The organism is Streptomyces sp. PA03-1a (assembly GCF_033792805.1).
Lineage (GTDB): Bacteria > Actinomycetota > Actinomycetes > Streptomycetales > Streptomycetaceae > Actinacidiphila.
On record NZ_JARAVO010000028.1, the window covers coordinates 1 to 54,346 of the forward strand.

Below are 54,346 nucleotides of genomic sequence, written 5' to 3' on the forward strand. Positions count from 1 at the left end.
GGTCTCGCCGCCCGAGGGGGTGGTCGGGGTCGAGGTGGCGGGGGTGGACGGGACGGTCTGCGTGGTGCAGTCCTTCGTGCCGCCGTTCCACCAGGCGATCTTCTTGTCGCCGATGACCGCGTGGTCCGGGCCCTCGGGCAGGTCGCCGTGCTCGTAGCCGTCGTTGGCGTCCAGGACGCCGTCGTACTTCTTGTTGCCGTAGTACAGGTCGATCTGCGCGAAGCAGGTGACGTCCGGCACGGCCACGTCGAGGGTGTCGGTGCCGGTGGTGATCTTCACGGTGTCCCAGTCGTGGAACACCTGCTTGCCGGAGGTCTGGAAGGTGGCGCCGTGGGTGCGGTAGGAGGCGAGGGACACGGTGCAGGACGAGGAGCCGTCCGCGACCCGGACCTTGACGTGGACCTTGCCGTCCTCGCCGGGCTTGAGGTTGACGTCGTCGACCTTGACCGACGGGTACCAGGCCGTGCCGTCGAGCGAGAACTCGCAGCGGTCGGTGGAGGTCTTGGTGCCGCCGCCCTGGCCGGGCTTGTAGCCGTGGTGGCCACCGCGGTCCCAGCCCTTGCCGCCCGGGCAGTCGCCGGCCCAGGCGGAGGTGGCACCCACGGCGGTGAGGGCGACGGCCGCGGCGCTCACGCCCAGCAGCCGTCCGACGGTGACACGTCGCGATATGGACATGCAGAACCCAATCTTGGCGTTGCGTGGCCCGGCGGGCGCGGCTGACGGCAGCTCTCCCCGTACGTGAGCAGGCCGAGGCGTCACCGGGCGAGTGGTCGAAGTGCACACGGGGCTCATCGGCCCCAGTGGCACCACGCATCGTCGTGGCTCTGTCAATGGGCTGTCAACCTGGGGCGACGCAAAGGCTCGTGGACCGAGGTCTCGATCCGGTGCACCGCGGTCATCGCGCCGAAGGCCAGCACCCTCACCAGATCGGCGTCGTAGGGGTCGGGATCGGCGATCCGCCAGGCCTCGGCGTCCGCCTCGGTGATCCGGTACGGGGCGAGTGCGGCGAGCAGCGCCAGCCGTGCGCCGGGCCGTTCGGCGGCGGGTACGGCGGCGAGCGGAGCTGCGGTCCAGTCGCCGCCTAGCGGCGGATGCGCGCCGTCCCAGGCGTCGACCGCGGCCACCACCGCCTCCCGGGCCGCGTCGCCGAGCCGCTGCCCGCCCACGGCGGCGGCCCGCCGCAGCGCGGCGAAGGCGGTGCCCACCGGGGCGTCCGCGGCCCACTCCGGCGCGGGTCCGGCCGGGCCGCGCAGCAGGGGCAGGCTGGCCCCCGGCGGCAGCGGCCGGCGGACGGTGCGGGCCAGGGCCCGGCCACCCAGGCTGCGCACCAGCCGCAGCCGCTGCAGTCCGCCGGGGAGCATGTCCTCGGTCAGCAGGGCGGACACCATCCGGTTGACGAAGTGGAAGGCGAGCGCGGTGCCGATGAACTCCGGCGCGTCCTGCGGGCCGAAGGGGTATGCCACGGCCGCGGGGGCGCCGGGGGTCGCGGTCGCCCCGCCCCAGGCGACCAGCGCGGCCTGGGCGGGGTCGTCCGGCGTGCCGCCGCGGGCGACCGTCTCGGCGAGGCGGTGGTCACCCGTGGCGTGCAGCAGGACGGTGTGCGCGTCCACGCAGAAGGGGCAGCGGTTCGCCGCCGACACCCCCAGGGCGACGAGCTCCTTGTCGGTGCGCGGCACGCGGCCGGCCAGCAGCGACTCGCGCAGCACGGCCCAGGTCGCCGCGAGCAGGTCGGGGGCGGCCGACAGCGCGACGAAGGTCGGTGCGCGGCCGATGCCGAAGTCGGCGGCGAGCTGGGCGTAGACCTCGGCGGTACGGCCCGTGGCGTCGCCGGGTGGCGCGGGAGTGGTGAGACGGAAGGGCGTGGCCATGGCCGGGCCTCCTCGCTGACGGCTCGTGGACGGCGGTGTTCTCGACGGGTCGATGGTGGCCGCCCGGGGTCCCGCCGGTCGTCCTCCGGGGGAAGGGGGATGCCACTGCTCCGGGCGCCGGGGCCGTAGGCGGGACTACTCCACCGGGAGTAGCCGCGGAGCCGTCTTCGGGGAGGACGTGCCGCCCCGCTGGGCGGCGTAGGGTGCGGGCATGGGTGGCACGCTGATCGGGCGTCAGGGGTGGGCCGGGCTGCGGGGGTGGCGTGGCGTCGCCTTCGACGCGGTGATCGGCGTCGTCCTGGCCGTCGACGTCCTGCTGCTGCCCGGGGTGCCGCGCCCCTCGAACGCCCTCGACCTGGCGCTGGGCCTGGTGGGCGCGCTGGCGGTCGCCGGGAGCCGCCGCCGGCCGGCGGCGGCACTGCTGCTGTGCACGGGCTGCATGCTGGCGTACGCGCTGCGGGTGCACCCCGGCCCCTCGGCGGCGTTCCCCGTGCTGGTCGCGGTCCACATGGCGGTCAGGTCGGGCGGGAAGCGGCTGCCGGTGCAGCTGTCGGCCCTGGCGTTCCTCACCGGCTACCTCGCCTCCGGGCAGCCCGCGCCGACCTCTGCGCAGTCCACCGCGCTGCTGCTCGGCTGGTTCCTGGCCTCGGTCGCCATGGCCGTGGTGGGCCGGCACCGCCGGGCCTACCTGGAGCAGCTGGAGCGGCGGGCGCTGGACGCCGAACGCACCCGCGAGGAGGCGGCGTTGCGCCGGGCCGGCGAGGAACGGCTGCGGATCGCCCGGGAGCTGCACGACTCGCTCACCCACAGCATCTCGATCATCAAGCTGCAGGCCGGGGTCGCCGTCCACCTGGCCCGCAAGCGCGGCGAGGAGGTGCCCGCCGCGCTGCTGGCGATCCAGGAGGCGAGCGGGGAGGCGATGCGGGAGCTGCGCGCGACCCTGGAGGTGCTGCGCGGCACCGGCGGCGGCCACGGGCTGGACCGGATCGAGGACCTGGTGGAGCGCTCGCGCACGGCCGGTCTGCCCACCAGCGTCACGGTCGGCGGACGGGAACGGCCGCTGGCCGACGGGGTCGACCGGGCCGCCTACCGCATCGTGCAGGAGGCGCTCACCAACGTCACCCGGCACGCCGGTCCTGAGCCCCGCGCCACCGTCCGCATCGAGTACGGCGACCGGGAACTGGTCGTCCAGATCGACGACGACGGCACCTCGGCACCCGGCGACGGCCCGGTGCCCGGGGTCGGGCTGACCGGGATGCGGGAGCGGGTGACCGCGCTCGGCGGGCGGCTGCACGCCGGGCCGCGGCCCGAGGGCGGCTTCTCCGTGCGGGCCGAACTCCCCCTGGACGCACTGCCGGCGGCCGACGGCAGGACGGCGCCCGGGGCGGCCGGGGCGCCGCTGGAGGAGGTGTCGTGATCCGCGTGCTGATCGTCGACGACCAGGCGCTGATGCGGGCGGGATTCCGAGCCCTCCTCGACGCCGAGGACGGCATCGAGGTGGTGGCCGAGGCGGGCGACGGTCAGCAGGGCGTCGAACTCGCCCGGCGCCACGTGCCCGACGTGGTGCTCCTCGACGTCCAGATGCCCGTGCTCGACGGGATCGGCGCGACCCGGCTGATCGCCGCCGATCCGCGGCTGGCCGGCGTCCACGTGGTCATCCTGACCAACTACGGCCTGGACGAGTACGTCTTCGACGCGCTGCGCGCCGGCGCCAGCGGATTCCTGCTGAAGGACACCGAACCCGCCGACCTCGTCCAGGCCATCCACGTCGCCGAGCGCGGCGACGCCCTGCTCTCCCCCGCCATCACCCGCAGGCTGATCGGCGAGTTCGTCGCGCGGCCGCCCGACGCCACGCACGCGGCGGGCCTGGAGGCGCTGACCAACCGGGAGCGCGAGGTGCTCGCGCTCGTCGCCCGCGGGCTCAGCAACGAGGAGGTCGCCGGGCGGATGGTCATCAGCCCGCTCACCGCCAAGACCCACGTCAGCCGGGCGATGACCAAGCTGGGCGCCCGCGACCGTGCTCAACTGGTCGTCTACGCCTACGAGTCGGGGCTGGTCACACCGAAGGGTTCGCCGCCGCGACCGTCGTGACCAGCCCCAGCGCCTCCCGCGCCCTGACGGCCTCCTCGTGGCCACTGTGCGAGTCCGCCGCCTCGTAGTGCTCGTAGTAGGCGTCCGCGTCCTTCGCCACGGCGGCCTTGGCCCAGTGCGCGCGTGACTTCCCGGCCTCCGCCACGAGCGCGGCGACCGGTTGCTCGGCACCGGCCGGCCAGTCGTGGGCGTCCAGCGCCCGGGCCTCGGCGGCGAGGGCGACCGAGACCTCGCCGGCCCAGGTGCGGTAGCCCTCGAGGTCGTCCTCGACGTACTCCTCCTCCGGCCCCTTCGCCATGGCCTCGTTGAGGACGTTGGCGGCCTTCAGATAGGCGACCTGGTGCGCGTCGAGCGTGCTCGCGTCCTGCCGCAGGGAGCCCTTGAGCACGCCCTTCTCCTTGCCGAACACGCAGGTCACCTCCCGGTCCCCGAGCTTCCAGGTCCCCCGGTCCGGGGCGTAGTAGTACACCCTGACGTCCGCCGGCACCGCCCAGCTGTCCATGGCGTAGGTGTCGGACAGCCGTTGGCAGCGGTCCTCCACGAGGTCCTTGAGCTCCGTGTCGCCCGGGTAGCCCTGGGGCCCGGGCAGCCGGAAGGTCCCGACCACCTCGCCGGCGTGCCCCTGTGCGCAGGACACGGTGTCCATGTCGGTGGTCGGGGCCTCCAGGTCGCCGCCGGGGGTGTCGAAGCAGTCGCCCCGGCGCAGCGAGAAGGCGCCGTCGTCCCGCGCCCCTTCCCTGACGCCCTCCTTGAAGCTCTTGACGAACGCGGCGGCCCCGCCGGCGAGCACCAGGGCGCACAGCAGCGTGCCGACGGCCGACAGCACCAGGCCGGTGACGGCCATGCCCTTGCCGCGCGCGCCCGTCCGTTTGATCTGCACCAGCGCGATCGTCCCCAGCACGACGCCGACCACCGGCAGCATGCACAGCAGCCCGGTCACCAGCGCGGCGACGGCGAGCCCGTTCAGCGGCGCCCGCTGCGCCGCGGGCGGGAGCGCCGGCTGGAGGGGGTACGACGGATACGGCGGAGGCTGCACGGAACGGCTCCTCACGGGCGGGTGGCGTGGCGAACGGCCGCGCGAATATATCCCGGCCTCCGCGACCCGCTGTCGGCGGCCACCGTTAGGGTTCTGCCAGCGGGGCGCCGACACCGAGGGGGAGCACGATGTCCGCCGAAGCGGCCGAACAGGCCTGGGACCGCATCGACTTCTGGCTGGGCACCCACGCCCCGGCGACGTTCGCCATGCTCCACCCGCCGGCGCCGCGGGAGGAGATCGCCGCGGTGCAGCGGCGCATGGGCGTCACCTTCCCGCCGGACCTGGTGGCCACGCTGCGCCGGCACGACGGGGCGGACGAGGACTTCCTCCTGCCGACGCACGACGGTCTGCTGGGCACCCACGGATGCGAGGAGCGGTCCGGTTTCCTGCGCGGCATGCTGGCCGAGGTCCTCGACGAGGACGAGGCGGAGAACGACGGCGCCTACTGGCACCACCGCTTCGTGCAGTTCGCCTCCTACGCCATCACCGCGGACGGCCTGACCGTGGACTGCCGCCCCGGCGCGTCCTTCGGCGCGGTCGGCCGCTTCTTCGACGGGTCCGGCACCGACTTCGGCCACGCCCCGTCGCTGGGCGCGTACCTGGGCGACGTCGCCGACAGCCTGGAGCGCGGGCTGCCCTTCCAGGGCGGCCGGACCTGGCCCGTCGTCAGCGACGGCGTCCTGGAGTGGGACGACTCCGAGCGCGCCCACCCCGAGTGGGGCGATCCCTCGGACCCGCTGCCCTCCTCCGACGACGCCTCGCTGCCGCCGCTGCCGCCGCGCGGCTCCGAGGAGCCGCTGCGCGCCGTCCACGTGCGCACGCTGGGCGGTCTCGGCGCACTCGTGGCCACGCTCCCCCGCGCGACGGTCGCCACCGCCGCGGCCCGGCAGATGCGCCGGCTCGCCGAAGAGTCCGGCCTGGCAAGGTACCCCGAGGTCGCCGCCGCCCTGGACACCCTCGACGGCGGCCGCACCGTCGGGCTCACCGGCACCGGTCCGCTCGGGCTCAGGCTGCGCCAGGTCCGCCGCGAGGCGTCCGCCCACCACGACGGCGTCCGCACACAGGCCGTCATGTGCTTCGTGCTGCTGCTCACCGACCTGCCCCACCGGGCGCTGGTGAGGACCGCCGACGTCCGCTCCCGGATCTCCCCCGGCTGGCGCGCCGCGCTCCACGCCGACCTCGGCTCCCCTCCGTTGCCGCCGGAGCCGGACGCCGCCTTCTGGACGACGCTGGAGAACCCGGCGATCGAAGCGGGCCGTCAGGGGGCGGGCGCATGACGACACGACGGACGGTGCTGGCCGCGGGTGCGGCGGTGCTCGCGGCCGGGTGCGGCTCGCGGCGTCCGGAGGCGGAGCGGCGCGAGGCCGCGGAGGGCCCGGTACGGACGGACACCGCCCCGCTGGAGCGGCGTTCCCCGCTGCTGGGTCGGCTCCACGGCGCCCACTGGCTGGGGTACGACCTGGTCGCGGGCAACGACGGCAGGTCGGTCCCCGGTCCTTCGGACGTACGGGTGGTCGGCGTCGCCGCCCTCACGGACGGCCGGGTCGCCGCGCTCACCGCGCACCACGACTTCCGCCCGGCGAGCCTGCCCGTGCTCCCGGGCCGGCTGGCCGGCTTCCTCCCGGCGGACGCACAGTGGCTGCGGAGCGGGTCCTTCGACGCCGAGATCACCGCGGACGCCTACAGCGGCTCGTTCCTGCTGTCGCAGGCCCGGGGCCTGGTCTGCTTCGACAGCATCAACCCGGTGGCCTCCGCCCCGTCCCCGTAGACCGGGGCGGGGCGGGGCGGCTCAGGACGTGCAGAGCGTCTGCTCCAGCACCTCGTTGACGGCCTTGGCCTGTTCCTCGGTGAGCTGGTGGCCGGCGCTGCCGAAGCGCGACTGCGCGGCGGCCACCGCGTTGCCGCCGCCGGTGATGGTGGCGCACTGCTGACGCGCGTTGGCGACGGCCTTGTCCGCGTCGGCCGCCAGGGCCGGGTCGACGGCCTTGAGCGCGGCGAGCAGCGCCGCGCGCCGGGCCCCGGTCGGCTCCTCGGGGATGCCCTCGCTGATGTCCGGCACCTTCGAACCGGACGCCGCGACGGACGGCGTGCCACCGGCGTCGGGCTTGCTGCCGGAGTCGTCGGTGCCGGAGCTGCAGGCGGGGACCGCGAGGAGCACGGCCGCGAGGAGCACTCCGGTGCTGAGGCGTGTACGCATGCCCGCCATGGTGGCCCGCGGCACCCGCCGGCACCCCCCGGTGCGCGGTTTCCGTCGCCGTGCTGTGACCTGCGGGAGGGCGGTCAGCCGCCCGTCACCTTGCGCAGCAGCCGCCGCACCCGGGACGGCGCGGGGGCGGCCTCCTGGTCGAGGGCGCGCTGGAGCTGGGCGAAGTGGTCGGCGCGGGTCTCCGAGAGGTACGGGTCCTTCAGCAGCGGCTTGGCGATCTTCCAGGCGCGCTGGTGGTCGCCCGCGTAGTGGCACACGTACGCCTTGGCCAGCTCCAGGACCTGCTTGAAGGGGACCCGTCCGGTGTGGTCGAGGTCGACCTGGTCCTGCACCGCGGTGATCAGGGCCAGCTTCTCGTCCACCGTGTGGTCGTCCTTGGCGATGCGTTCCAGCAGCTCGGCCGGGACCGGCCGGACGACCTCGAAGGCGAGGGTGGAACGGATCGGCGCACCGGCGATCTCGATGTACGGGAGCAGGGCGCCGGTGCTGTGGTGCAGCCACGGCAGGCGGGGGCTCGCGAAGTCCTGGTGCAGCACGACCGCACCGGGCTCCAGGCGCGGGAGGAAACGTTCCGCCACGCACCGGAACACCCGCGCCGTCTTGGCGATGTCGACGTGCAGGAACTCGATGGGGCTCTTGTCCTCCGGGTCGGAGGTGGTCCATATGTCGCCGGCGTGGACCTCGATGAACCCCATGAACGGGGCCAGCGCCGCCTCGAAGTCCTCCCGGAAGGAGCTGTCGCCCTCCGGCGCCTTGCCCGCCTTGAAGAACCGCTGCGTGGCGAAGGTTCCCTTGCCCACGCGGAAGAAGTCGAAGGCGTGCAGCCGGCCCTTCTGCTCGTCGAACGCGGGGTTCTCCCGCAGCCCCTTGGCGATGGCGTAGGTGGAGCCACCGCCGCCCGAGCCCAGCTCGACGAGGGCGCCGGTGCCGTTCACGTGGTGACGCGCCACGAGGTAGAGGTACCTCTGCTCCCAGACGCTCATCTGGGCGTACGGGATCTCCTCCGGGAGTACCACGTCGTCGAACATCGAGTAGAGCCTGCCGAGGGACGCCATCGTTTCCTCACATCTCGGAGCCGGGATGCGCCGATTCCACCCCGCGTCCCACACATCCCAAAAGGACCTGCACACACTGTGCATCCCCGCGACCGAAACGATTCACCATCCGGCGGCCTCCCGTACATCCGCCGACCATCGCCTGGCATGTACGCGCGAAACGACGAAGGGCCGGACCCCGGGGGGCCCGGCCCGTGACACCGGAGGGAACGGCAGGTCAGACGTTGAAGCGGAACTCCACGACGTCGCCGTCCTGCATGACGTAGTCCTTGCCCTCCATGCGGGCCTTGCCCTTGGCGCGGGCCTCGGGGATGGAGCCGGCCTCCACCAGGTCGCCGAAGGAGACGATCTCCGCCTTGATGAAGCCCTTCTGGAAGTCGGTGTGGATCACACCGGCGGCCTCGGGGGCGGTGGCGCCCTTCTTGATCGTCCAGGCGCGGGCCTCCTTGGGGCCCGCGGTCAGGTACGTCTGCAGGCCGAGGGTGTCGAAGCCGACCCGGACGAGGGTCGCCAGGCCCGGCTCCTCCTGGCCCATGGACTGCAGCAGTTCCAGGGCCTCGTCGTCCTCGAGCTCGATGAGCTCGGACTCGATCTTGGCGTTGAGGAAGATCGCCTCGGCCGGGGCGACCAGGGCGCGCTGCTCGGCCTTGAAGGCCTCGTCGGTCAGCTCGTCCTCGTCGACGTTGAAGACGTACAGGAAGGGCTTGGTGGTCATCAGGTGCAGCTCGTGCAGCAGCCGGCCCTTCTCCGTGCCGGCGGTGATGCCGGCGGAGAACAGGGTGCGGCCGTCCTCGAGGATCTGCTGGGCCTCCTGGACGGCGGCGAGCACCGGCGCCTTCTCCTTCTGGAGGCGGACCTCCTTGGTCAGCCGCGGCACGACCTTCTCGATGGTCTGCAGGTCGGCGAGGATCAGCTCGGTGTTGATCGTCTCGATGTCGTCCTTGGGGGACACCTTGCCGTCGACGTGGACCACGTCCGGGTCGACGAAGGCCCGGATGACCTGGCAGATCGCGTCGGACTCGCGGATGTTCGCGAGGAACTTGTTGCCCAGGCCCGCGCCCTCGCTGGCGCCGCGGACGATGCCGGCGATGTCCACGAAGTCCACGGTCGCCGGGAGCTTGCGCTGCGAGGCGAAGATCTCGGCGAGCTTGTCCAGACGGGGGTCGGGGACACCGACGACGCCCACGTTGGGCTCGATCGTGGCGAACGGGTAGTTGGCCGCCAGCACGTCGTTCTTGGTCAGGGCGTTGAACAGGGTCGACTTGCCGACGTTCGGCAGGCCGACGATTCCGATCGTGAGCGACACGTGACGACTTCCCGTAGCGAGAGGTGGGTGGAATGGGCCGCCACGCCCGGGCGGGCGACCGGCGGACCGATCCACCAGTCTACGGAACGCACCGGCTCCGGGACGGGCCGCGCCCCCAGTGGCCCCCTGCGGCGGTGAAAAGTCGTGTCCTGCCCCCGTTTCCCCCCTCCTCGGCGCCTACGTTGGGTGCGTGGAGCAACACAGTGCGCGCACACCCCACAAGAACAGCGGTGCACCCACCGCCGCCTCCCCGCTGCCGCGGCCGGTCCGCCCGCAGCGTCGCCCGCAGGGCGCGACCGCCGTCCGGGGCGGTCTGCCCCGGGGGCCGCTGCTGCTGCGGGTGGCGCGGCTGCGCCGGACGGAGCCCCGGCTGACCGGACTGGGCACGGGCGTCTTCATCACGCTGACCGCGCTCGCCGGCGGCGCCGCGGACTCGCTGATCACGGGCGAGCCCGGCACCCTCTTCGGGGTCGTCTTCCTGCTGGCCTGCCTCGCCGCCGGGGCGTTCGTACGGCCGTACGACCTGTCGGCGGCGCCGGTCAGCGCGCCCATCGCCTTCACCATCGCGCTGGCCGTGACGGCCGGCGGCGACGGCGGGGGCTTCACGGGCCACCTGATGGGCCTGCTGACCGGGCTCGCCACCCAGACGGGCTGGTTGTACGGGGGCACGGTCGGTGCCGCGGTGATCGCGGCCGCGCGGAAGGTGGCCTATGTGATGCGCGAACGGCGCCGCTGAGCGCCGCCCTCCACCGGCCGCCTCCCGCCGGCCGCCGCGGTCAGGAGCGGACGGCGGCCGCCGCCATGCCCGCGCCGACGATGCCCGCGTTGTTCTGCAGCGCGGCCGGCACGATCTCGGCCCTGATGCCGGTCAGGAGCGGCAGGAACCTGTCGGCCTTGCGGCTGACCCCGCCGCCGAGGATGAACAGCTCGGGCGAGAAGAGCATCTCGACGTGGGTGAGGTACTTGTGCAGGCGCTTCGCCCAGTGCTCCCAGGTGAGGCCCTCGTCGTCCTTGGCCTTGGTGGAGGCCTTCGTCTCGGCGTCGTGGCCGTGCAGTTCGAGGTGGCCCAGTTCGGTGTTGGGCAGCAGGTTGCCGTCGACGAAGACGGCGCTGCCGATGCCGGTGCCGAGGGTGAGCACGATGACCGTGCCCTTGCGGCCACGGCCCGCCCCGTACTCCATCTCGGCCATGCCCGCGGCGTCCGCGTCGTTGAGCAGGGTCACCGCGCAGCCGACCTTCTGGGACAGGAGCCCGGCGGCGTCCATGTCGATCCAGCCCTTGTCGACGTTCGCCGCCGTGCGTGTCATGCCGTGCGTGACCACTCCGGGGAAGGTGGCCCCGACGGGGCCCGTCCACCCGAAGTGGTCGACGACCTGCTTCACGCACTCCGCGACGGCGTCGGGGGTCGCGGGATGGGGAGTGAGCACTTTGAAGCGCTCCTCCGCCAAGTCACCACGCCCGAGGTCGACCGGGGCACCCTTGATGCCCGATCCGCCGATGTCCACACCGAAAACGCTCATGCCCCAACGCTACGACGTGGCACGGTCGGTCACCCCTCGGAGGTGCCGCCCCGCATCAGTTCGGCGGCCTCGGCGCGCAGGTCCCGGCGGAGCTCCTTGGGCAGCGAGAAGGTGATCGACTCCTCGGCGGCCTTGACGATCTCCACGTCCTCGAAGCCGCGGGCGGCCAGCCACTCCAGCACCTGCTCGACGAGCACCTCGGGCACGGAGGCGCCGGAGGTGACACCGACGGTGGACACGCCGTCCAGCCACGCCTCGTCGATCTCGTCGGCGAAGTCCACCAGGTACGAGGCACGGGCCCCGGCCAGCTTGGCGACCTCGACCAGGCGCACGGAGTTGGAGGAGTTGCGCGAGCCGACGACGATGACCAGTTCGGCCTCGGCGCCCATCTGCTTCACGGCGAGCTGACGGTTCTGCGTGGCGTAGCAGATGTCGTCGCTCGGCGGCGAGATCAGCAGCGGGAACTTCTCCTTGAGCGCGTCGACGGTCTCCATCGTCTCGTCCACGGAGAGCGTGGTCTGGGAGAGCCAGACGACCTTGGACGGGTCGCGGACCTCGACCTTCTCGACGTCGCCGGGGCCGTCGACCAGGGTGATGTGGTCGGGGGCCTCGCCGGAGGTGCCGATGACCTCCTCGTGGCCCTCGTGGCCGATCAGGAGGATGTCGTAGTCCTCGCCTGCGAACCGCACGGCCTCCTTGTGGACCTTGGTGACCAGCGGGCAGGTCGCGTCGATCGTGGCGAGCCGCCCCTTGGCGGCCTCCTCGTGGACGACCGGGGCGACGCCGTGGGCGGAGAACATGACGATCGACCCGGGCGGCACCTCCTCCGTCTGCTCGACGAAGATCGCGCCCTTCCGCTCCAGGGTCTGCACGACGTACTTGTTGTGGACGATCTCGTGGCGGACGTACACGGGGGCCCCGTACTGCTCCAGGGCCTTCTCGACGGCGATCACGGCACGGTCCACACCCGCGCAGTAGCCTCGCGGGGCGGCGAGCAGGACGCGGCGGGAAGTCGTAGCGGTCATGTGCCCATCGTACGGGGCCCGGACGCGGCCCCATCGCTGCCCCGGGTGGTCCGGACGGGGGTGCGGAGGCGGTGCCGGAGCGCCGCGGGGCGCACGCGCGGACGGCACGGGAGCGGGCACGGCGCTCAGCGGCAGCCCCGCGGGCCCCGGGCGGCACGGCGGGCGGCGAGCGCCCACCCGGTCGCGAGGGCGGCGCCCGCCAGGGGAAGGCAGCTGAAACAGCCGCAGCCGGGGCCGTAGCGGCCCACGCGGAGCCCGGCGTGGACGCGCGGCGGGCGTTCGGACGGGGTCCAGCCGTACCGGCCGGGTCGGCGCATGGGAACTCCCGGGACCTGTCGGTGACGCCGGCGTCACCGACGTCAGCGGTTTACCGGGTTGCCCCCAGCCTGCGCGGCGGCCGGGCGGGGGGACAGCGGGGCGTGCCATTCGGGTCGGACGGGAGGGGCGTCACTGTCCGTGGCGGGGGCTAGTCTCGGCGTATGGCTGTGAACACGTCCGCGGAGGCGCCGATCCCTGTCGGCGAGGTGTCCCGGCTGATCGGCGGCTGGGTCGACCGGCTCGGCCCGGTGTGGGTCGAGGGGCAGATCACCCAGTTGTCACGGCGCCCGGGCGCGGGCGTGGTGTTCCTGACGCTGCGCGACCCGTCGCACGACATCTCGCTCAGCGTCACCTGCCGCCGGGCGGTCTTCGACGCCTTCGACGGGGCGGTCGGCGAGGGCGCCCGGGTCGTGGTGCACGCCAAGCCGGAGTGGTACGCACCGCGCGGTCAGCTGTCGCTGCGCGCGGCGGAGATCCGCCCGATAGGCGTCGGCGACCTGCTGCTGCGGCTGGAGCAGCTGAAGAAGCGGCTGGCGGGCGAGGGCCTGTTCGCACGGGAGCGCAAGCGGCCGCTGCCGTTCCTGCCGCAGCTGATCGGGCTGGTCTGCGGCCGGGCGTCGGCCGCCGAGCGGGACGTGCTGGAGAACGCGCGACTGCGCTGGCCCGCGGTCCGCTTCGAGGTGCGCAACGTGCCCGTCCAGGGCGCGTACGCGGTGCCCCAGGTGATCGAGGCGGTGCGCGGGCTGGACGCGCACCCCGAGGTCGACGTGATCATCGTGGCGCGGGGCGGCGGCAGCGTGGAGGACCTGCTGCCGTTCTCGGACGAGCGGCTGGTGCGGACGGTCGCGGAGTGCCGTACGCCCGTGGTGTCGGCGATCGGGCACGAGCCGGACACCCCGCTGCTGGACCTGGTGGCCGATCTCCGCGCCTCGACGCCGACCGACGCGGCCAAGCGGGTCGTGCCGGACGTGGGCGAGGAGCTGGCCCGGGTCGAGCAGCTGCGGCAAAGGTCGCTGCGGGTGATGCGCGGGCTGCTGGACCGGGAGGAGCGGGGGCTGGCCGCGGCGGTGAGCCGGCCGTGCATGGCACGGCCCCATCTGATGGTCGACGAGCGCGCCGAGCAGGTCACGGCGCTGCTGGAGCGCTCCCGCCGCCATCTGCGGCACCGGCTGGACCGGGCGGAGGACGAGCTGGCGCACACCCGGGCCCGGGTCGTGGCGCTCTCCCCCGCCGCCACGCTGCAGCGCGGGTACGCGGTGCTGCAGCGTGAGGACGGTCAGGTCGTGCGCGCCGCGGACGAGGTGGCCGAGGAGGAGAAGCTGCGCGCCCGGGTGGCCGAGGGCGAGTTCACCGTCCGCGTCACGCGCTGACCGCCGGCGCGCCGTTCCCGGGCCGGCCGCCGCGCGCCCGGCCGCCGTGTCGGAGGGCGGCCCTAGGCTGGTGCCATGGCAGATCAGGACACGCTGGGGTACGAGCAGGCCCGCGACGAGCTCGTCGACGTCGTTCGCCGTCTGGAGGCCGGCGGCTCCACGCTCGAGGAGTCCCTCGCCCTGTGGGAACGGGGGGAGCAGCTCGCCAAGGTGTGCCGCGACTGGCTGGAGGGCGCCCGCGCCCGGCTGGACGCGGCCCTGGCGGAGGAGTCCGGCGGCGGCGCCGGGCAGGGGCCGGAGGCCGTGGAGGAGGAGTGACCGGGTGAGCGGGGTGCGGGCGGCGTGAGCCGCTTCACGTCCGAATAGTTGAAAGTTTAGTTGAAATTTCATCTATGCTGAGGGGAGTGTTCCGGCGCGCCCCTCCCCAGGGCGCGGTTCCACATCCCCACAGAGGTACCGATGACGCTCCAGCTCGACACCGCCGCCCAGAACCTCCTCTTCCTCGAAGCGCGCACCGCCAACGCCTTCACCGACGAACCGGTGACCGACGAGCAGGTCCAGGCCGTGTACGACCTGGTCAAGTACGCCCCGACCGCCTACAACCAGCAGCCGCTGCGCGTCGTGCTGGTGCGCTCCCCCGAGGCCCGCGAGCGTCTGGTGGGCCACATGAACGAGGGCAACCGTGCGAAGACCGCCACGGCGCCGCTGGTCGCGGTCCTGGCCGCCGACAACGAGTTCCACGAGGAGCTGCCGGCCCAGTTCCCGTCCTTCCCGCAGGCCAAGGAGGTGCTCTTCGCCGAGCGCCCGGTGCGTGAGGCGTCCGCCGGCTTCAACGCCGCCCTGCAGGTCGGCTACTTCATCCTGGGCGTGCGCGCCGCGGGCCTGGCCGCCGGACCGATGACCGGCTACGACGCCGACGCCATCGACAAGGACTTCTTCCCCGACGGCGACCACTCCGTGCTGGCCGTGGTCAACATCGGCAAGCCGGGCGAGAACGCCTGGCGCGAGCGCGGCCCGCGCCTGGCGTACGACGAGGTCGTCACCACCGTCTGACGACGACCGTCACCGCCACCGGCCCTGCCGGTGGCGGTGACGTGGTTCAGGGGTCGGGGTTCAGCCCTGGCGGCCGCCCCGCTCTTCGAGCGCGGCGGCCAGTTCCGCGAGCCGGGCCATCGGGGCCGTGCCGGTGACCATCGTGGTCACCCCGCCCTCCTCGCGCACCAGCGCGTCGTACTTGTGGCCCTCGTAGCGCTGCCAGGTCTCACCGCCGACGCTGCGGGTCCCCACCCGCTTCGCCTCGTGGCTCTTCAGCGCGACGAACTTCTCGGCGGCCTCGTTGCTCTGCTCGACGGCCGCGTACTCGTTCTTCGGGTCGACGAAGCCCAGGTGCCACCGCACCGCCCCCGGGTCGGTGGACTCGTACGTCACCGAGGTCGCCCGCCAGTCCTCGCCGAGCCCCACCGGGGCCGCCACCTGGTACGGGGCGTCGCGCCGTGCCTGGTCGAGCTCGACCCGGTAGCCGACCACCTTGACGGGGTCGTGGTTCTCGTCGTGCGGGATGAAGAGCCAGATGCCCCCGGCGACGACGCCGATCGCCGCCATCGAGAGCACCATGTCCCGCAGTGTTTCCGTGCCGCGCTTCTTTGCCACGCCCCCTATGGTCCCCCATGCCCCGGACCGTCCGTCCGCCCGGGGTCGCACCCGGCGGAAATCCGCTCATGTGACAGGTGGCCTGCTCATCCTGGCGGGGTCCGGATAAGGTCGTAACACCCTCTTATCCCGGCCGTCCTCGTACAGAAAGGTGCGCTGTGATGACCGAGCAGCATGAAAACCACAACCTGCCGCCGCAACTCGAGGTGAATCCCGAGGCCCCCGACCGCAACCTCGCCCTGGAACTCGTCCGGGTTACCGAGGCCGCCGCCATGGCGGCCGGCCGCTGGGTCGGGCGCGGCGACAAGAACGGCGCGGACGGCGCCGCCGTCAAGGCCATGCGCACCCTCGTCTCCACCGTGTCGATGAACGGCGTCGTCGTCATCGGCGAGGGAGAGAAGGACGAGGCCCCGATGCTCTTCAACGGGGAACGCATCGGCGACGGGACCGGCGCGGAGTGCGACATCGCCGTGGACCCGATCGACGGCACCACCCTGACCGCCAAGGGCATGCCCAACGCCATCGCGGTGCTCGCCGCCGCCGACCGCGGCGCGATGTACGACCCCTCGGCCGTCTTCTACATGGACAAACTGGTCACCGGCCCCGAGGCCGCCGACTACGTCGACATCACCGCCCCGCCCTCGGTCAACATCCGCCGGGTCGCCAAGGCGAAGGGCAGCGCCCCCGAGGACGTCACGGTGGTCATCCTCGACCGCCCCCGCCACGAGGGCATCGTCAAGGAGATCCGGGAGACCGGCGCGCGGATCAAGTTCATCTCCGACGGCGACGTGGCCGGTGCGATCATGGCCGTCCGCGAGGGCACCGGCGTCGACATGCTCATGGGCGTCGGCGGCACGCCCGAGGGCATCATCGCGGCCTGCGCGATCAAGTGCCTGGGCGGCACCATCCAGGGCCGGCTGTGGCCGAAGGACGAGGCGGAGAAGCAGCGCGCCCTGGACGCGGGCCACGACCTGGAGCGGATCCTGCACACGGACGACCTGGTCGAGGGCGACAACGTCTTCTTCGTCGCCACCGGCATCACCGACGGCGAGCTGCTGCGCGGAGTGCGGTACCGCGCCGAGACCGCGATCACCCAGTCGCTGGTCATGCGCTCGAAGTCCGGCACGATCCGCCAGATCGACTCCACGCACCGGCTGTCGAAGCTGCGCGCCTACAGCACCATCGACTTCGACCGCGCGCGCTGAGCCGCCGCGGCAGCCGCCGCGCACCGGCACACGAGAACCGGGACCCCGCCGTGGCGACGGGGTCCCGGCCCTTGTCGTTCAGCCGGCCGCGGCGATCCGCGTCCCGGGCCGCTGCAGCTCCGCCTCACGGCGGCGGCGCCGGGCCAGTACGACCCTGCGCTCCGCGGCGGTCATCCCGCCCCACACGCCGTAGGGCTCCGGCTGGAGCAGCGCGTGTTCGCGGCACTCCAGCATCACCGGGCAGCGCGCGCACACCCGCTTGGCGGCCTCCTCCCGGGACAGCCGCGCCGCGGTCGGCTCCTTCGAAGGCGCGAAGAACAGACCCGCCTCGTCACTGCGGCACGCCGCCTCCGAGTGCCATGGGCCGCCCAGGTCCCGGGGGTGACTCAGGGAGGACCTGGAGGCTGCCGGGGGCTCGATCGGTTGAAGCACGGGATACTCCTGACGACGGCTCGGCTTGGTGTCACCCTTGCCCGTCGCTGCGGTGCCGGTGCGTCTCCACGGGTCTGTCGGCGTGAGGAGGGCTGCGGCGAGCGACGTGTCCCCTTGCCCTACCCGCTGTGCGCGCGTTCATGCGCACCGTGCCGGGGCCGCCGCCCGGGCCACGCCTCCGTGGCACCGGCATCACGCCCCGCCGACCCCCTTGCGCGGCACGGGAGTTGACCCGCGCCGCGGTCAGCCGTCGAGTTCGGCGGGGCCGAGCCCCTTCTTCTTCACACGCTTGCCCCGGCGCGGCTTGGCCTCGACGCCGCCCCAGAAGGCGAAGCCCTGCACCTTGATGACCGGGGCGTGCGGGTCGGGCGACTCGTACGCCTTGACGTCGGAGCCGCCCATGATGCCCACGACGCCGCCGCCGTGCAGGGTCACGTTCTCCGGGACCCTGATCTCGATGCCGCCCATGATGGCCGTGCAGTTGATGACGAGCTCGGGGCTGGTGAAGGTGGCCTCGGTGAGGTCGATGACGACGCCGCCCATGATGGCGACGGCGTTGATCTTCGAGCCGACCCGCCAGCGCCCCTTGCGCTCGGCACCGCCGAGGATGCCGATCAGGTTGGGGCTCTCCCCGGAGCCGTCCGGCACCCAGTGGTGCGCCCCGGGCGACGGGGCGGGTGCGCTCGTGGCGCGTCCCGCGGGGAGGTCGCGGACGTAGGGCTCCAGTTCGCCGACGGTCTTGGCCGCGTAGACCCCGTCGAGCCGCTCGGAGTGCTCCTCGGTGGTCAGACGGCCCTCCGCGAGGGCATCGCGAAGGATGTCGGCCACCCGGTCGCGGTCCGCGTCGGACGCACGGATATCGGCTTCGGCGACGGGGCGCACGGGGTGCTGTTCACGCTTCTGGAGCGACGACTCATCCACCCGACTACCGTACACAAACGCGATAGATCGCGACTAGGGCCGGTGAGGGTCACCTCACACATCCGGTACCCCGCGCACGTTCTACGCTTGTTGGGCTTCTATGACGCAGCGCCAGTGAGGATGTCCCTTATGCCCGAGTTCGCCTATACCGACTTGCTCCCCCTCGGTGAGGACACCACTCCGTACCGTCTGGTCACCTCCGAGGGCGTCAGCACCTTCGAGGCCGACGGCCGGACCTTCCTCAAGGTGGAGCCGGAGGCGCTGCGCAAGCTCGCCGCCGAGGCGATGCACGACATCTCCCACTACCTGCGTCCGGCGCACCTCGCCCAGCTGCGCCGGATCCTCGACGACCCCGAGGCCTCCCCCAACGACCGCTTCGTCGCCCTGGACCTGCTGAAGAACGCCAACATCGCCGCGGCCGGCGTCCTGCCGATGTGCCAGGACACCGGCACCGCGATCGTGATGGGCAAGCGCGGCCAGAACGTGCTCACGCAGGGCGGCGACGAGGCGGCCCTCTCGCACGGCATCTTCGACGCCTACACCAAGCTCAACCTGCGCTACTCCCAGATGGCCCCGCTGACCATGTGGGAGGAGAAGAACACCGGCTCGAACCTGCCCGCGCAGATCGAGCTGTACGCGACCGACGGCGGCGCGTACAAGTTCCTCTTCATGGCCAAGGGCGGCGGCTCGGCCAACAAGTCCTTCCTCTACCAGGAGACCAAGGCGGTCCTGAACGAGGCCTCCATGATGAAGTTCCTGGAGGAGAAGATCCGTTCGCTCGGCACGGCCGCGTGCCCGCCGTACCACCTGGCGATCGTGGTCGGCGGCACCTCCGCGGAGTTCGCGCTGAAGACCGCGAAGTACGCCTCCGCGCACTACCTGGACGAGCTGCCGGCCGAGGGTTCGCCGACCGGCCACGGTTTCCGGGACAAGGAGCTGGAGGAGAAGGTCTTCGAGCTCACCCAGAAGATCGGCATCGGCGCGCAGTTCGGCGGCAAGTACTTCTGCCACGACGTGCGCGTGGTGCGGCTGCCCCGCCACGGCGCCTCCCTGCCGGTCGCCATCGCCGTCTCCTGCTCCGCCGACCGCCAGGCCGTCGCGAAGATCACCGCCGAGGGCGTCTTCCTGGAGCAGCTGGAGACCGACCCCGCGAAGTACCTGCCGGAGACCACCGACGAGCACCTGTCGGACGAGGACGTCGTGCGCGTCGACCTCAACCGGCCGATGGACGAGGTGCTGGCGGAGCTGTCCAAGTACCCGGTCAAGACCCGGCTGTCGCTGACCGGCCCGCTGGTCGTCGCCCGCGACATCGCGCACGCCAAGATCAAGGAGCGGCTGGACGCGGGCGAGGAGATGCCGCAGTACCTGCGCGACCACCCGGTCTACTACGCGGGCCCGGCCAAGACCCCGCAGGGCTATGCCTCCGGCTCCTTCGGCCCGACCACGGCCGGCCGCATGGACTCCTACGTCGAGCAGTTCCAGGCGGCGGGCGGCTCCAAGGTCATGCTCGCCAAGGGCAACCGCTCGAAGCAGGTCACCGACGCGTGCGCCGCGCACGGCGGCTTCTACCTGGGGTCGATCGGCGGCCCGGCGGCGCGCCTGGCCCAGGACTGCATCAAGAAGGTCGAGGTCGTCGAGTACGCCGAGCTCGGCATGGAGGCGGTCTGGAAGATCGAGGTCGAGGACTTCCCGGCCTTCATCGTCGTCGACGACAAGGGCAACGACTTCTTCACGGACCCGGCGCCCGCGCCGACGTTCACCAGCATCCCGGTGCGCCCGGGGGCGTGACCCGTCCGAGGCGGCCCGGCACCGCGTGCGCGGTGCCGGGCCGCCTGGTTCCCCGGTCCGTTCTGGCCGCCTTCCGGGCGGCCACCGGGGGGAATGAAACGTCCCGCGCCACTGTCCTACCGAGGGGTCGGGGTTCTACTGGGAAGTACCCGGTACGCCCGACGATGTCCGCGATGGAAGGAATTCCGGCCATGCCCGAGCAGGACGCAGAGGACGAGCGCGAGTACCGCGTCGAGCACGACTCGATGGGCGAGGTGCGCGTCCCGGCCCACGCCAAGTGGCGCGCGCAGACCCAGCGCGCGGTGGAGAACTTCCCCATCAGCGGACGCGGGCTGGAGCGGTCCCACATCGAGGCGCTCGCCCGGATCAAGGCGGCCGCGGCCAAGGTCAACGCGGAGCTGGGCGTCCTGGACAAGGACGTGTCGGAGGCGATCCAGGAGGCCGCCGCGGAGGTGGCCGGGGGGCGCTGGGACGGGCACTTCCCGATCGACGTCTTCCAGACCGGTTCCGGCACCTCGTCCAACATGAACGCCAACGAGGTCATCGCGACCCTGGCGAGCGAGCGGCTCGGCCGCGACGTGCACCCCAACGACCACGTCAACGCCAGCCAGTCCTCCAACGACGTCTTCCCCTCCTCCCTGCACATCGCCGCGACCGCCGCGGTGACCGGTGACCTGGTCCCGGCGCTGGAGCACCTGGCGGCGTCGCTTGAGCGCAAGGCCGCGGAGTTCGCGGACGTCGTGAAGTCCGGCCGCACGCATCTGATGGACGCCACGCCGGTGACCCTGGGCCAGGAGTTCGGCGGCTACGCGGCGCAGGTCCGGTACGGGGTGGAGCGGCTGCGGGCCTCGCTGCCCCGGCTGGCGGAGCTGCCGCTGGGCGGCACCGCGGTCGGCACGGGGATCAACACCCCGCCCGGCTTCTCGGCGGCGGTGATCGCCGAGGTGGCGCGGACGACCGGGCTGCCGCTGACCGAGGCGCGGGACCACTTCGAGGCGCAGGGCGCCCGCGACGGCGTCGTGGAGACCTCCGGACAGCTGCGCACGATCGCCGTGGGCCTGACCAAGATCGCGAACGACCTGCGCTGGATGGGCTCCGGCCCCCGCACCGGTCTCGCCGAGATCGCCCTGCCGGACCTGCAGCCCGGTTCGTCGATCATGCCGGGCAAGGTGAACCCGGTGATCCCCGAGGCGGTGCTGATGGTGGCCGCACAGGTCATCGGCAACGACGTGACGATCACCACGGCCGGCGCCGCGGGCAACTTCGAGCTGAACGTGATGCTCCCGGTGATCGCCAGGAACGTCCTGGAGTCGGTGCGGCTGCTCGCCAACGTCTCCCGGCTGCTGGCCGACCGCACGGTGGACGGGATCACGGCGAACGTGGAACGCGCCCGTGAGTACGCGGAGTCCTCGCCGTCGGTCGTGACCCCGCTCAACAAGTACATCGGCTACGAGGAGGCGGCCAAGGTCGCCAAGCGGTCGCTGGCCGAGCGGAAGACCATCCGCGAGGTGGTCCTGGAGTCCGGCTACGTCGAGCGCGGGCTGCTCACCCTGGAGCAGCTGGACGAGGCGCTGGACGTGCTGCGGATGACCCGGCCCTGACGGCGCGCCGCGCCGTCGTCCCGGCGCTCCCCGGTGCCCGGCGTGACGAACGCTCGGCTCAAGGGTGACGCCCCCGTAACACGGGGTCCGTAAGATCCGTTCATGACAGCGGACATCCTTCTTCCCCGTGGAGCGGGCCAGGACGGCGGCGCGGGCCACTGGGCGCCCGGCGAGCAGGTGCTGTGGCGCTACCGCGGCAACGGCAGCGACGCGGTGCACATCTGCCGTCCGGTGACCGTGGTGCGCGACGACCCGGAACTGCTGGCGGTGTGGATGGCGCCGGGCACCGAGTGCGTCAAGCCGGTCCTGGCGGACGGCTCGCCGATCCACCACGAGCCGCTGGAGACCCGCTACCTCAAGCCGCGCACGACGTGCGTCGACCGCTGGTGGGGCGCGGGCGTGCTGAAGCTGGCGCGCCCGGACGAGCCCTGGTCGGTGTGGCTGTTCTGGGAGCAGGGCTGGCGCTTCAAGAACTGGTACGTGAACCTGGAGGAGCCGCGGCACCGCTGGCCGGGCGGGGTCGACTCGGAGGACCACTTCCTCGACATCCACGTCACCCCGGACCGGGGCTGGCAGTGGCGGGACGAGGACGAGTTCGCGCAGGCCCAGGCCGCCGGCCTGATGACGGCGGTCACGGCGGAGCGGGTACGGGAGGCCGGCCGCCGGGCGGTCGAGGTGATCGGCGCCTGGGGGCATCCCTTCCGGGACGGCTGGGAGCACTGGCGTCCGGATCCGGCGTGGCCGGTACCGGCCCTTCCGGTTGACTGGGATCGTCCGGCAAGGTGACCGCGTGAGCGGCTTGCCGGGGACCCCTGCCCCAATCGTAAGATCGTGGCCCATAGTGCTGCACAAAACACAGGCTCACACTAGAGTTTGACGCTATGTCACCAAGGTCATACGGGAGGCCCGGGCTGTGGGAGTCGGCGGCTACGAGGACATACAGCTGGACCGCACCGGCCAGGCCGAGGGGTTCGACGCCATAGGTGACCGCTACGACGAGGCCTTCCCGCACAAGGAGGGCCAGGTCGCCGCGGGCGAATGGCTCCTGGCGCAGCTCCCGGCGGGCTCCCGCGTCCTGGACCTCGGCTGCGGCACGGGACTGCCGACCTGCCGTCAGCTGGTCGAGGCCGGGCACGAGGTGACGGGTGTGGACCTCTCCGCGGGGATGCTCTCGCTCGCCCGCCGGCACGTGCCCCGGGCGACCTTCCTCCAGGCCGACATCGCCGACCTGCGGACCGGCGGCCGCCACGGACCCGACGGCCCGGGGGACCCGGGCCGCTTCGACGCCGCCGTGGCCTTCTTCTCGCTGCTGATGCTGCCTCGGGCGGAGATCCCGCTGGCCCTGCGCAGCGTCCACGACCTCCTCCTCCCGGGCGGAATGTTCACCCTTTCGATGGTGGAAGCCGACGTGGACGACTTCGCGATTCCGTTCCTTGGTAACACCATCCGGGTATCGGGTTATCTACGGGATGAATTGCGCCAGGTGGTGGCCGACGCGGGATTCACGGTCCTTAAGGAGGATTCGTACGCGTACGCGCCGCACACGACCGAAGTGCCGCCGGAGGAGCAGCTCTTCCTGCACTGCCGACGACCCGCCTGACGCGGCCGCCCCGCCACGTGCCCGGCACGTGACGCACCCGACCGGATGGAACGACCAGCGTGAGCACGGAGCGCATTTCTGAGCAGGCCGCCGTCCAGGGGACGACGGCCGGCCCGGCACGTCCGGGTGACACCGAACCGGTACCGGATCCACGGGCCGGCTTCCTGCTGCCCGCGGACCCCGTGCCGGGCGGCGAGTCGGGCGCGTCCACGGCCGGGGCGCCGGCCTCCGGGCGGTCCACGGACCCGTCCGCGGCGGGCGACCGCCCGCGCCGGGGCCGCCGGAGCGGCGGCGCCAAGCGCGGCGCGACCGCCGGCGATCCCGGCGGCACGGCCATGCCGCCGGCGGAACGTCAGACCCCCTCCGATCCCCTCGTGTCGGCCCCCGCCCCCGCCAAGCCCGGCCGCGGCGGCCGGCGTGCGCGCGGCGGACGCACCGCGCGGCAGTCCTCCGAGGTGCGGGACCGTCAGGCCGCCCGGGTGGTCGCCGGCGAGGGGCTCGCCACCGTCCAGCACATGGCCGCCGCCCCCGCGGACGGCGCCCGCGGACGGCAGACCGTACGGCTGCGCTCCACCGACGCCCCCGGCGGCGCCCCGGCCACCGGTCCGTCCTTCGACGGCTCCGCGGGCCGGGACCGGCGGGCCGCCACCGCCATGGCCGCTCCCGTGGAGCCCGGCCGCCGGGCCACGGCGGGCGGCGGGACCCCGGGCGTCCCGGGTGTCCCCGGTCCGACGCAGCCGGAAGGCGGCGAGCCGCGCACGCGGCAGCGGACCCCTGACACGACGCTGCCCACGTCCCGGACGACGGGCCGGCAGGGAGGCCGCGGGGGCCACGCGGGCGGGCACCCCGTCGACGAGGACTCCACCGGCGGCCAGCCGCTCAAGAAGATCGGCCCGCAGAACCGCGGCCGGGCGGGGCAGGCGGAGACCGAGCGGCTGCGCTACGTCGGCGCGGCCACCCGCCGCATCGCCCGCGGCCTGGACCTGGACGAGATCGTGCTGGGTCTGTGCCGCTCCGCTGTGCCCGCCTTCGCCGACGCGATCCTGGTCTACCTGCGCGACCCGCTGCCGGTGGGCGACGAGCGCCCTTCCGGCCCGCTGGTCCTGCGGCTGCGGCGCACCGACCGGGTTCCGGACGAGAACGCCCCGGAGCCGGTGGAGGGCCTGCTCATGCCGGTCGTCCCCTCCACGGAGGGCGCGTACGGCGCTGCCGCCGAGGTCGTGACCGTCCCCATGGACGGCCCGCTGGCCGAGGTGCTGCGCGGGGTGCGCCCGGTGTTCTCCGACAACGCGCAGGCCACGGCGGCGCTCCACGAGCTGGTCGGGGGCTGCCGGCAGGCGGAGTTCGGCGAGACGTTAGACCTGCCGACCGGACGCCGGGCCATCCTGGCACCGCTGCGCGGCCGCCGCCGGGTCATCGGCGCGACCGTGCTGCTGCGCCGTCCCGAGCGTGCCCCGTTCGACCCGGACGACCTGCTGATCGCGGCCCAGCTGGCCACCCACACCGCGCTCGGCGTGGACAAGGCGGTGCTCTACGACCGCGAGGCGTCGATCGCCGACTCCCTGCAGCGCGAGATGCTGCCGGACTCCCTGCCGGAGCCCACCGGGGTCCGGCTGGCCAGCCGCTACCTGCCCGCCGCGGAGTCGGCCCGGGTCGGCGGCGACTGGTACGACGCGATCCCGCTGCCCGGCAGCCGGGTGGCGCTGGTGGTCGGCGACGTCATGGGCCACTCCATGACCTCGGCGGCGATCATGGGCCAGCTGCGGACGACCGTCCAGACCCTGGCGGGCCTGGACCTGTCGCCGCAGGAGGTGCTCTACCACCTGGACGAGCAGGCCCAGCGGCTCGGTCAGGACCGCATGGCCACCTGCATCTACGCGGTCTACGACCCGATAGCGCACCGGGTGACCATCGCCAACGCCGGCCACCCGCCGCCGGTGCTGCTGCACGCCAGCGGCCTGGCCGAGGTGCTGCGCGTGCCGCCGGGGGCCCCGATCGGCGTGGGCGGCGTGCCTTTCGAGGCGGTCGAGCTGCCCGCCCCGGCCGGGGCGACGCTGCTGCTGTACACCGACGGCCTGGTGGAGTCCCGCACCCGTGACGTGTGGGGCGGCATCGAGATGCTGCGCGAGCGGCTGCACACGGCCTCGGCGGTGCTGTGCCCGCCGCCGCTGGAACCGCTGTGCGACGAGGTCCTGGAGATCGTCGGCCCGGGCGACCGGGACGACGACATCGCGCTGCTGGCCGCCCGTTTCGACGGCATCGCCCCGCGCGACGTCGCCTACTGGTTCCTGGAGCCGCGGCCGCAGACGGCCGGCCGGGCCCGGCGGCTGGTGCGCCAGGCGCTCAGCCGCTGGAACCTGGAGCCGCTGGCCGAGGCGACCGAGCTGCTGGTCAGCGAGGTGGTCACCAATGCGGTGCGGTACGCGGAGCGGCCGATCACGCTGCGGCTGCTCCGTACCGACGTGCTGCGCTGCGAGGTGGGCGACGATGCCCCGACGCTGCCGCGGATGCGCCATGCGCAGCCGCAGGACGAGGGCGGCCGCGGGCTGTACCTCGTCAACCGGATGGCGCAGCGCTGGGGAGCGACCCGGCTGAGCGCCGGGAAGGTGGTCTGGTTCGAGATGGGCATTCCGGGCGGTGCCGACCGGTAGACGCTCCGTATCCGTACACGTTTTATTTCTGGACATTGTCCAGATCCATGGCGTGAAGTCATTGCCCGGCGTGCCGAGCCGGTGATTCAGTGTTTGTGTGGTCGTTAGCGACCAGGAGCCCCCGACGGACTCTTCCGAAGATCGACGGGAGGACACACTCACATGAGCACCCCCTACACCACCAACAACGCCGGGATCCCGGTGGAGAGCGACGCGCACTCGCTCACGGTGGGCTCGGACGGCCCCATCCTCCTCCAGGACCACTACCTGATCGAGAAGATGGCGCAGTTCAACCGCGAACGGGTACCGGAGCGTGTGGTGCACGCCAAGGGCTCGGGCGCGTACGGCGTCTTCGAGGTGACGAACGACGTCAGCCAGTTCACCAAGGCCGACCTCTTCCAGCCGGGACGCCGCACGGAGATGCTGGCCCGCTTCTCGACGGTCGCCGGCGAGCTGGGCAGCCCCGACACCTGGCGCGACCCGCGCGGTTTCGCCCTGAAGTTCTACACCGAGTACGGCAACTACGACATGGTCGGCAACAACACGCCGGTCTTCTTCGTACGCGACCCGATGAAGTTCCAGGACTTCATCCGCAGCCAGAAGCGCCGCCGTGACAGCTCGCTACGCGACAACAACATGCAGTGGGACTTCTGGACGCTGTCCCCGGAGTCGGCGCACATGGTCACCTGGCTGATGGGCGACCGCGGCGTGCCCAAGTCGTACCGCCACATGAACGGCTACAGCTCCCACACCTACATGTGGGTCAACGGCGGCGGCGAGCGGTTCTGGGTCAAGTACCACTTCAAGACCGACCAGGGGATCGACTTCCTCACCCAGGAGGAGGCCGACCACTACGCGGGCGCCGACGGCGATCTGCACCGCCGGGACCTGTACCAGGCCATCGAACGCGGCGAGCACCCCTCGTGGACGCTCTACATGCAGATCATGCCGTTCGACGACGCGGCGGACTACCGGTTCAACCCCTTCGACCTCACCAAGGTGTGGCCGCACGGCGACTACCCGCTGGTCGAGGTCGGCCGGATGACCCTGAACAAGAACCCCGAGGACTACTTCATCCACATCGAGCAGGCCGCCTTCGAGCCCAGCAACATGGTGCCCGGCATCGGCCCCTCGCCGGACAAGATGCTCCTCGGCCGGCTCTTCTCGTACGCCGACACCCACCGCTACCGGATCGGCCCCAACTACGCCCAGCTGCCGCCGAACCGGGCCCACACCGAGGTGCGCTCGTACGCCAAGGACGGGCCGATGCGCTACGAGCCGTCGCGCACCGCCGCGCCGTACGCGCCGAACTCCTTCGGCGGGCCCGAGGCCGACATCCGGCGCTTCGGCGACCCGGCCGGCTGGGAGGTGGCGGGCAACATGGTGCATGAGCCGTACAAGCTGCACCGCGAGGACGACGACTTCGGCCAGGCCGGGACGATGATCCGCCAGGTCCTGGACGACGCCGCCCGCGACCGGCTGGTCTCCAACGTGTCGGGCCACCTGAAGAACGGGGTCAGCGCCCCCGTCCTGGCCCGCGCGGTCGAGTACTGGCGCAACATCGACAAGGAGGTAGGCGACCGCATCGCCGCCAACGTCAACGGCCTGTGAGCCGGACCTCCCCACGGCCGCAGCCCCGGTGCACGTGATGTCCGTCCGTGCCCCGGGGCTGCATCGCGTCCGGAACGGGAAAACCCCTGGTCATGCGGGGTCCTGTCACCGGCTCGCCGCTATGCATGAGGTCTATACACCGTAGGTATACGCGTCGTGTAGAGTCCTCGGTCATGAGCATCGGCCACACCCTGCTCGGACTCCTGGAGTCCGGCCCGCGCCACGGATACGACCTGAAGCGGGCATTCGACGACAAGTTCGGCCACGACCGCCCGCTGCACTACGGCCAGGTCTACTCGACGATGGCGCGCCTGCTGAAGAACGGGCTGGTCGAGGTCGACGGCATCGAGCCCGGCGGCGGCCCGGAACGCAAGCGGTACGCGATCACCGAGGCCGGGATCACCGACGTCGAGAAGTGGCTCGGGCAGCCGGAGAAGCCCGAGCCCTACCTGCAGAACACCCTCTACACCAAGGTCGTCCTCGCGCTGCTCACCGGGCGCAGCGCCGCCGATCTCCTCGACACACAAAGGTCCGAGCATCTGCGGCTGATGCGGGAACTGACCGAACGCAAGCGGCACGGCGACTTCGCGGACCAGCTCATCTGCGACCACGCCCTGTTCCACCTGGAGGCGGACCTGCGGTGGCTGGAGCTCACCGCCGCCCGCCTGGACCTACTCGCGGCGGAGGTAGCCGAGTGAGCACCACGGAGAACCTGATGGAGGCCGTCGACCTGCACAAGGCGTACGGCCCGACCCCGGCCCTGGACGGCGCGGAGTTCGCGATACGCGCCGGGGAGGTGGTCGCGGTCATGGGGCCGTCCGGCTCCGGCAAGTCGACGCTGCTGCACTGCCTGGCCGGCATCGTCCGGCCGGACTCCGGCCAGGTGCTGTACCGGGGACGGGACCTGACCGCGATGAGCGACGCCGAGCGCAGCGCGCTGCGCCGCGGGGAGTTCGGCTTCGTCTTCCAGTTCGGCCAGCTCGTCCCGGAGCTGACCTGCGTGGAGAACGTGGCGCTGCCGCTGCGGCTGAACGGCACCCGGCGCAAGGAGGCCGAGGCGCGCGCCGGCGAGTGGCTGGCCCGGCTGGAGGTCGACGACCTGGCCGGCAAGCGTCCCGGCGAGATCTCCGGCGGCCAGGGCCAGCGGGTCGCGGTGGCGCGGGCGCTGGTCACCGGCCCGCGGGTGGTCTTCGCCGACGAGCCGACCGGCGCCCTGGACTCCCTCAACGGCGAGCGGGTGATGCGCATGCTGACCGACGCCGCCCGTGACACCGACGCCGCCGTCGTCCTGGTCACGCACGAGGCGCGGGTGGCCGCCTACTCCGACCGCGAGGTCGTCGTCCGCGACGGCAAGTCCCGCGACATGGAGAGGGTGGCATGAGCACCTCCGGACAGGGCGGTACCGGCGGCATGGTCGGGACCTGGGTCCGCGACCTCGCCCTCGGCCTGCGCTTCGCGGCGACCGGCGGCCGCGAGGGCTGGACCCGCACCGTCCTCACCGCGGTCGGCGTCGGCCTCGGTGTGGCGATGCTGCTGCTGGCGGCCGCCGTGCCCGCCATGATGAGCGCCCGCAACGACCGGGCGTACGAGCGGGACTACTCCTGGTTCAAGGAGCCGCCCAAGCAGACCGCCAGCACGGTGCTGTACTCCTCGGCCGACACCAACTTCCGCGAGGACAACATCCGCGGTCTGCTGCTCAAGGCCGACGGTGACCGGCCGGTGCTCCCGCCGGGCGTCAAGACGATGCCCGCGCCCGGTGAGATGGTGGTCTCCCCCGCGCTGAAGAAGCTGCTCGACCAGCCCGGCAGCAAGCTGCTGCGGGAACGGCTGGACTACCGCCTCGCCGGCGTCATCGGCGACCAGGGCCTGCTCGGACCCGCCGAACTGGCCTACTACGCGGGCAGCGACTCCCTCGTCGCCAGGAACGCGGACGGCACCTCCGGGAACGCCACCCGCATCCCGTACTTCGGGCGCGGTGAGGTGAAGGGCGATCCTCTGGGCGGCGTGCTGACCCTGCTGGTCGTCATCATCGTCGTGGTGCTGCTGATGCCGGTGGCCGTCTTCATCGGCACCGCGGTGCGCTTCGGCGGCGAACGCCGGGACCGGCGGCTGGCCGCGCTGCGGCTGGTCGGCGCGGACAGCAGGATGACCCGGCGGATCGCGGCCGGCGAGGCACTGTTCGGCTCCCTGCTCGGACTCGCCGTGGGCACGGGGATCTTCCTGGTCACCCGGCAGTTCTCGCCCGATGTGACGCTGTACGACATCAGCGTCTACCCGTCCGACATCACGCCCGGTCCCGGGCTGGCCGCACTGGTGGCGGTGGCGGTTCCGGGGGCGGCGGTCGCGGTCACCCTGCTGGCGATGCGCGGCATCGCCGTCGAGCCGCTCGGAGTGGTGCGCAAGGCCACCGCGCAGAAGCGCAGGCTGTGGTGGCGGCTGCTGATCCCGCTGGCCGGGCTCGGACTGCTGGCCCCGCTGTTCGGGAGCATCTCCCAGAACACCTCGGTCAACCCCTACCAGGTGACGGCCGGCGTGGTCCTGCTGCTGGTCGGTCTCACCGCCGTACTGCCCTGGCTGGTCGAGTCGGTCGTCGGCCGCCTCCGCGGCGGCCCGCTGCCCTGGCAGCTGGCCACCCGCCGCATCCAGCTCAACAGCAGTGCCGCCGCCCGCATGGTCAGCGGTGTCACCGTCGCCGTCGCGGGGGCGATCGCCCTCCAGTCGCTCTTCACGGGGGTCCAGAGCGACTTCGTCACGGCGACCGGAGACGACCCGGAGCGCGCCCAGCTCAGCATCATGCAGACCGTCGACAGCGGGGCCGAGGCGCAGCGCGTGGAGAAGGCCTTCGCCGAGACCCCGGGCATCCGCGCGGTGCTCGGCGTCATCCAGGACGACGCCGCCCGGGGGGACATCTCGAAGCGGATGGGCGTCGACGGGAGCCAGAGCGTACCCCTGGTCCTGGGCGACTGCGTGACGCTGCGCGAACTCGCCCACGTCGGGGCCGGCTGCGCCGACGGCGACGTGTTCCTGGTGTCCGACCCCGGCGGCTACGGTGACATGAGCTTCGCCGAGCCCGGCGACACGCTCGACCTCAACACGCCGGTCACGGACAAGTACACCGGCACGCCGCGGCCGTGGCGCATCCCGGCGGACGCCCGCACGGTGCAGTCCCGCGTCTCACCGGACGGGAACCAGGAGTGGGGCGTGCTGGCCACCCCCGGTGCCCTGGACGTGGCGGCCCTGCGCACGCCCGCCGTCCGGCTCATGCTGAGGACCGACCCGGGCTCGCCGGACGCCGTCGAGCACGCCCGCAACACCGCGGCACGGATCGACCCCACGCTCAGCGTCTTCCAGCTGACCGCCACCAGCGAGGACCGCAAGTTCGCGACGATCCGGCGCGGGCTGTTCATCGGCGCCACGGCCACCCTGGCCCTGATCGGCGCGAGCCTGCTGGTCTCCATGCTGGAGCAACTGCGCGAGCGCAGGCGGCTGCTGGCCGTCCTGGTCGCCTTCGGCACCCGGCGGTCCGTGCTCGGGCTGTCGGTCCTCTGGCAGACCGCGCTGCCGGTCGCCCTGGGACTCGTCCTCGCCGTCGTCGGGGGTGCCGGTCTCGGCGCCGCCCTGCGGACGATGGTGGGTGAGGACCCCCGCGTCGACTGGGCGAGCGTGGGCGCCATGACCGGCGCCGGAGCGGGAGTGGTCATCCTGGTCACGGCGCTGAGCCTGCCGCCGCTGTGGCGGATGATGCGTCCGGACGGTCTGCGCACCGAGTGACCCCGGGCGGTTCGCCCGTCAGCGGGCGAACCGTACCGGCAGCGGCGCCAGGGCACCGCGCAGTGCGGAGGCGAAGGCCTGAAACTCCTCCGCGCGCGCGGTGCCCGCGCGCATCGCCAGCGCGATGCGCCGTGACGGCGCCGGGTCGGCGAAGTACCCCGTGGCGAGGTCCGCGCTGCGTCCGGTCTCCACCGGGACCGCCGTCCGCGGCAGCAGCGTCACCCCGAGCCCGCCGGCCACCAGCTGCACCAGCGTGGACAGCCCCGCCGCGGTCGTGGTGGCGGTCGCCCCTTCGGTGCGGCCCGCCTCCCGGCAGACGTCCAGCGCCTGGTCGCGCAGGCAGTGCCCCTCCTCCAGCAGCAGCAGGTCCAACTGCCGCAGGGCCTCGCGGGGGATGTCCATCCGTCCGGCCAGCCAGTGGTCGCGCGGGGTGACCAGGACGAAGTCCTCGTCGAATAGCGGCAGTTCGGCGACGGCGGGGACACCGAGCGGTACGGCGAGCAGCAGCAGGTCCAGCCGGCCCGCCGTGAGGCCGTCCAGCAGCGAGGACGTCTGCTCCTCGTGCACCTGCAGGTCGAGCTCCGGGTACGTGTCGTGCGCCAGCCGCAGCACGGTCGGCAGCAGGTAGGGCGCCACCGTCGGGATCACCCCGAGCCGCAGCACCCCGGTGAAGGGCGCGCGCGCCGCCTCCGCCTCGTCGAGCAGGTCGCCGACCGCTCCCAGCACCGCCCGCGCCCGGACCGCGAGGCGCTCCCCCGCCGAGGTCAGCAGCACCTTGCGGGTCGTGCGCTCCACGAGCACCACCCCGAGCGCCTCCTCCAGCGCGGCGACCGCCCCGGACAGCGCCGGCTGGCTCGTGCCGATCGCCGCGGCCGCGTCCCTGAAGTGCAGGTGCTCGGCGACGGCCGCGAAGGCCCGCAGCTGGGAAAGGCTCGGCTGGCGCTGGCTGCCGCGCTGACTACTGATAACCGCCTCCGATCAACGACCTCCAGTCTAGTTGCGTACGCGATCAATGACCGACGGGGCCGGGCGGCCGTCCGCCCCCTGTGGTGCCGGTCACTCTGCGCAGCGGCACGCCGGAGCCTCACTCGTCGATAAGGGCTTCCGATCAATGCGACCCGCCGGGGCGATTTCACTGATCAATGACCTCATGGCAGGGTGAGCGGGACCCATCGAGGGACCGTGCGGCCACCCCGCGCCCGGGTCCCGACCCTCCCTAGGAGTGCGCGTGCTCACCGTCGGTGACAAGTTCCCCACGTTCGAACTGACCGCCTGTGTGGACCTCGACCCCGAGAAGGCCTTCGCCCAGATCGACCACAAGTCGTACGAGGGCAAGTGGAAGGTCTACTTCGCGTGGCCGAAGGACTTCACCTTCGTCTGCCCGACGGAGATCGCGGCGTTCGGCAAGCTGAACGACGAGTTCGCCGACCGTGACGCGCAGATCCTCGGCTTCTCCGTCGACTCCGAGTTCGTGCACCACGCCTGGCGCAAGGACCACGACGACCTGCGCGACCTGCCCTTCCCGATGCTGTCGGACATCAAGCGCGAGCTGTGCACCGACCTCGGCATCCTCGGCGAGGACGGCGTCGCCCAGCGCGCCACCTTCATCGTCGACCCGAACAACGAGATCCAGTTCGTCATGGTGACCGCCGGTTCCGTGGGCCGTAACCCCAAGGAGGTCCTGCGGGTCCTCGACGCGCTGCAGACGGACGAGCTGTGCCCCTGCAACTGGAAGAAGGGCGACGAGACCCTCGACGTCGTCAAGCTGCTGGCCGGTGAGTGACCGTGGCGCTCGATGAGCTGAAGTCCGCGCTGCCGGACTACGCCAAGGACCTCAAGCTCAACCTGGGCTCCGTGATCGGCAACGCCGAGGACACGGGACTCCTCACCCAGCAGCAGCTGTGGGGCACGGTGCTGGCCACCGCCATCGCCTCGCGCTCGGCCGTCGTGCTGCGCGCGCTGGAGCCCGAGGCCCGCGAGAACCTCTCGCCGGAGGCGTACCAGGCCGCCAAGGCCGCCGCCGCCATCATGGCGATGAACAACGTCTACTACCGGACCCGGCACCTGCTGTCGGACCCGGAGTACGGCAACCTGCGGGCCGGTCTGCGGATGAACGTCATCGGCAACCCGGGCGTCGACAAGACCGACTTCGAGCTCTGGTCGCTGGCGGTCTCGGCGATCAACGGCTGCGGGATGTGCCTCGACTCGCACGAGCAGGTGCTGCGCAAGGCGGGCGTCGAGCGCGAGACGGTCCAGGAAGCCTTCAAGATCGCCGCCGTCGTGCAGGCGGTCGCGGCGACCCTGGACGCCGAGGCGGTCCTCGCCGGCGCGTGACGCGTGCTCCTGGGGCCCGGCCACCCTTCGGGGGAGCCGGGCCCTTCGGCCGTCCCGCGTCAGGCCAGCCGCGTGAACTCCACCGTGACCCGGGGCGGTCCGCTGGCGGCGCCGCGGTAGACGCCCTTGTGCGGTGTGACGTCCCCGTAGTCGCGGCCTCGGCCCACCACGACGTGGGACTCGTCGGCGCGGCAGCGGTTCGTGGGGTCGTAGCCGTACCACTCCCCCGCCCAGTACTCGACCCAGGCGTGGCTCTGCCCGGCGACGGCCCGGTGCAGACCGGCCTCGCGGTCCGGGTGCAGGTAGCCCGACACGTACCGCGTGGGCAGCCCGATGCCGCGCAGCAGCCCGGCCGTCAGGTGGGCGATGTCCTGGCAGACGCCGGCGCCCTGCTCCCAGGCCTCCTGCGCGGAGGTGTGGACCGCGGTGGCGCCCGGCACATACGCCACCCGGTCGGCAACCGACTCCGCCACCGCGACCGCCGCCTCATGGGGGTCGAGCCCCGCCACCGCGTCCCGGACGGCGCCGGTGACCTCGGGGGCGACGCAGGTCCGCGGCGTGGACGCGATGTGCTCCAGCAGCCGCGTCGCCGCGGCCCGTCCGGCGATCTCCGGCCATCCGGCCGGGGTGCGGAGCGGTGCCGGCGGCGCGGTCTCGACCAGCGAGACCGCGGTGATGACCAGGTCCGCGTGCGGTTCCGTCAGGTCGAAGCAGGTGACCTGGGTGCCCCAGTAGTCCCAGTACGACCAGGTGGTGGTCGCCGGGCTGACGGTGACCCGGGCGTCGAGGGTCGTCTGGCGGGGCAGGGTGAGCGGGGTCATGCGGACCTCGTTGTGGGAGGAGACCGCCGCCTCGGAGTAGCCGACCCGGGTCTCGTGCCGGATGCGCAGTCTGCGGGCCATCGCGCTCACGCTCCTTCCTGCGCCCACGCCATGGCGCCCTGGTAGGGGAAGAACCGTTCCGCCACAGCCTCGGCCGAGGCCATGCACGCCTGCTGGAGGTCGCGCAGCAGCAGCGGCAGCGCCTCCTCCAGGCTGCCGGAGTCCAGGTACTCCAGCCGGGTGCGCATACGCCCGATGGGTCGGCGGGCCGGGTCGTGCCGGGGTCTGCCCAGCTCCGTGAGGCAGTCCTCGGCGGTGGTGAGCGCATGCAGCGCGCTGCGCGGGAAGTCCCGGTCCAGCAGCAGGAACTCCGCGACCCGCGCGGTGTCCCCGAATCCTCCGTACACCCGGGCGAAGGCCTCGTCCGCGCCGCTGGCACTGAGCAGCGTCGGCCAGTCGGGGGCGTGCGCGGCGTCCAGGACCCGCACCGCGAGCAACCGTACGGTCATGTCGACGCGTTCGAGGCTCCGGCCGAGCACCATGAAGCGCCAGCTGTCGTCCCGGCTCATCGTGGAGTCGGTGAGCCCGGCGAAGAGGGCCGCCCTGCGGCGTACGAGGTCCAGGTAGGCGTACGGACCGGTGCGGCGCGCGGCGCGGCGCTGCTCGCCCAGGGCATGCCAGGTGGAGTTGAGGCACTGCCACATGTCGGAGGAGATCGCCTCGCGCGCGCTGCGTGCGTTCGCGCGGGCGGCGCCGAGCGCCCCCTCGATGGAGCCTGGGCTGCGCGCGTCGAAGGCGAGGGCGTCCATCACCTGGTCCATGTCGCAGGGCTGGTCGCCCGGGGCGGACAAGCCGAGGATCGCGTACAGCGATCGGCACGCGGCGTCCTCGTCCCGCCAGGGGTCCTCCAGCAACCGGTGCAGGTAGGCGTCGAGGATGCGGGCGGTGGCGTCGGCGCGCTCGACGTAGCGGCCGGTCCAGGTCAGCGCCTCCGCGATGCGGGAGAGGATGATGTCGTTCATCGCCGTGCCTCCTGCCGGTCCGGTCGGTGCCGTCGGTGCCGTCACTGCTGCTGGGCTCCTTCCTGCTCGGACGGACCACGGCCGCCGCCGGGTCCGAGGTGGCGCGGGGCCACCGACGGCGGCACGGCCGCCGCGCCCTCCGCCTCCGCCGCGTCCTGCTCCGGCGGCCCGCCGAAGGCCTCGGCGGACCGGCGCGCCGGCGCCAGTACCCAGGTGTCCTTCGAGCCGCCGCCCTGGCTGGAGTTGACGATGAGGTTGCCCTCCCGCAGGGCGACCCGGGTGAGGCCGCCGGGCAGCACCCAGATCTCGTCCCCGTCGTTGACGGCGAAGGGCCGCAGGTCGATGTGGCGCGGGGCGACCCCGCCGTCGGCGAAGGTCGGCGAGGTCGACAGGGCGACCGGGCGCTGGGCGATCCAGCCCCGGGGGTCGGCGGCCACCGCCTTGCGGGTCCGCTCCAGGGTCGCGGCGTCGGCGGCGGGCCCGATGACGATGCCGGAACCCCCCGCCCCGTCGACCGGCTTGACGACGAGCTGGTCGATCTGGTCGAGGACGGCCTCCAGCCGGCCGGGCTCGTCGGGCCGGAAGGACTCGACGTTGGGCAGGACGGGCTCCTCACCGAGGTAGTAGCGGATCAGGTCGGGGACGTAGGTGTAGAGCAGTTTGTCGTCGGCGATCCCGTTGCCCACGGCGTTGGCGAGGGTGACGTTCCCGGCCGTCGCGGCGCCCAGGATGCCCGGGCAGCCGATCACCGAGTCCGGCCGGAAGTGCAGCGGGTCGAGGAAGTCGTCGTCGAGCCGGCGGTATACGACGTGGACCGGCACCTCGCCGCGGGTCGTCCGCATCCACACCCGGTTGCCGGAGCACACCAGGTCGTCCCCCTGGACCAGTTGCACCCCCATCAGCCGGGCCAGCAGTGCGTGCTCGAAGTACGCGGCGTTGCTCGGTCCCGGGGTGAGCACGACGACCTGCGGGTCGGTCACCCCCGCGGGCGCGGCGGCACGCAGCGCCGCCAGCAGCCGCTGGCCGTAGGCGTCCACCGGACGCACCGGCTGCTCCGCGAAGAGGGAGGGGAACATCCGGGTCATCGCCCGCCGGTTCTCGATGACGTAGCTGACGCCGGAGGGGACGCGCACGTTGTCCTCCAGGACCCGGAACGCGCCCTGTTCGTCCCGGACGAGGTCGATCCCGCTCACGTGCACACGCACCCCGTTCGGGGGCTCGACGCCGTGCGCCGCCCGGTGGAAGTGCGGGGACTGCAGCAGCAGCCGCCAGGGGACGACGCCGTCCTCGAAGGCGCGGGCCGGGCCGTAGGCGTCGGCGAGGTAGGCCTCCAGCGCCCTTACCCGCTGGATCACCCCGCGCTGGACCAGGTCCCACTCCAGGGCGTCGAGGACCCGCGGGACGAGGTCGAGCGGCCAGGGCCGCTCCTCCCCCGCGAAGGCGTAGGTGACCCCGCGGTCCGTGAACGAACGGGCCATCTGGTCCGCCCGGAACCTCAGCTCGGCCGCTTCCATGGGCTGCAGGGCGGCCAGTACCGGCTCATAGGCGGTCCTGACCACACCCGGCCGCTCGAACATCTCGTCCCACGCGTCGGCCAACGCGTACGCGTCAAATATGTCCGCCATGACGCGACGTTAGGCGCACTGTGTGACGCACCGGTCACGGTGCGATTTCCGGGAGCGCACACGCGCGCGGCCGCCCCGAGGGGCGGCCGCGGCACCGGGTGGTCACACCGTCAGACGGTCTCCCCCGGCGTGGCGTCGGGGAGTCCCCGCGCACCGACCGGCGCCACCTCGGCGGCCGTCGCGCCGTGCGGTGCGGGCTCGTCGGCCATCGCCGCCTCCCGGGAGTGGGCCCGCAGGTAGCCGACCACGGTGTTGGTCACCGCGACCAGCGGTACGGCCACGACCGCCCCGCCGATCCCCGCGATGAGCGAACCGGCGGCCACCGACAGGATCACGCCGAGCGGATGCACCCGCACCGCCCGGCCCAGGATGAACGGCTGCAGGATGTGGCCCTCGATCTGCTGCACCAGCAGGACCACCACCAGCACCATCAGCGCCGTGAACGGACCTTCCGTCACCAGCGCCACCACCATCGCGATGACACCTGAGGCGACCGCGCCGACCAGGGGGACGAACGCGGCGAGGAAGATGATGACGGCCAGCGGCACCGCCATCGGCACCCCGAGGATGCCGATGCCGATGCCGATGAAGATGGCGTCGATCAGGGCCACTATCACCGTGCCGCGCACGTAGAGGGTGAGCGTGCGCCAGGCGCGCGGCCCCGCGCCGCCGAGGCCGTCGCGGGCGTCCACGGGGAAGAGCTTGAGGAACCAGTTCCAGATGTTCCGGCCGTCGTAGAGCAGGAAGAGCGTGCTGAACATCGCCAGGAGGATGCCGGTGAGCATCTCCACGACGACGGTGACGCCCTGCAGCCCGGCGTCGGTCAGCGCCTTGGAGTTGGTGCCGATCGCCTCCTGGAGGTTCTTGGCGATCTGGTTGATCTGGTCCTCGGTCACGTGGAACGGGCTGTTGAGCAGCCAGCGCTTCAGTTCGGTGATGCCGTCCTGGAGGCTGTTGGAGAGGTTGTCGATGTTCTCCATGACCTGCCAGACCACGAACCAGCCGACCAGGCCCATCATCACGAAGCCGCCGATGAAGACGATGGCCGTGGCGAACCCGCGCGGCACCCCCAACCGCTTCAGCCGGCCCACGAAGGGCTGCAGCAGCGCGGTGATCAGCAGCGCGGCGACGAAGGAGAGGACGACCAGCTGTATGGTGCCGATCACCCGCATCAGCACCCAGACCGTGCCGGCCAGCACCAGCAGCCGCCAGCCGAGTTCGGCCGCGACCCGCATGCTCCACGGCACCCGGGCGACCGGGTCGCCGGGGCCGGAGGTGCGCGCCGGGTACCGGCGCGCGGCCTGCTCCTCCTGACGGCGGGCCTCCTCGCGGGCGCCCGCGGCCGCGGCCCGGCGCTGTTCCTCCAGCCTCCCGGCGAGCTTGGCGAGCTCCGCCGCCAGCCCGGAGCCCCATTGGCGCTTCTCCGACATCGCTTCCCCTGTCCCCCGCCCCCCGGCCTGTCCGTCCGCACCACCGTACGCGCAACGAGCCCCCGATCCCTCAAGGGGTCGGGGGCTCGTCGGCGATTTGTGGATGTACGGCCTAGTACCAGTGGTTGGCCTGCCAGAACGACCAGGCACCGCAGGGGCTGCCGTACCGGCTGTTCATGTAGTTGAGGCCCCACTTGATCTGGGTACCGGGATTGGTGCGCCAGTCGGCGCCCGCGGAGGCCATCTTGGAGCCGGGCAGGGCCTGGACGAGACCGTAGGCGCCGGAAGAGGCGTTCGTCGCGGTGTAGTTCCAGCCGCTCTCACGGGTGACGATGTTGGAGAAGCACTGGTACTGGGAGGCGTCGCCTATGAGGCCCTGGGCCATGGCCTGGACTTCGGAGACCGTGTACGAGGCCTTCACGACCAGCGCGGCGCGCTCCGCGGCGCGGGAGGCCTCCTTGGCCTTGCGGTCGGCCTCGGCCTTCTCCTCCGCCTTCTTCCGGGCGGAGGCGTCCTTGGCGGCCTGCTTGCGCGCTGCCTCCTCGGCGGCCTTCTTCGCGCCGGCGTCGGCGGCGTCGGACTGCGCCTGCACCTGCTGCGTGAGGGAAGCCTGCTGGACCTGCTGCCCAGCGGGTATGTCCGCGAGGACGGTGGTCGCATCGGCGGCGGCGACGGGCTGTACGACACCCTCGCTACCGGAGGCGACACCGACGACGGCGCCCACAGTGGTGACCGCAGTGGCCGAAGCCACCGCGAATCCCCGGACCGAGATCCGGCTCACACGGTTTCCTTCCAGCGTCGCCCGCTTGGTGACCTCACGGACGCGATCGTGCCCCTTCGCACTGGCTTCCTGCTGCACCGGTCACAGAAGCACTGGCCCGGTGCGGCTCCCCCGACGGGGCGGGAGTCCGCTGATTCGGTTCGGGCGGCCCACGGCGAACGCTGTTCAGTTCTGAGGTTCCGTACGTTTGCGGGTACGGGTGTGCCGAGGGCGGGGGCCTGACAGAACCGACAGCCTGCCGTAGCCGGACGCGTCCACGCAATTCCCCGTTGCGTGTCAAAGCTCACACGCCACGTGGGCCACGGAAATTTCCGTTACGCATCCGTAGCCTCCGGACACAGCGCTAGGCTGCTGCGCCCTCGCGGCGCAGCAGCCTAGCGGACCGTCCAACTCGTCTGTTACGCCCGCCCGTCCTCCAGCATCTCCGTCACGAGCGCGGCGATCGGCGAGCGCTCGGAGCGGGTCAGGGTGATGTGCGCGAACAGCGGGTGGCCCTTGAGCTTCTCGACGACGGCGACCACTCCGTCGTACCGACCCACCCTCAGGTTGTCGCGCTGGGCGACGTCATGAGTCAGGACAACCCGGGAATTCTGCCCAATACGGGACAACACGGTCAGCAGGACGTTGCGCTCCAGGGACTGCGCCTCGTCGACGATCACGAAGGCGTCGTGCAGGGAGCGGCCCCGGATGTGCGTGAGGGGCAGGACCTCCAGCATGCCGCGCGCCACGACCTCCTCGATGACCTCCTTCGACGTCACCGCGCCCAGGGTGTCGAAGACCGCCTGGGCCCACGGGCTCATCTTCTCCGCCTCGGTGCCCGGCAGGTAGCCGAGCTCCTGACCGCCCACGGCGTACAGCGGCCGGAAGACCATGACCTTCTGGTGCTGCTGACGCTCCAGCACCGCCTCCAGCCCCGCGCACAGCGCCAGCGCCGACTTGCCGGTGCCGGCCCGGCCGCCCATCGACACGATGCCGACGTCCGGGTCGAGCAGCAGGTCCAGCGCGATCCGCTGCTCGGCGCTGCGGCCGTGGATGCCGAAGGCCTCCCGGTCGCCGCGCACCAGCCGGACCCGGCCGTCGGCCGTGACCCGGCCGAGCGCCTTGCCGCGGTCCGACTGCAGCACCAGACCGGTGTGCACCGGGAGCCCGGCCGCGTCGGGCACGTCGACCGTCTCCTCCTGGAAGAGGTCGTCCACCTCCTGGGCCGAGACCTGCAGCTCGTGCATCCCCGTCCACCCGGAGGTGATCGCCAGCTCGGCCCGGTACTCCTCGGCCAGCAGGCCGACGGAGGAGGCCTTGACGCGCAGCGGCAGGTCCTTGGAGACGACGGTGACGTCGTACCCCTCGGCCTGGAGGTTCCGGGCCACCGCGAGGATCCGCGAGTCGTTGTCGCCCAGGCGGAACCCCGCGGGCAGCACGCCCGGGTCCGAGTGGTTCAGCTCGACGCGCAGGGTGCCGCCCAGCTCGCCGATCGGGATGGGTGCGTCCAGCCGCCCGTACCGGATCCGGTACTCGTCGAGCAGCCGCAACGCCTGGCGGGCGAAGTAGCCGAGCTCGGGGTGGTGGCGCTTGGCTTCCAACTCGGTCACCACCACGACCGGCAGGACCACCTCGTGCTCATCGAAGCGGAGGAGGGCATGCGGGTCGGCAAGCAGCACGCTGGTGTCGAGTACGTAAGTGCGCCGGTCGTGCTCACGGCGATTCTTGCTGGTCACCACGTGTGGACGAACCCCCTCGGAAGAGGTCGGGGTGCGACGGCGTCGCGCGGGACAGGGCCGGGACCGACCAGAAGGGCCGGACCACGGCCCTTCGAGTCGACGCGGTCAATGCCGTCCGAGTCAAGGGTTGACAACGGCACGTCCGTGAGCAAGGGGCCTCCCGGGCGGACGGGCCAGGTGCCGTCCGCTTCTGTCCGACATCCATGGGCCGGATGTCGGTCTGACGGGTCTATTCCCTCGAAAGTGGAGGCCTATGCGACTGCATATGACAGGTGTTGGCCCGGGCCCTACCCTTGCCGCCCCGCCGCCCGATGTTCGCGCCCCCGTCGCCGGGACGTAATCCGGCCACCGCCCCTTCGGCCGTTCGCCGCAAGCCGGGTGTGGCGCATCTCTCCCCGGCAGGGCCGTTCGGGTGACGCCGGGAGCCGGGGCCCGCGCTCAGGCCCCGAAGCGCCGGTGCCGCGCCGCATAGTCACGCAACGCCCGCAGGAAGTCCACCCTGCGGAACGCCGGCCAGAACACCTCGCAGAAGTAGTACTCCGAATGCGCGCTCTGCCAGAGCATGAAGCCCGACAGGCGCTGCTCGCCGGAGGTGCGGATGACGAGGTCGGGGTCGGGCTGGCCGCGGGTGTAGAGGTGCTCCGCGATGTGGTCGATGTCGAGGATCTCCGCGAGGTCCTCGATGGACGTGCCGCGGCCGGCGTGCTCGTGGAGGAGGGAGCGGACCGCGTCGGCGATCTCCTGGCGGCCGCCGTAGCCCACGGCGACGTTGACGAGTATGCCCTCGACGCCCTCCGTGGCCTGCTCGGCCTCCTTGAGGACGGACTGGGTACGGGCGGGCAGCAGGTCCTTCGCGCCGACGTGGTGGACACGCCAGCGGCCGGTCGCGGCGAGCCCGCGGACCGCGTCCTCGATGATGCCGAGCAGCGGGACGAGTTCCTCCGCCGGGCGGTCCAGGTTGTCCGTCGAGAGCAGCCAGAGCGTGACGACCTCGACGCCGGTCTCCTCGGACCAGCCGAGGACCTCGGTGATCTTGTCCGCGCCGGCCCGGTGGCCCTGCTCGGTCGTCCGCGCGGCGGCCTTGGCCCAGCGGCGGTTGCCGTCGAGGATGACGCCGATGTGCTTGGGGCCCTGCGACAGGTCGAGCCGGCGCTCCACACGGTGGGCGTACAGGTCGGTCAACCTGAGACGTACCAGGTCGCGCAGATTCATTGGCGGGCCCCTCCTGCGGTCGTCACCCCTTCGCCACCCTACTGCGCCTCCCCTCGGGCCGCCGAACCGGGTGCGGGGCTGTGGACCACCGTCGTGATAGGACCGCTTCTGTGGATATTCGTTCTCTCTACCGCGCCGCCGACGAGCGCTACGACGCGATGGCGTACCGCCGTACCGGCCGCAGCGGCCTCAAGCTCCCCGAGATCTCCCTCGGGCTCTGGCACAACTTCGGCGACGACCGCACGCTCGACTCGCAGCGCGCCATCCTGCGCCGCGCCTTCGACCTCGGCGTCACGCACTTCGACCTGGCCAACAACTACGGCCCGCCCTACGGCTCCGCCGAGAGCAACTTCGGGACCATCCTCGCCCAGGACTTCCGGCCCTACCGCGACGAACTGGTCATCTCGACCAAGGCGGGGTACGACATGTGGCCCGGCCCGTACGGCGAGTGGGGCAGCCGGAAGTACCTGCTCTCCTCGCTGGACCAGTCCCTGGACCGGATGGGCCTGGACTACGTCGACATCTTCTACTCGCACCGCTTCGACCCCGACACGCCGCTGGAGGAGACGATGGGCGCCCTCGCGTCCGCCGTCCGGCAGGGCAAGGCGCTCTACGTCGGCATCTCCTCCTACAGCGCGCAGCGCACCCGTGAGGCCGCCGCGCTGCTGCGCCAGATGGGCGTCCCGGCGCTGATCCACCAGCCCTCGTACTCCATGATCAACCGCTGGGTCGAGGACGACGGTCTCCTGGACGTCCTGGACGAGGAGGGCATGGGCTGCATCCCCTTCGTCCCCCTGGCCCAGGGCCTGCTGACGGACAAGTACCTCAATGGCATCCCCGAGGGTTCCCGGGCCGCCCAGGGCAAGTCCCTCGACCCCACCCTGATCACCGACGAGGTCGTACGGCGGCTGCGCGGCCTCAACGGCATCGCCGCCCGGCGCGGTCAGTCGCTGGCGCAGCTCGCGCTGAGCTGGGTGCTGCGCGACAAGCGGATCACCTCGGCGCTCATCGGGGCGTCGAGCGTCGCCCAGCTGGAGGCCAACGTCGCGGCGGTGGGTGCCGCCCCGCTGACGGCCGAGGATCTCGCCGAGATCGACGAGTTCGCCCTCGAGTCGGGCGTCAACCTCTGGTCCCGCAGCAGCGACGCGTGAGGTCGGCGGGCGCCCCGGTCAGGACGGCAGCAGCGGTCCGGCCAGGGCGCCGGCCAGGATGAACGGACCGAAGGGCAGCGGCGTACGGCGCTCGGCGCGGCGGGCCGCCAGCAGCACCAGGCCCGTGACGGCGCCCAGCGCGAAGGCCGCGAAGGTGCCGGCGGCGAGCGTCCCCCACCCGTACCAGGCGAGGACCATGCCCGCGGTCGGGGCGAGCTTGACGTCGCCGAAGCCCATGCCGTCCGGGTTGACCAGGTGCAGCACGAGGTAGAACAGCCCCAGCACGGCCGCCCCCAGCAGCGCCCGGGGCCACGAGCCCTCATGGCCCGGGAGCAGCGCGGCCGCCCCCAGCAGAGCCGCCGTCCCCGTGGCGGCGGGCAGCGTCAGCACGTCCGGGAGCCGCAGCACCGTCAGGTCGACGCGGGCCAGCAGCACTCCGAGCGGGACGAGCAGCAGCCACACCGTCAGTTCGGGGCGCGGCCCGGTGCCCGCCGCGACGGCCGCGCTGACCACGGCGGTCACCAGGGCGTAGCGCCATCCGGCGGCCGGCTTCCCGGCGTTGCGCACCGGCCCCCACCAGCCGCGCCGGCCGGCCGGGTAGGGCACGTCCGCCGGGCACCGGGCCCGCCAGGGCTGCTCGGGGGCGACGGACAGCCGGTACGCCGGACGCGGCAGGGCGAGCCCCGCGACGGTTCCCCACACGACGGCCGCGGCGATCGGATAGACATGCATCGGGCCCGACCGTACACGGGCGCACCACGCGAAGGGACGTGAGCCGCATGGGTGACCGCCGGCGCGACGGGACCGGGCTGCTGCACCTCACCGGCGGCCACGGCACGGACGGCGCGGTGACGCCGGACGGCGCGGGGATACCGCTGGAGATCGCTGCCTCCTACCGGGCCCGCACCCGGGGGCTGCTGGGCCGAACCGGGATCAGCGGGGCGCTGCTGCTCACGCCCGCCGCGAGCGTGCACACCCTGGGCATGCGCTTCGCCATCGACGTCGCCTACCTCGACCGTCGCCTGCGGGTCCTCGCCGTCCGCACCATGCCGCCCGGCCGGCTGGGCCGCCCGCGGCTGCGGGCCCGTCACGTGCTGGAGGCGGAGGCCGGCGCGATGGCGGCGTGGGGCCTGGTGCCGGGGGCGGCGGTGACGGTGGAGGCGCAGGCGTGACCCCTGCCTCGTCCCGTCCGTTGCGGGCGGCCGTGGCGGCCGTCTAGAACCCGCCGCCGCCGAAGTCCGCGGAGCCGGGGAAGCCGGGGGACTGTGCGCCGATGACGAGGAACAGGATCCCCGCGGCCAGGAAGATCCCCAGGAAGACCAGCGTCAGCGCCAGTTGGCCGTACGGCACCCGGTAGCCGGCCGGGACGACCAGCGCGTGCTCGGGTGCCTCGGGGACGTAGGCGACCGTCAGGTGGTCGCCCTCGATCGTCGTGCCCGGCGCCCCCGGGTCCTCGAAGCGCACGTCGCGCCCGTCGGCGGTCCGGAACTCGAAGACGAAGTGCTGCCGCGAGTGGGTCGGGCCCTCACCCGTCGAGCCCACGGTCGTGTAGACCCGCACACAGCGCCCCTCGGCGCGGAGCCCGCCGTGCACGGCCCGCCGTATCCACAGCACGCGACGGCCCGCGCGTACCGCGACCACCAGCGGTACGAGCGTGATCAGTACGGCCATCACGACAAAGAGCACCGGTATCGCGGCTTCCATCGACATCCCCCGTCGTCGCGCCGGGGGCGACCGCCCCCGTTGTCGTACGGAGACACCCGGCGCGCCCGGTCGGTTCCCGCCGGGGCGGGTGCCGAAGCTCACCCAACCGGGCGCAGGGAAGGGAGCGTTGGCGGTGCCGCACCGGCACTACGCTCCCGCCATGGGCCACACCGTGCTCGCCACCCCGCTGGGCGACGTCGCCCTGCACCGCCTCGGCACCCCGGCCACCGGCACCCCGCGCACGCCCGTGCTGCTGCTGCACGCCAACCCCGGCGACAGCCGGGACTACGGAGCCGTCGCGGCCGGACTCGCCGCGGAACGCGAGGTCTTCGCCCTCGACTGGCCCGGCTACGGCCGCTCCACCGCCGCCGCCCCGCACTCCGTCACCCCCGATGGACTCGCGGACGTGGCCGAGCGCGCCCTCGACGCCATCGCGCGCGGCGGCGCGCCGCGCGTCTACGTCGTCGGCAACAGCGTGGGCGGCTGGGCCGCCGTACGGCTGGCCGAGCGCCGCCCGGCGCAGGTGGCCGGGCTCGTCCTGGTCGACCCGGCCGGTTTCACCCGGCTCACCCCGGTGACCCGCTGGTTCTGCCGTGCCGTGATGGGACGTCCGTCCAGCGCCGCGCGCCTCATTGCCCCGCTGGCCCGTGCCTACCTGGGCCGGCTCCGTACGAGCAGCGCCCGCGCGACGTACGAACGCGCCCGTGGCGTCCGTGCCGACGCCGGCCGGCTCGCGGTGCACTGCGCCCTGTGGCGCGCCTTCGCCGCGCCCGGATTCGGGCTGAGCGGCGTCCTGCCGGGGGTCGTCCCGCCCGTCCTGCTGCTCTGGGGCCGCCGCGATCCGCTGCTCCCCGTGCTCACCGACGGTCGCCGGGCCCGCCGTTCGCTGCCGCCCGGCGCCACGTTCGCGACCCTGCCCACGGCGCACGAGGCGTACAACGAGCGGCCGGACCTGTTCCTGGCGTGCGTGCGGCCGTTCCTGACGGAGTGAGACGCGGGGGAAAGAAGACGGGCCGGTCCGCAGGGGGGGAGAGCGGACCGGCCCGAGGGGGGGGATTCCAAGGTACCGCGCCGGAACCGCTCTCCAGGTCCAAGGTCATGAGGGAGATGTGAAGGTTCCCTCGAAGAAGTGGCTCGATCGCCGGGCGATTAGACCGAATGGCCGCGAATGCGCCGACTCGTCCACCGACGCCACATCCGCACCGCATACGCTCCGTCACGGAAAGCACCGGACCTTTGGCCCGGAATTCAAGGGCTCTGTCGCCGCGCCTTACCCACGTGGTTGAGCCGTTCGGTTGACCGGCGGCCCCCGACGCTACGACGGACGGAACGTGATCTCCACGCGGCGGTTCTGCTTGCGGCCCGTCTCGGTGGAGTTGTCGGCGATGGGGTAGTCCTCGCTGTACCCGCGCACCTGGAACGAGTGGACGGAGTTGCCGAGCGAACCGAGCTCCTCCGCCAGGATCTTGTAGACGGCGTCGGCCCGCTTCTTGGACAGCACCTTGCCGTGCTCGTACGAGCCCAGGTTGTCCGTGAAGCCGAACACGCGGATCGGCTGTGTGACGTCCTTGGCATCGATGTCGGACGCGATGGCCTTGATCCGGGCGGTGGCCGTCGCGTTCAGCTTGGCGCTGTCCCTGCCGAACAGGACGTCCGCCTGAAGGGCGTAGGTGACCGAGGAGTTCGACTCCTCGTGCCGCTCCTCGCCGTCGTCGGCCGAGGCGTCCTCGGAGGACGACGCGTCCGACACGGAGACGATGTCCAGCACCTTGGGCGGCGCCAGCGTCGCCCCCTCGGGCAGTTGCAGGTCCGGGTCGGCCGCGTCCACCTTCGTGGGCGCGGACGGGGTGGGCTGCGCCGTCGGGTCGTCGTCCGCCCGCGCGCTCGCGGCGGTGAGCGGAGTGAGCACGAGCGCGAGGCCGAGCACGGTCGCGACACCGGGACGGGGGTGCGGACGGGGACGGGGCACGGCTCACCCCTCCGCGATCGTGATCTTGGCCGGGGGCATCGTCGGCAGCTGGAACTCCACCTCGGTGGTGCCTTCCGGCGGCGCCGGGAATTGCGCGAAGAGGGGCCGGGTCTCGCCCGGCTTGATCAGGGTGAGGCCCATCGTGCACAGGCACTTGCCCTCGGTGTCCCGGAGCACGTAGTAGCGCTTCTTGCCGACCGAGTCGACCAAGACGGCGCCGGCGATAGAAGCGCCGGATTTCTGGACGGCCATCTCCGGTCCCACCCAGGAACTGGCGTTGAAGATCGATGCCCCTCCGTTGGTGAGCGTGCCCTTGACGGTGACGAATCCGCCCGAGTCCCGAGTTGCTTCGTTCAGGGTGACCGTGATGTCTTTCTCACCCTTCATCTGCGCCAGGACTTGGGTCGGCTCGTCCGAGGGCGCGGCACTCGACTTGTCCGAACCGCCCGGCGCGCTCGTCTTCGCGGACGGCGTGGCCGCAGTTTTGTCGTCGCCGTCACCGCCGCCGCACCCTGACAGTGCCGCGGCGAGGACCACGGCGACGATTACAGCCAGGCCTTGCTTCTGGATACGCATCGGCCCCCCGTTCCTCACTCGCTGAGATGGACGGAGAAGAACTCCGCCAGGTTCAGATCGAAATCGTCGGCCGTCGGGTCCACGGGCACTTCGTCCCCATCACAGATGAACGTGATCGCGTCACCGTCCTTGTCGTCGACAGAGCACCGGCTTTCGACGACCGCCGTGGCGGTAGCGCGCGCGTGCATCGACTCGGTGCCCGGCACGACCGATTCGCCGACTGTTCCGGAAGTGTGAAGGGCGACCGTGGCACCACCCGGGCCGCCTACGCTGCACTCGTCGACGACCGCACTGTTCTGACCTGCGTAGTTCGCCGCCGCGCCGCAGGCGTTGCCGGACGTCATCCCGTTCAAAGCGAGCAGATCCCGGAGCCGGTCCAGGTCTCCCGCCTCCAAGGCATCGAGGAAGGCTTCCCGAACACTGTCCCTGACCTCCCGTGCGGCCGCGAGCGCCGAGGCGTCGGCCGCGGTCTGCGCGGTATTGCGGACGGAGGCGGCCTGCCCCACGGCGAAGTAGGCGAAGGCGAGGAAGAACAGGGCGGCGACGGCCACGATGTAGAGGCCGAGCGTCTGGCCGCCGTCGCCGTCGAACCGCCGGTTCAGCCGCCGCCGACGATGTCCGCGATCTTGTCCAGGATGCCGGTCCTTATCGCATTGCCGATGTCCGTGGTCGCCAGCACACCGATGATGACCGCGATCACCACCGCGATGCCCAGGTACTCGAACGACGTCTGCCCCGAGTCGTCGCGGACGCGCATGCGCGTGCGCAGCGCGGTCAGTCGTTTCACAACCCACCTGCTCATCTTCCGTGCCCCAAACCGTAGTCACGTGACGTGCGCCGGCCGCGCCCCTTGCGTCGGCCGGGGTCTGGCTATCGTCGCGGGCGGCTGCGGTGCCGGTGAGGTCCACGGCGCACCGCCTCCCATCGGGTCAACCCGCCGCGATCCGTGCCTGATTGCAGGTGCAAATGTGGTTGCGGCTGCAAATGTACACCGCGACCGTGGGCTCCGCACCCAATATGGCGGCTCCGGTCACTACCCACCACCCGAACCGAACATGCGTTCACAACCCTGTCACCCCCATCACCCCAGCAGGTCACCGAAGTTGATGCGCGACCCGAGGATCGTGCCCGTCATCAGCAGGATCATCGTCGCGGGGACGAGGAGCGTGGTGATCACACCCGTCGCGCGCGGCACGGTGCGGGCCGCGCGGCGGCGGGCGTTCTGGGCCTCGGTGCGCCGCATGTCCGTGGCGATCTGGAGCAGCGTGCGGGCGATGGGCGCGCCCAGTTCCTCGCCCTGCTGCAGGGCCGTGACGAACTGCCCGACCTGCTCGCTGCCGTTGCGCCTGCGCAGCTGGTCGAAGGCGTCACGGCGGCTGACGCCGACGTCCATCTGGCGCAGGGCGATCCGGATCTCGTCGCTCCAGGGGCCCTTGTAGACGGAGGCGACGCGTTCGAGGGCCTGGCGGAAGCCGAGGCCGGCGCTCACCACCACCGCGAGGACGTCGAGGAAGTCCGGGAGCGTGCGCTCGATCTCGTCGCGGCGCCTGCGGATGGCGAGCCGGATGCCGAGGTCGGTCCAGCCCAGGCCGTAGGCGACCATCAGGAGGGCGGCGAACCAGTGGCCCGCCCGCAGGAGCACCAGGGCCGCGAGGCCGCCGAGGGCGCCGTAGACGGCGCGGCGGGCGGCGTAGCGGTCGACGGTGAGGCCGTAGGGGTGGCCCGCGTGGTCGATGCGGGTGCGGATCCGGTTGACCCGGGCGGGGCCCATGAGGCGCAGCACCAGGGGCGCCCAGCGCATCCCGAGGCGGTCGACGGCGTTGCCGACCTTGGTGGTGCGGGTCCGGCCCACCTCCAGGGCCAGTTGGAGGTCGCTGGGCAGCTTGACCTCGGAACGGTAGAGGCCGATGCCGTAGCAGACGCCCACCACTCCCAGGGCGGCGACGGCGGCCAGCACGACGGTGATCACAGGTCCCCCGCCCCCCTCACACGTCGATCCGCGACATGCGGCGGATGAGCGCGAAGCCGACGACGTACAGGCCGAGCGCCACGAGCACGGCGATCCGTCCGGCCCCGGAGCCGGTCATCGCGCTCAGCGAGCCCGGCATGATCCGGTCGAGCAGCAGCAGCGAGCCGACGCCGATGACGGGAACGGCGTACGCGGTGACCGTGACCTGCGACATCTGGGTACGGATCTCGCGCCGGGTCTCCTTGCGCTCCTCCAGGGTCACCGTCAGGTTCCGCAGCGACTCCACCACCGAGCCGCCGGCCCGGGCCGACAGGACGAGCGTGGAGACCAGCACCACCAGTTCCCGGCTGGGCAGCCGCTCCTGCAGTTCGGCCATGGCGTCCTCGATGGAGTGCCCGAGCGTCATGGCGTCGGCGACCTTCCGCAGTTCCTCGCCCGCCGGGGCCTCCAGTTCCTCCGCCGCCATGCCGACGGCGGTGCGCAGGGCGAGCCCTGCCTGCGTGGCGTTGGCCAGGACGCGGGCGAGTTCGGGCAGCTGGGCGATGAAGCGCTCGGTGCGCACCCGTCGTCGCCAGCCGAGGAAGGAGCTGACCGCCCAGGCCGCCAGGAGCGCGGCGATCGGTCCGAAGAAGGGGGCCAGCACGATGTCGGCGACCAGCCAGGCGCCGCCGACGACCGCGAGGGCGGCCGCGGTGAATTGCCCGGGCGTCAGGTCGGTGCCGGTGGCGGCGAGCCGCGCGGCCAGCCGGCGGCCCCAGGCGGTGCGCCGGACCCGCAGGTCCAGCCCGGCGAAGGGCACGGCGCGCCGTTCCGCGGCCGGGACGTCGGCCAGCCGGTCCACGAGCGCGGCGCGGTCGGCGCGACCGCCGCTCCAGGCGTGCAGGCCCCAGACGCCCAGCACCAGCGCGAGGCCGCTCACGCCGAGCACCGCCAGGGCCATCGTTGGCGTGTTCACTTCGCCTCCCTGCTCGACAGCTCCAGCTCGGTCTCGCCGACCCCGAAGGCCGCCGGCACGGACTCGCCCGCCAGGTGGAAGCGTTCGGCCAGTTGACGCGGTACGGGCTGATGGTGGAACCAGCCCCGCACGATCCGGTCGGGCCCCATCGGCTCGGCGCGGAAGCGGGTCGCGCTGGTCAGCCGGAAGGTGTCGCGTCCCCGTGAGGACAGCACGGCGATCTCGGCGATCCGGCGGGTGCCGTCGACGTCGCGGCGTAGCTGGACGATGACGTCGACGGCGCTGTTGATCTGGTCGCGGAGCGCCTCGAAGGGGATCTTCACCTCCGACATCGAGGCCAGCGTCTGCAGCCTGAGCACCGCGTCCTCGGCCGAGTTGGCGTGCACCGTGGCCAGCGAACCGTCGTGGCCGGTGGACATGGCCTGCAGCATGTCGAGGGTCTCGCCGCCGCGGACCTCACCGACGATGATCCGGTCGGGGCGCATGCGCAGCGAGTTCCGCACGAGGTCGCGGATGGTGATCCGGCCCTGGCCCTCGACGTTGGGCGGCCGGCTCTCCAGGCGTACGACGTGCTCCTGCTGGAGCTGGAGTTCGGCGGCGTCCTCGACGGTGATGATCCGCTCGCCGTCCGGGATGAGCCCGGACAGCGAGTTGAGCAGGGTGGTCTTGCCCGAGCCGGTGCCGCCGCTGACGATGATGTTGAACTTGGCCCGCACGAGGGCGGAGAGCAGCATCAGCATGTGCTCGTCGAGGGTGCCGAGGCCGATCAGCTCGTGCAGGGCGTACGCGCGGGGGAAGCGGCGGATGGTGAGGACCGGGCCGGTCAGCGACAGCGGCGGGATGATGACGTTGACGCGCTCGCCGGAGGGCAGCCGGGCGTCCACCATCGGATTCGACTCGTCCACCCGGCGGTTGACGGTCGACACGATCCGCTCGATGGTCTGCAGGAGTTGCTCGGGGCTGCTGAACCGGGCGGCGACGGGCTCCACCCGGCCGGCCCGCTCGATGTAGATGCGGTCCGGGCCGTTGACCATGATCTCGGTGATGGAGGCGTCCTCCAGCAGCGGTTCGAGGATGCCCAGGCCCAGGGCCTCGTCCACGACCCGGCGGATGATGCCGGTGCGCTCCTTGGTGGAGAGCACCGGTCCCTCGCGGCTGATGATGTGGCCGAGGACGCGTTCCAGGCGCACCCGGCGCTCGGCGGCGGCGAGCGCCGACATCTCGGCGAGGTCGATCTCCTGGAGGAGCTTGGCCCGGTAGACGGCGACGAGGTGGCCCTCCTGCGTCTGCGGGGCGGTGTCCTCGTTCGCGGCGATGCGGTCGCGCAGGCTCATTCGTCGGCCCCCTCGTCGTCCTCCCTGGGCATCGTGGCGGTCCGGGTGACGGAGCCCGGGCTGAGGCCCGGGAGCACCGACGGGATCTCCACGGTCGCCGTCGCCTGCACGGAGTCCCCCGTGTCGCCGGTGGTGCTGACCTGCGTACCGTCCTGCAGCCAGGAGCTCACCGCCTCCGTGCCCGCGACGGGGCCGCTCACGGGAGGGTCGTGCAGCGCGGCCATGCGCGCGGCGGCGCGGGCGGCCGTGCCGGCCTGGGCCGCGGTGTAGGCGGCGAGGCCCAGCTGCACGCCCGCGAGGGCGATCAGCAGCAGGATCGGCAGCATCCCCAGGAACTCCAGGGAGGCGCTGCCCCGGTCGCGCTGGCGGCGGGTCCGGGCCGTCACGGCGTGCCCGCCTCTTCGTCGACGGCCGAGGCGTGGCCGTGGACGGTCAGCGGGAAGTCGATCGCGCCCGGGAAGAGGACCGGGACCCGCAGGCCCACCGTCACCCCGACCATGCCGTCGGTGTGCGTGGTGCCGAAGTCCTCGATCTGCCACGCGCCGGGCAGGTCGTCGGCCGCCGCCGCCTGGGCGTCCTTCCCCACCGCCGCCGCGCGGGCGGCCCGGTCGGCGGCGTGGCCGGCGAGGGTGAAGGTGTACCCGGTCAGCACCGCCTGCCAGACCAGGACGAGCACCAGCAGGATCAGCGGTGTCATGCCCAGCGTCTCCAGGGTGACCTGGCCCTGTTCACCGCGGCCGCGGCGGCTCCTGCGGGGCGGCACCGCGTGCCCGGGCCCGCAGACGCCGATCTCCGCCGCGAGCGTCCACACGCCCTGCTTGACGGTGGAGCGGTTGTCGAGGTCCTGGAGCCGTCCGGCGTCCACGACCGCCTGCAGTTCCCGGAAGGCGGCGGGGACCACGGCGGAGGCGATCCGGGTGCCGGTGATGCGGGCGATCAGCGAGGGCTGGATCTCGCTGCCCCGGGTGTACCGGTTGACGGTGGCGACGACGTCCTGGGGCTTGCGGATCTGCAGCCGGTCCCACATGCGCACCATGCGCTTGGCGGCGCGCACGGCGACCACGTCGGGCGTGGTCACCAGCAGGGCGGTGTCCGCGGTCTCGACGGCGACCGCGTTGGCGCCGGTCATCTGGGTGCCGCAGTCGACGACCACGACCTCGTACCGCTGCCGGAGGGCGTGCAGCACGTGCCGGGCGGCACGGTCGGTGACCTCCTCGCCGCGTTCGCCCTCGCCGGGGGCGAGCAGCAGCGCGGGCCCGGACTCGTGGACGTACATGGCGTCCTGCAGTACGCGGGTGGTCACGTCGGCGATGTCCGCGAGGTCGGCGACGGAGCGGCGGAACTGGACGTCGAGGTAGGAGGCGATGTCGCCGCCCTGGAGGTCGAGGTCGACCAGGGCGGTGGACTTGCCGGCGGCCTGCGCGGCGAGGGCGAGCTGGACGGCGACGACGGTGGTGCCGACCCCGCCCTTGGCTCCGGCCACGGCGACCAGCCTGCCCCCGGGGACGGCGGGCAGCGCGGGCTGCTGGGGGCTGAGGTGGCGCCGAACGCCGGCCGCCCAGGCGGCCGCCGCCTCGACGCGGGCGCCGAGTTCGTCGTACGACAGGGGCACCCCGGCGACACCGCGCGCGCCGGCGTCCATGGCGCCGGACAGGACGGCCGGGCTCGGGTCGGCGGTGAGCAGGATGACGCCGACCGCGGGGAAGCGCAGCGCGATCTCGCGGATGACCTCGAGCGCGGGCACCGGGGTGATGCGGTCGTGGACGACGACGACCTCGGGCAGTTCGTCGACCCCGGTCCCGGCGGCGCGGGCGAGGACGTCCAGCAGTGTGGTGGAGTCCGGCAGCGCGGGCCCGGGTTCGGCTCCGGGCAGCTGGTGGAGGACCCCGGTCAGGGCGCGGGCGGTGTCGGGGTCGGGGGTGCCCGACAGGATGCGGACGCCGGTCACGAGGCGGCTCCGTCACCGGCGAGGGTGTAGGTGCGGTCCCGTTCGGAGGGGGCGGTCGCGTCCCCCGGGGCGACGAGGGCGAGGCGTACGTGCCGGGCGAAGGACTCGGCGAAGGCGACCCGCTGGGCGTCGGCGGCGCCGAGGGCGAAGGTGATGGGGACTCCCTGGCTGCTGACCCGGCGGTTGTCGCCGCCGGTGTCGAAGGCCTTGATCTGGCCGACGTCGATGACCCGGGCGCCCGCGACGATGATCTTCGAGACCTCGGGGTCGGTGTCCCTGCGCGGGGCGAAGGTGGCGAAGATGTTGACCCTCGCCCCCGGGGTGATCTTCCCGGCGACCCCGGTCTCGGCGTCGATCATGATCGCGATCTCCATCTGCCCGGCCCGCAGCGCGGGCCGCTCGGCGACCATGTCCGTCTGCAGCAGGGAGCCCCGGTGCAGGGGGACGGCGGCTATCTTGCCGTCGAGCTGGCCGACGTCGCGGACGGCGGTGACGGGCAGCCAGCGCTCGGGCATCCGGACCTCCCGCAGTTGGGCGCGGCCGACCGCCTCGTACGCGGGCACGTCCGCGGCCAGCCGGTACGCGGTCACCTTCGGCCCGACCTGGGAGCGGGCGTCCCCGATGACGGTGACGACACCGGCGAAGGCGGCGAGCGCGCACAGCGCGGAGACCACGAGGAGGACGACGCCGCGACGCTGACGTGAGTTCATAGAGGTGGGGCCCTATCGCTCAAGTGCCGACTGCTGGTGGGGGGAGACCTGGGGGGGGGGAG

General features: G+C 72.6%; 55 protein-coding genes. 23 read left to right on the forward strand and 32 right to left on the reverse strand.

The window, feature by feature from the left end:
* On the reverse strand, window positions 1-675 hold a 675-nt coding region (locus tag PV341_RS08725; protein ID WP_500357273.1), incomplete at its 3' end, for a hypothetical protein.
* A gap of 152 nt (window positions 676-827) precedes the next feature.
* Window positions 828-1,868, reverse strand: a complete 1,041-nt coding sequence (locus PV341_RS08730; protein WP_500357274.1) for a carboxymuconolactone decarboxylase family protein — start codon at window positions 1,866-1,868, stop codon at window positions 828-830.
* Between the two features lie 211 nt (window positions 1,869-2,079).
* On the opposite strand from PV341_RS08730, the gene PV341_RS08735 reads away from it, so the two are divergent.
* Window positions 2,080-3,285 (forward strand): sensor histidine kinase, encoded by a 1,206-nt coding sequence (locus tag PV341_RS08735; protein WP_500357276.1) that lies wholly within the window; start codon window positions 2,080-2,082, stop codon window positions 3,283-3,285.
* Window positions 3,282-3,959 (forward strand): response regulator, encoded by a 678-nt coding sequence (locus PV341_RS08740; protein WP_500357278.1) that lies wholly within the window; start codon window positions 3,282-3,284, stop codon window positions 3,957-3,959. Before PV341_RS08735 ends, PV341_RS08740 begins: the two co-directional genes overlap by 4 nt.
* Here PV341_RS08740 and PV341_RS08745 read toward each other — a convergent pair.
* Window positions 3,925-4,995, reverse strand: a complete 1,071-nt coding sequence (locus tag PV341_RS08745; RefSeq protein ID WP_500357279.1) for a DUF4190 domain-containing protein — start codon at window positions 4,993-4,995, stop codon at window positions 3,925-3,927. The genes PV341_RS08740 and PV341_RS08745 overlap by 35 nt on opposite strands.
* Window positions 4,996-5,123: 128 nt before the next feature.
* Here PV341_RS08745 and PV341_RS08750 point away from each other — a divergent pair, with 128 nt between their 5' ends.
* On the forward strand, window positions 5,124-6,272 hold the full coding sequence (locus PV341_RS08750) for an SMI1/KNR4 family protein (RefSeq protein ID WP_500332255.1): 1,149 nt from the start codon (window positions 5,124-5,126) through the stop codon (window positions 6,270-6,272).
* Window positions 6,269-6,763 carry a hypothetical protein gene (locus tag PV341_RS08755; RefSeq protein ID WP_500357281.1) on the forward strand — a complete coding sequence of 165 codons (495 nt, stop codon included), beginning with the start codon at window positions 6,269-6,271 and terminating at the stop codon, window positions 6,761-6,763. The genes PV341_RS08750 and PV341_RS08755 overlap by 4 nt, the downstream gene beginning before the upstream one ends.
* Before the next feature lie 21 nt (window positions 6,764-6,784).
* Here the strand turns inward: PV341_RS08755 and PV341_RS08760 are convergent, their stop codons facing one another.
* The 3 genes from PV341_RS08760 to ychF all read right to left on the reverse strand — a co-directional run bounded on the left by PV341_RS08760 (window position 6,785) and on the right by ychF (window position 9,562).
* Complete coding sequence (locus PV341_RS08760) at window positions 6,785-7,192, reverse strand: hypothetical protein (RefSeq protein ID WP_500332253.1); 408 nt, start codon at window positions 7,190-7,192, stop codon at window positions 6,785-6,787.
* A gap of 83 nt (window positions 7,193-7,275) precedes the next feature.
* Window positions 7,276-8,256 (reverse strand): class I SAM-dependent methyltransferase, encoded by a 981-nt coding sequence (locus tag PV341_RS08765; protein WP_500357282.1) that lies wholly within the window; start codon window positions 8,254-8,256, stop codon window positions 7,276-7,278.
* Between the two features lie 217 nt (window positions 8,257-8,473).
* Window positions 8,474-9,562 carry a redox-regulated ATPase YchF gene (gene ychF / locus PV341_RS08770; protein WP_500357284.1) on the reverse strand — a complete coding sequence of 363 codons (1,089 nt, stop codon included), beginning with the start codon at window positions 9,560-9,562 and terminating at the stop codon, window positions 8,474-8,476.
* A 190-nt stretch (window positions 9,563-9,752) separates the two neighbouring features.
* Between ychF and PV341_RS08775 the strand changes: the two genes are divergently transcribed.
* On the forward strand, window positions 9,753-10,298 hold the full coding sequence (locus PV341_RS08775; protein ID WP_500332251.1) for a DUF6542 domain-containing protein: 546 nt from the start codon (window positions 9,753-9,755) through the stop codon (window positions 10,296-10,298).
* A gap of 40 nt (window positions 10,299-10,338) precedes the next feature.
* Here PV341_RS08775 and ppgK read toward each other — a convergent pair whose 3' ends face one another.
* From ppgK to PV341_RS08790, 3 genes are all read right to left on the reverse strand, one after another.
* On the reverse strand, window positions 10,339-11,082 hold the full coding sequence (gene ppgK, locus PV341_RS08780) for a polyphosphate--glucose phosphotransferase (protein ID WP_500332250.1): 744 nt from the start codon (window positions 11,080-11,082) through the stop codon (window positions 10,339-10,341).
* Between the two features lie 29 nt (window positions 11,083-11,111).
* Complete coding sequence (locus PV341_RS08785) at window positions 11,112-12,107, reverse strand: 4-hydroxy-3-methylbut-2-enyl diphosphate reductase (protein ID WP_499513726.1); 996 nt, start codon at window positions 12,105-12,107, stop codon at window positions 11,112-11,114.
* A gap of 125 nt (window positions 12,108-12,232) precedes the next feature.
* Window positions 12,233-12,424 (reverse strand): hypothetical protein, encoded by a 192-nt coding sequence (locus PV341_RS08790; protein WP_500332249.1) that lies wholly within the window; start codon window positions 12,422-12,424, stop codon window positions 12,233-12,235.
* A gap of 162 nt (window positions 12,425-12,586) precedes the next feature.
* On the opposite strand from PV341_RS08790, the gene xseA reads away from it, so the two are divergent.
* The 3 genes from xseA to PV341_RS08805 all read left to right on the forward strand — a co-directional run bounded on the left by xseA (window position 12,587) and on the right by PV341_RS08805 (window position 14,848).
* A complete protein-coding gene (gene xseA / locus PV341_RS08795; protein ID WP_500332248.1) occupies window positions 12,587-13,795 on the forward strand; it encodes an exodeoxyribonuclease VII large subunit in 1,209 nt (402 codons plus the stop codon).
* A gap of 75 nt (window positions 13,796-13,870) precedes the next feature.
* Complete coding sequence (locus PV341_RS08800; protein WP_500332247.1) at window positions 13,871-14,113, forward strand: exodeoxyribonuclease VII small subunit; 243 nt, start codon at window positions 13,871-13,873, stop codon at window positions 14,111-14,113.
* 141 nt (window positions 14,114-14,254) lie between these two features.
* A complete protein-coding gene (locus tag PV341_RS08805) occupies window positions 14,255-14,848 on the forward strand; it encodes a malonic semialdehyde reductase (protein ID WP_500332246.1) in 594 nt (197 codons plus the stop codon).
* Window positions 14,849-14,908: 60 nt separating this feature from the next.
* On the opposite strand, the gene PV341_RS08810 is transcribed toward PV341_RS08805, so the two are convergent.
* The gene (locus tag PV341_RS08810) at window positions 14,909-15,445 is read right to left on the reverse strand and encodes a DUF4245 domain-containing protein (protein ID WP_500332245.1); all 537 of its coding nucleotides are present in this window, start codon (window positions 15,443-15,445) and stop codon (window positions 14,909-14,911) included.
* A 161-nt stretch (window positions 15,446-15,606) separates the two neighbouring features.
* Between PV341_RS08810 and glpX the strand changes: the two genes are divergently transcribed.
* Window positions 15,607-16,650 carry a class II fructose-bisphosphatase gene (glpX, locus tag PV341_RS08815; RefSeq protein WP_500332244.1) on the forward strand — a complete coding sequence of 348 codons (1,044 nt, stop codon included), beginning with the start codon at window positions 15,607-15,609 and terminating at the stop codon, window positions 16,648-16,650.
* Between the two features lie 78 nt (window positions 16,651-16,728).
* Here glpX and PV341_RS08820 read toward each other — a convergent pair whose 3' ends face one another.
* On the reverse strand, window positions 16,729-17,082 hold the full coding sequence (locus PV341_RS08820; protein ID WP_018561404.1) for a WhiB family transcriptional regulator: 354 nt from the start codon (window positions 17,080-17,082) through the stop codon (window positions 16,729-16,731).
* A 243-nt stretch (window positions 17,083-17,325) separates the two neighbouring features.
* Window positions 17,326-18,003: a DUF1707 SHOCT-like domain-containing protein gene (locus PV341_RS08825; RefSeq protein ID WP_500332243.1), complete on the reverse strand. Its 678-nt coding sequence runs from the start codon at window positions 18,001-18,003 to the stop codon at window positions 17,326-17,328.
* A 129-nt stretch (window positions 18,004-18,132) separates the two neighbouring features.
* On the opposite strand from PV341_RS08825, the gene PV341_RS08830 reads away from it, so the two are divergent.
* The 9 genes from PV341_RS08830 (at window position 18,133) to PV341_RS08870 (ending at window position 31,025) form a co-directional block, all read left to right on the forward strand.
* A complete protein-coding gene (locus tag PV341_RS08830) occupies window positions 18,133-19,791 on the forward strand; it encodes a fumarate hydratase (RefSeq protein WP_500332242.1) in 1,659 nt (552 codons plus the stop codon).
* A gap of 191 nt (window positions 19,792-19,982) precedes the next feature.
* A complete protein-coding gene (locus tag PV341_RS08835) occupies window positions 19,983-21,392 on the forward strand; it encodes a class II fumarate hydratase (RefSeq protein ID WP_500332241.1) in 1,410 nt (469 codons plus the stop codon).
* 102 nt (window positions 21,393-21,494) lie between these two features.
* On the forward strand, window positions 21,495-22,178 hold the full coding sequence (gene fomD, locus PV341_RS08840; RefSeq protein WP_500332240.1) for a cytidylyl-2-hydroxypropylphosphonate hydrolase: 684 nt from the start codon (window positions 21,495-21,497) through the stop codon (window positions 22,176-22,178).
* A 127-nt stretch (window positions 22,179-22,305) separates the two neighbouring features.
* Complete coding sequence (locus tag PV341_RS08845) at window positions 22,306-22,992, forward strand: class I SAM-dependent DNA methyltransferase (protein WP_500332239.1); 687 nt, start codon at window positions 22,306-22,308, stop codon at window positions 22,990-22,992.
* A gap of 515 nt (window positions 22,993-23,507) precedes the next feature.
* Window positions 23,508-25,643, forward strand: a complete 2,136-nt coding sequence (locus PV341_RS08850) for an ATP-binding SpoIIE family protein phosphatase (protein ID WP_500357296.1) — start codon at window positions 23,508-23,510, stop codon at window positions 25,641-25,643.
* A gap of 162 nt (window positions 25,644-25,805) precedes the next feature.
* The gene (locus PV341_RS08855) at window positions 25,806-27,254 is read left to right on the forward strand and encodes a catalase (RefSeq protein WP_500326823.1); all 1,449 of its coding nucleotides are present in this window, start codon (window positions 25,806-25,808) and stop codon (window positions 27,252-27,254) included.
* A gap of 173 nt (window positions 27,255-27,427) precedes the next feature.
* Window positions 27,428-27,952, forward strand: coding sequence for a PadR family transcriptional regulator (locus PV341_RS08860; RefSeq protein WP_500326821.1), 525 nt, complete (start codon window positions 27,428-27,430; stop codon window positions 27,950-27,952).
* A 17-nt stretch (window positions 27,953-27,969) separates the two neighbouring features.
* Window positions 27,970-28,635, forward strand: a complete 666-nt coding sequence (locus PV341_RS08865; RefSeq protein ID WP_500326852.1) for an ABC transporter ATP-binding protein — start codon at window positions 27,970-27,972, stop codon at window positions 28,633-28,635.
* Entirely contained in the window at window positions 28,632-31,025 is a 2,394-nt protein-coding gene (locus PV341_RS08870) for an FtsX-like permease family protein (RefSeq protein WP_500326819.1), read from the forward strand. Before PV341_RS08865 ends, PV341_RS08870 begins: the two co-directional genes overlap by 4 nt.
* An 18-nt stretch (window positions 31,026-31,043) precedes the next feature.
* Here the strand turns inward: PV341_RS08870 and PV341_RS08875 are convergent, their stop codons facing one another.
* The gene (locus tag PV341_RS08875; protein WP_500326850.1) at window positions 31,044-31,991 is read right to left on the reverse strand and encodes a LysR substrate-binding domain-containing protein; all 948 of its coding nucleotides are present in this window, start codon (window positions 31,989-31,991) and stop codon (window positions 31,044-31,046) included.
* Window positions 31,992-32,253: 262 nt separating this feature from the next.
* Between PV341_RS08875 and PV341_RS08880 the strand changes: the two genes are divergently transcribed.
* Both PV341_RS08880 and PV341_RS08885 read left to right on the forward strand, forming a co-directional pair.
* Window positions 32,254-32,808, forward strand: a complete 555-nt coding sequence (locus PV341_RS08880; protein ID WP_361809491.1) for a peroxiredoxin — start codon at window positions 32,254-32,256, stop codon at window positions 32,806-32,808.
* A gap of 2 nt (window positions 32,809-32,810) precedes the next feature.
* On the forward strand, window positions 32,811-33,359 hold the full coding sequence (locus PV341_RS08885; RefSeq protein ID WP_500326817.1) for an alkyl hydroperoxide reductase: 549 nt from the start codon (window positions 32,811-32,813) through the stop codon (window positions 33,357-33,359).
* A gap of 59 nt (window positions 33,360-33,418) precedes the next feature.
* Here the strand turns inward: PV341_RS08885 and PV341_RS08890 are convergent, their stop codons facing one another.
* From PV341_RS08890 to PV341_RS08920, 7 genes are all read right to left on the reverse strand, one after another.
* On the reverse strand, window positions 33,419-34,261 hold the full coding sequence (locus PV341_RS08890) for a transglutaminase family protein (RefSeq protein ID WP_500326816.1): 843 nt from the start codon (window positions 34,259-34,261) through the stop codon (window positions 33,419-33,421).
* A 5-nt stretch (window positions 34,262-34,266) separates the two neighbouring features.
* Entirely contained in the window at window positions 34,267-35,202 is a 936-nt protein-coding gene (locus PV341_RS08895; RefSeq protein ID WP_500326814.1) for an alpha-E domain-containing protein, read from the reverse strand.
* Window positions 35,203-35,243: 41 nt separating this feature from the next.
* Complete coding sequence (locus PV341_RS08900) at window positions 35,244-36,827, reverse strand: circularly permuted type 2 ATP-grasp protein (RefSeq protein WP_500357285.1); 1,584 nt, start codon at window positions 36,825-36,827, stop codon at window positions 35,244-35,246.
* 110 nt (window positions 36,828-36,937) lie between these two features.
* Window positions 36,938-38,257, reverse strand: coding sequence for an AI-2E family transporter (locus tag PV341_RS08905; protein WP_500326810.1), 1,320 nt, complete (start codon window positions 38,255-38,257; stop codon window positions 36,938-36,940).
* Window positions 38,258-38,369: 112 nt separating this feature from the next.
* The gene (locus tag PV341_RS08910) at window positions 38,370-39,038 is read right to left on the reverse strand and encodes a lysozyme family protein (RefSeq protein ID WP_499513706.1); all 669 of its coding nucleotides are present in this window, start codon (window positions 39,036-39,038) and stop codon (window positions 38,370-38,372) included.
* A 398-nt stretch (window positions 39,039-39,436) separates the two neighbouring features.
* Window positions 39,437-40,756, reverse strand: a complete 1,320-nt coding sequence (phoH2, locus tag PV341_RS08915) for a PhoH family protein (protein ID WP_499513705.1) — start codon at window positions 40,754-40,756, stop codon at window positions 39,437-39,439.
* 438 nt (window positions 40,757-41,194) lie between these two features.
* Window positions 41,195-41,968 (reverse strand): isoprenyl transferase, encoded by a 774-nt coding sequence (locus PV341_RS08920; protein ID WP_500326808.1) that lies wholly within the window; start codon window positions 41,966-41,968, stop codon window positions 41,195-41,197.
* A gap of 110 nt (window positions 41,969-42,078) precedes the next feature.
* On the opposite strand from PV341_RS08920, the gene mgrA reads away from it, so the two are divergent.
* Window positions 42,079-43,119 carry an L-glyceraldehyde 3-phosphate reductase gene (gene mgrA / locus PV341_RS08925; RefSeq protein ID WP_500326806.1) on the forward strand — a complete coding sequence of 347 codons (1,041 nt, stop codon included), beginning with the start codon at window positions 42,079-42,081 and terminating at the stop codon, window positions 43,117-43,119.
* An 18-nt stretch (window positions 43,120-43,137) separates the two neighbouring features.
* On the opposite strand, the gene PV341_RS08930 is transcribed toward mgrA, so the two are convergent.
* Window positions 43,138-43,851 (reverse strand): prepilin peptidase, encoded by a 714-nt coding sequence (locus PV341_RS08930; RefSeq protein ID WP_500326805.1) that lies wholly within the window; start codon window positions 43,849-43,851, stop codon window positions 43,138-43,140.
* A 47-nt stretch (window positions 43,852-43,898) separates the two neighbouring features.
* On the opposite strand from PV341_RS08930, the gene PV341_RS08935 reads away from it, so the two are divergent.
* Window positions 43,899-44,291, forward strand: a complete 393-nt coding sequence (locus PV341_RS08935) for a DUF192 domain-containing protein (protein ID WP_500326803.1) — start codon at window positions 43,899-43,901, stop codon at window positions 44,289-44,291.
* A gap of 43 nt (window positions 44,292-44,334) precedes the next feature.
* Here the strand turns inward: PV341_RS08935 and PV341_RS08940 are convergent, their stop codons facing one another.
* Entirely contained in the window at window positions 44,335-44,823 is a 489-nt protein-coding gene (locus PV341_RS08940; protein WP_500326801.1) for a DUF3592 domain-containing protein, read from the reverse strand.
* Between the two features lie 160 nt (window positions 44,824-44,983).
* On the opposite strand from PV341_RS08940, the gene PV341_RS08945 reads away from it, so the two are divergent.
* Window positions 44,984-45,814 carry an alpha/beta fold hydrolase gene (locus PV341_RS08945; protein ID WP_500326799.1) on the forward strand — a complete coding sequence of 277 codons (831 nt, stop codon included), beginning with the start codon at window positions 44,984-44,986 and terminating at the stop codon, window positions 45,812-45,814.
* A gap of 324 nt (window positions 45,815-46,138) precedes the next feature.
* Here PV341_RS08945 and PV341_RS08950 read toward each other — a convergent pair whose 3' ends face one another.
* The 10 genes from PV341_RS08950 to cpaB form a co-directional block, all read right to left on the reverse strand.
* Window positions 46,139-46,792 carry an OmpA family protein gene (locus PV341_RS08950; protein WP_500326797.1) on the reverse strand — a complete coding sequence of 218 codons (654 nt, stop codon included), beginning with the start codon at window positions 46,790-46,792 and terminating at the stop codon, window positions 46,139-46,141.
* A 3-nt stretch (window positions 46,793-46,795) separates the two neighbouring features.
* Window positions 46,796-47,368: a hypothetical protein gene (locus PV341_RS08955; protein ID WP_500357288.1), complete on the reverse strand. Its 573-nt coding sequence runs from the start codon at window positions 47,366-47,368 to the stop codon at window positions 46,796-46,798.
* Between the two features lie 14 nt (window positions 47,369-47,382).
* Window positions 47,383-47,970 (reverse strand): pilus assembly protein TadG-related protein, encoded by a 588-nt coding sequence (locus PV341_RS08960; protein WP_500357298.1) that lies wholly within the window; start codon window positions 47,968-47,970, stop codon window positions 47,383-47,385.
* On the reverse strand, window positions 47,967-48,170 hold the full coding sequence (locus PV341_RS08965) for a hypothetical protein (protein ID WP_500357290.1): 204 nt from the start codon (window positions 48,168-48,170) through the stop codon (window positions 47,967-47,969). The genes PV341_RS08960 and PV341_RS08965 overlap by 4 nt, the downstream gene beginning before the upstream one ends.
* A gap of 279 nt (window positions 48,171-48,449) precedes the next feature.
* Entirely contained in the window at window positions 48,450-49,334 is an 885-nt protein-coding gene (locus PV341_RS08970; protein WP_500326845.1) for a DUF5936 domain-containing protein, read from the reverse strand.
* Between the two features lie 19 nt (window positions 49,335-49,353).
* Window positions 49,354-50,292, reverse strand: a complete 939-nt coding sequence (locus PV341_RS08975; RefSeq protein WP_500357292.1) for a type II secretion system F family protein — start codon at window positions 50,290-50,292, stop codon at window positions 49,354-49,356.
* Window positions 50,289-51,626, reverse strand: a complete 1,338-nt coding sequence (locus tag PV341_RS08980; RefSeq protein ID WP_500326792.1) for a TadA family conjugal transfer-associated ATPase — start codon at window positions 51,624-51,626, stop codon at window positions 50,289-50,291. Before PV341_RS08980 ends, PV341_RS08975 begins: the two co-directional genes overlap by 4 nt.
* Window positions 51,623-52,012, reverse strand: coding sequence for a TadE/TadG family type IV pilus assembly protein (locus PV341_RS08985; protein WP_500357294.1), 390 nt, complete (start codon window positions 52,010-52,012; stop codon window positions 51,623-51,625). The genes PV341_RS08980 and PV341_RS08985 overlap by 4 nt, the downstream gene beginning before the upstream one ends.
* A complete protein-coding gene (locus tag PV341_RS08990; protein ID WP_500326790.1) occupies window positions 52,009-53,574 on the reverse strand; it encodes a CpaE/TadZ family protein in 1,566 nt (521 codons plus the stop codon). Before PV341_RS08990 ends, PV341_RS08985 begins: the two co-directional genes overlap by 4 nt.
* Window positions 53,571-54,284 (reverse strand): Flp pilus assembly protein CpaB, encoded by a 714-nt coding sequence (cpaB, locus tag PV341_RS08995; protein WP_500326788.1) that lies wholly within the window; start codon window positions 54,282-54,284, stop codon window positions 53,571-53,573. The genes PV341_RS08990 and cpaB overlap by 4 nt, the downstream gene beginning before the upstream one ends.
* Window positions 54,285-54,346: the final 62 nt, after the last annotated feature.

Excerpts from the sequence above, each read along its gene's own strand:
- PV341_RS08730 (WP_500357274.1), bottom strand. The coding sequence starts at position 1,868 with ATGGCCACGCCCTTCCGTCTCACCACTCCCGCGCCACCCGGCGACGCC.
- PV341_RS08735 (WP_500357276.1), top strand. The coding sequence starts at position 2,080 with ATGGGTGGCACGCTGATCGGGCGTCAGGGGTGGGCCGGGCTGCGGGGG.
- PV341_RS08750 (WP_500332255.1), top strand. The coding sequence starts at position 5,124 with ATGTCCGCCGAAGCGGCCGAACAGGCCTGGGACCGCATCGACTTCTGG.
- PV341_RS08755 (WP_500357281.1), top strand. The coding sequence starts at position 6,269 with ATGACGACACGACGGACGGTGCTGGCCGCGGGTGCGGCGGTGCTCGCG.
- PV341_RS08760 (WP_500332253.1), bottom strand. The coding sequence starts at position 7,192 with ATGCGTACACGCCTCAGCACCGGAGTGCTCCTCGCGGCCGTGCTCCTC.
- PV341_RS08765 (WP_500357282.1), bottom strand. The coding sequence starts at position 8,256 with ATGGCGTCCCTCGGCAGGCTCTACTCGATGTTCGACGACGTGGTACTC.
- ppgK (WP_500332250.1), bottom strand. The coding sequence starts at position 11,082 with ATGAGCGTTTTCGGTGTGGACATCGGCGGATCGGGCATCAAGGGTGCC.
- PV341_RS08785 (WP_499513726.1), bottom strand. The coding sequence starts at position 12,107 with ATGACCGCTACGACTTCCCGCCGCGTCCTGCTCGCCGCCCCGCGAGGC.
- PV341_RS08790 (WP_500332249.1), bottom strand. The coding sequence starts at position 12,424 with ATGCGCCGACCCGGCCGGTACGGCTGGACCCCGTCCGAACGCCCGCCG.
- xseA (WP_500332248.1), top strand. The coding sequence starts at position 12,587 with ATGGCTGTGAACACGTCCGCGGAGGCGCCGATCCCTGTCGGCGAGGTG.
- PV341_RS08800 (WP_500332247.1), top strand. The coding sequence starts at position 13,871 with ATGGCAGATCAGGACACGCTGGGGTACGAGCAGGCCCGCGACGAGCTC.
- PV341_RS08805 (WP_500332246.1), top strand. The coding sequence starts at position 14,255 with ATGACGCTCCAGCTCGACACCGCCGCCCAGAACCTCCTCTTCCTCGAA.
- glpX (WP_500332244.1), top strand. The coding sequence starts at position 15,607 with ATGACCGAGCAGCATGAAAACCACAACCTGCCGCCGCAACTCGAGGTG.
- PV341_RS08830 (WP_500332242.1), top strand. The coding sequence starts at position 18,133 with ATGCCCGAGTTCGCCTATACCGACTTGCTCCCCCTCGGTGAGGACACC.
- PV341_RS08835 (WP_500332241.1), top strand. The coding sequence starts at position 19,983 with ATGCCCGAGCAGGACGCAGAGGACGAGCGCGAGTACCGCGTCGAGCAC.
- fomD (WP_500332240.1), top strand. The coding sequence starts at position 21,495 with ATGACAGCGGACATCCTTCTTCCCCGTGGAGCGGGCCAGGACGGCGGC.
- PV341_RS08850 (WP_500357296.1), top strand. The coding sequence starts at position 23,508 with ATGGCCGCCGCCCCCGCGGACGGCGCCCGCGGACGGCAGACCGTACGG.
- PV341_RS08855 (WP_500326823.1), top strand. The coding sequence starts at position 25,806 with ATGAGCACCCCCTACACCACCAACAACGCCGGGATCCCGGTGGAGAGC.
- PV341_RS08860 (WP_500326821.1), top strand. The coding sequence starts at position 27,428 with ATGAGCATCGGCCACACCCTGCTCGGACTCCTGGAGTCCGGCCCGCGC.
- PV341_RS08865 (WP_500326852.1), top strand. The coding sequence starts at position 27,970 with ATGGAGGCCGTCGACCTGCACAAGGCGTACGGCCCGACCCCGGCCCTG.
- PV341_RS08870 (WP_500326819.1), top strand. The coding sequence starts at position 28,632 with ATGAGCACCTCCGGACAGGGCGGTACCGGCGGCATGGTCGGGACCTGG.
- PV341_RS08890 (WP_500326816.1), bottom strand. The coding sequence starts at position 34,261 with ATGGCCCGCAGACTGCGCATCCGGCACGAGACCCGGGTCGGCTACTCC.
- PV341_RS08895 (WP_500326814.1), bottom strand. The coding sequence starts at position 35,202 with ATGAACGACATCATCCTCTCCCGCATCGCGGAGGCGCTGACCTGGACC.
- PV341_RS08900 (WP_500357285.1), bottom strand. The coding sequence starts at position 36,827 with ATGGCGGACATATTTGACGCGTACGCGTTGGCCGACGCGTGGGACGAG.
- PV341_RS08905 (WP_500326810.1), bottom strand. The coding sequence starts at position 38,257 with ATGTCGGAGAAGCGCCAATGGGGCTCCGGGCTGGCGGCGGAGCTCGCC.
- PV341_RS08920 (WP_500326808.1), bottom strand. The coding sequence starts at position 41,968 with ATGAATCTGCGCGACCTGGTACGTCTCAGGTTGACCGACCTGTACGCC.
- PV341_RS08930 (WP_500326805.1), bottom strand. The coding sequence starts at position 43,851 with ATGCATGTCTATCCGATCGCCGCGGCCGTCGTGTGGGGAACCGTCGCG.
- PV341_RS08935 (WP_500326803.1), top strand. The coding sequence starts at position 43,899 with ATGGGTGACCGCCGGCGCGACGGGACCGGGCTGCTGCACCTCACCGGC.
- PV341_RS08940 (WP_500326801.1), bottom strand. The coding sequence starts at position 44,823 with ATGGAAGCCGCGATACCGGTGCTCTTTGTCGTGATGGCCGTACTGATC.
- PV341_RS08945 (WP_500326799.1), top strand. The coding sequence starts at position 44,984 with ATGGGCCACACCGTGCTCGCCACCCCGCTGGGCGACGTCGCCCTGCAC.
- PV341_RS08955 (WP_500357288.1), bottom strand. The coding sequence starts at position 47,368 with ATGCGTATCCAGAAGCAAGGCCTGGCTGTAATCGTCGCCGTGGTCCTC.
- PV341_RS08965 (WP_500357290.1), bottom strand. The coding sequence starts at position 48,170 with ATGAGCAGGTGGGTTGTGAAACGACTGACCGCGCTGCGCACGCGCATG.
- PV341_RS08980 (WP_500326792.1), bottom strand. The coding sequence starts at position 51,626 with ATGAGCCTGCGCGACCGCATCGCCGCGAACGAGGACACCGCCCCGCAG.
- cpaB (WP_500326788.1), bottom strand. The coding sequence starts at position 54,284 with ATGAACTCACGTCAGCGTCGCGGCGTCGTCCTCCTCGTGGTCTCCGCG.